General features: G+C 41.7%; 50 protein-coding genes and 1 pseudogene (2 of these 51 cut by a window edge). 34 read left to right on the top strand and 17 right to left on the bottom strand.

Features of this window, described 5'->3' with window-relative positions:
- Positions 1 to 341 carry the 5' portion of a helix-turn-helix transcriptional regulator gene (locus J2T19_RS03790; protein WP_307213335.1) on the bottom strand. Its footprint begins 532 nt before the window's first position, so the window shows 341 of its 873 coding nt (coding positions 1–341); the start codon lies at positions 339 to 341; the stop codon falls past the left edge of the window.
- A gap of 200 nt (positions 342 to 541) precedes the next feature.
- On the opposite strand from J2T19_RS03790, the gene J2T19_RS03785 reads away from it, so the two are divergent.
- Positions 542 to 6,925 carry a rhamnogalacturonan lyase family protein gene (locus J2T19_RS03785; protein ID WP_307213334.1) on the top strand — a complete coding sequence of 2,128 codons (6,384 nt, stop codon included), beginning with the start codon at positions 542 to 544 and terminating at the stop codon, positions 6,923 to 6,925.
- A 221-nt stretch (positions 6,926 to 7,146) separates the two neighbouring features.
- Here J2T19_RS03785 and J2T19_RS03780 read toward each other — a convergent pair whose 3' ends face one another.
- On the bottom strand, positions 7,147 to 7,428 hold the full coding sequence (locus tag J2T19_RS03780) for a GNAT family N-acetyltransferase (protein ID WP_307213333.1): 282 nt from the start codon (positions 7,426 to 7,428) through the stop codon (positions 7,147 to 7,149).
- Entirely contained in the window at positions 7,421 to 7,672 is a 252-nt protein-coding gene (locus J2T19_RS03775) for a (4Fe-4S)-binding protein (protein WP_307213332.1), read from the bottom strand. The genes J2T19_RS03780 and J2T19_RS03775 overlap by 8 nt, the downstream gene beginning before the upstream one ends.
- A gap of 280 nt (positions 7,673 to 7,952) precedes the next feature.
- Between J2T19_RS03775 and J2T19_RS03770 the strand changes: the two genes are divergently transcribed.
- Positions 7,953 to 9,692, top strand: coding sequence for an ABC-F family ATP-binding cassette domain-containing protein (locus J2T19_RS03770; protein ID WP_307213331.1), 1,740 nt, complete (start codon positions 7,953 to 7,955; stop codon positions 9,690 to 9,692).
- A gap of 152 nt (positions 9,693 to 9,844) precedes the next feature.
- Here the strand turns inward: J2T19_RS03770 and J2T19_RS03765 are convergent, their stop codons facing one another.
- Positions 9,845 to 10,687: an oxidoreductase gene (locus tag J2T19_RS03765; protein ID WP_307213330.1), complete on the bottom strand. Its 843-nt coding sequence runs from the start codon at positions 10,685 to 10,687 to the stop codon at positions 9,845 to 9,847.
- A 91-nt stretch (positions 10,688 to 10,778) separates the two neighbouring features.
- Positions 10,779 to 11,147: a MerR family transcriptional regulator gene (locus J2T19_RS03760; RefSeq protein ID WP_307213328.1), complete on the bottom strand. Its 369-nt coding sequence runs from the start codon at positions 11,145 to 11,147 to the stop codon at positions 10,779 to 10,781.
- A gap of 221 nt (positions 11,148 to 11,368) precedes the next feature.
- Here J2T19_RS03760 and J2T19_RS03755 point away from each other — a divergent pair, with 221 nt between their 5' ends.
- Positions 11,369 to 11,623: a hypothetical protein gene (locus J2T19_RS03755; RefSeq protein ID WP_307213326.1), complete on the top strand. Its 255-nt coding sequence runs from the start codon at positions 11,369 to 11,371 to the stop codon at positions 11,621 to 11,623.
- A 124-nt stretch (positions 11,624 to 11,747) separates the two neighbouring features.
- Here the strand turns inward: J2T19_RS03755 and J2T19_RS03750 are convergent, their stop codons facing one another.
- Positions 11,748 to 12,023 carry a hypothetical protein gene (locus J2T19_RS03750; protein WP_307213324.1) on the bottom strand — a complete coding sequence of 92 codons (276 nt, stop codon included), beginning with the start codon at positions 12,021 to 12,023 and terminating at the stop codon, positions 11,748 to 11,750.
- A 282-nt stretch (positions 12,024 to 12,305) separates the two neighbouring features.
- Here J2T19_RS03750 and J2T19_RS03745 point away from each other — a divergent pair, with 282 nt between their 5' ends.
- From J2T19_RS03745 to J2T19_RS03725, 5 genes are all read left to right on the top strand, one after another.
- Positions 12,306 to 12,539: a serine hydrolase domain-containing protein gene (locus J2T19_RS03745; RefSeq protein ID WP_307214017.1), complete on the top strand. Its 234-nt coding sequence runs from the start codon at positions 12,306 to 12,308 to the stop codon at positions 12,537 to 12,539.
- Between the two features lie 345 nt (positions 12,540 to 12,884).
- A complete protein-coding gene (locus tag J2T19_RS03740) occupies positions 12,885 to 13,940 on the top strand; it encodes an AraC family transcriptional regulator (protein ID WP_307213323.1) in 1,056 nt (351 codons plus the stop codon).
- Positions 13,941 to 13,985: 45 nt separating this feature from the next.
- Complete coding sequence (locus tag J2T19_RS03735; protein ID WP_307213321.1) at positions 13,986 to 14,777, top strand: SDR family NAD(P)-dependent oxidoreductase; 792 nt, start codon at positions 13,986 to 13,988, stop codon at positions 14,775 to 14,777.
- Between the two features lie 306 nt (positions 14,778 to 15,083).
- Positions 15,084 to 15,674, top strand: coding sequence for an SMI1/KNR4 family protein (locus J2T19_RS03730; protein ID WP_307213318.1), 591 nt, complete (start codon positions 15,084 to 15,086; stop codon positions 15,672 to 15,674).
- An 80-nt stretch (positions 15,675 to 15,754) separates the two neighbouring features.
- Positions 15,755 to 16,252, top strand: coding sequence for an SMI1/KNR4 family protein (locus J2T19_RS03725; RefSeq protein WP_307213314.1), 498 nt, complete (start codon positions 15,755 to 15,757; stop codon positions 16,250 to 16,252).
- Positions 16,253 to 16,446: 194 nt separating this feature from the next.
- Here J2T19_RS03725 and J2T19_RS03720 read toward each other — a convergent pair whose 3' ends face one another.
- Positions 16,447 to 16,581: a hypothetical protein gene (locus J2T19_RS03720; protein WP_307213312.1), complete on the bottom strand. Its 135-nt coding sequence runs from the start codon at positions 16,579 to 16,581 to the stop codon at positions 16,447 to 16,449.
- A 136-nt stretch (positions 16,582 to 16,717) separates the two neighbouring features.
- Here J2T19_RS03720 and J2T19_RS03715 point away from each other — a divergent pair, with 136 nt between their 5' ends.
- Positions 16,718 to 17,062 carry a winged helix-turn-helix transcriptional regulator gene (locus J2T19_RS03715; protein WP_239291904.1) on the top strand — a complete coding sequence of 115 codons (345 nt, stop codon included), beginning with the start codon at positions 16,718 to 16,720 and terminating at the stop codon, positions 17,060 to 17,062.
- Positions 17,063 to 17,225: 163 nt separating this feature from the next.
- Here the strand turns inward: J2T19_RS03715 and J2T19_RS03710 are convergent, their stop codons facing one another.
- Positions 17,226 to 17,843: a GNAT family N-acetyltransferase gene (locus J2T19_RS03710; protein WP_307213310.1), complete on the bottom strand. Its 618-nt coding sequence runs from the start codon at positions 17,841 to 17,843 to the stop codon at positions 17,226 to 17,228.
- A gap of 164 nt (positions 17,844 to 18,007) precedes the next feature.
- Between J2T19_RS03710 and J2T19_RS03705 the strand changes: the two genes are divergently transcribed.
- A complete protein-coding gene (locus J2T19_RS03705; protein ID WP_307213309.1) occupies positions 18,008 to 19,312 on the top strand; it encodes an AraC family transcriptional regulator in 1,305 nt (434 codons plus the stop codon).
- A 95-nt stretch (positions 19,313 to 19,407) separates the two neighbouring features.
- Here J2T19_RS03705 and J2T19_RS03700 read toward each other — a convergent pair whose 3' ends face one another.
- From J2T19_RS03700 to J2T19_RS03690, 3 genes are read right to left on the bottom strand one after another with little or no spacing between them, the layout of a single operon-like run.
- Positions 19,408 to 20,538, bottom strand: coding sequence for a GerAB/ArcD/ProY family transporter (locus J2T19_RS03700; RefSeq protein WP_307213307.1), 1,131 nt, complete (start codon positions 20,536 to 20,538; stop codon positions 19,408 to 19,410).
- Positions 20,539 to 20,569: 31 nt separating this feature from the next.
- A complete protein-coding gene (locus J2T19_RS03695; protein ID WP_307213306.1) occupies positions 20,570 to 21,784 on the bottom strand; it encodes a Ger(x)C family spore germination protein in 1,215 nt (404 codons plus the stop codon).
- Positions 21,781 to 23,376, bottom strand: coding sequence for a spore germination protein (locus tag J2T19_RS03690; protein WP_307213304.1), 1,596 nt, complete (start codon positions 23,374 to 23,376; stop codon positions 21,781 to 21,783). The genes J2T19_RS03695 and J2T19_RS03690 overlap by 4 nt, the downstream gene beginning before the upstream one ends.
- Positions 23,377 to 23,692: 316 nt before the next feature.
- Between J2T19_RS03690 and J2T19_RS03685 the strand changes: the two genes are divergently transcribed.
- From J2T19_RS03685 to J2T19_RS03640, 10 genes are all read left to right on the top strand, one after another.
- On the top strand, positions 23,693 to 24,532 hold the full coding sequence (locus J2T19_RS03685) for a manganese catalase (protein ID WP_307213302.1): 840 nt from the start codon (positions 23,693 to 23,695) through the stop codon (positions 24,530 to 24,532).
- A 104-nt stretch (positions 24,533 to 24,636) separates the two neighbouring features.
- On the top strand, positions 24,637 to 24,828 hold the full coding sequence (locus tag J2T19_RS03680; protein WP_307213300.1) for a spore coat protein: 192 nt from the start codon (positions 24,637 to 24,639) through the stop codon (positions 24,826 to 24,828).
- 14 nt (positions 24,829 to 24,842) lie between these two features.
- Entirely contained in the window at positions 24,843 to 25,154 is a 312-nt protein-coding gene (locus tag J2T19_RS03675; RefSeq protein WP_307213297.1) for a spore coat protein, read from the top strand.
- 400 nt (positions 25,155 to 25,554) lie between these two features.
- The gene (locus J2T19_RS03670) at positions 25,555 to 26,568 is read left to right on the top strand and encodes an ABC transporter substrate-binding protein (protein WP_307213295.1); all 1,014 of its coding nucleotides are present in this window, start codon (positions 25,555 to 25,557) and stop codon (positions 26,566 to 26,568) included.
- 139 nt (positions 26,569 to 26,707) lie between these two features.
- On the top strand, positions 26,708 to 28,297 hold the full coding sequence (locus J2T19_RS03665) for a helix-turn-helix domain-containing protein (RefSeq protein ID WP_307213293.1): 1,590 nt from the start codon (positions 26,708 to 26,710) through the stop codon (positions 28,295 to 28,297).
- Between the two features lie 171 nt (positions 28,298 to 28,468).
- Positions 28,469 to 29,506 carry an NAD(P)/FAD-dependent oxidoreductase gene (locus tag J2T19_RS03660; protein ID WP_307213291.1) on the top strand — a complete coding sequence of 346 codons (1,038 nt, stop codon included), beginning with the start codon at positions 28,469 to 28,471 and terminating at the stop codon, positions 29,504 to 29,506.
- A gap of 241 nt (positions 29,507 to 29,747) precedes the next feature.
- Positions 29,748 to 29,909, top strand: coding sequence for a stalk domain-containing protein (locus J2T19_RS03655; RefSeq protein ID WP_307213289.1), 162 nt, complete (start codon positions 29,748 to 29,750; stop codon positions 29,907 to 29,909).
- 262 nt (positions 29,910 to 30,171) lie between these two features.
- A complete protein-coding gene (locus J2T19_RS03650; protein WP_307213287.1) occupies positions 30,172 to 30,717 on the top strand; it encodes a helicase in 546 nt (181 codons plus the stop codon).
- 390 nt (positions 30,718 to 31,107) lie between these two features.
- On the top strand, positions 31,108 to 31,341 hold the full coding sequence (locus J2T19_RS03645) for a hypothetical protein (RefSeq protein ID WP_307213285.1): 234 nt from the start codon (positions 31,108 to 31,110) through the stop codon (positions 31,339 to 31,341).
- Positions 31,342 to 31,478: 137 nt separating this feature from the next.
- The gene (locus J2T19_RS03640) at positions 31,479 to 31,826 is read left to right on the top strand and encodes a DUF3221 domain-containing protein (RefSeq protein WP_307213283.1); all 348 of its coding nucleotides are present in this window, start codon (positions 31,479 to 31,481) and stop codon (positions 31,824 to 31,826) included.
- 92 nt (positions 31,827 to 31,918) lie between these two features.
- On the opposite strand, the gene J2T19_RS03635 is transcribed toward J2T19_RS03640, so the two are convergent.
- A complete protein-coding gene (locus tag J2T19_RS03635) occupies positions 31,919 to 32,557 on the bottom strand; it encodes a stalk domain-containing protein (RefSeq protein ID WP_307213281.1) in 639 nt (212 codons plus the stop codon).
- A gap of 410 nt (positions 32,558 to 32,967) precedes the next feature.
- Positions 32,968 to 33,855, bottom strand: coding sequence for an SDR family oxidoreductase (locus tag J2T19_RS03630; protein ID WP_307213279.1), 888 nt, complete (start codon positions 33,853 to 33,855; stop codon positions 32,968 to 32,970).
- Positions 33,856 to 34,168: 313 nt separating this feature from the next.
- On the opposite strand from J2T19_RS03630, the gene J2T19_RS03625 reads away from it, so the two are divergent.
- Positions 34,169 to 34,789 (top strand): substrate-binding domain-containing protein, encoded by a 621-nt coding sequence (locus J2T19_RS03625; protein WP_307213277.1) that lies wholly within the window; start codon positions 34,169 to 34,171, stop codon positions 34,787 to 34,789.
- A 200-nt stretch (positions 34,790 to 34,989) separates the two neighbouring features.
- Here J2T19_RS03625 and J2T19_RS03620 read toward each other — a convergent pair whose 3' ends face one another.
- From J2T19_RS03620 to garR, 3 genes and pseudogenes are all read right to left on the bottom strand, one after another.
- Complete coding sequence (locus tag J2T19_RS03620) at positions 34,990 to 36,309, bottom strand: gluconate:H+ symporter (RefSeq protein WP_239292001.1); 1,320 nt, start codon at positions 36,307 to 36,309, stop codon at positions 34,990 to 34,992.
- Positions 36,310 to 36,432: 123 nt separating this feature from the next.
- Positions 36,433 to 37,869: a four-carbon acid sugar kinase family protein gene (locus tag J2T19_RS03615; RefSeq protein ID WP_307213274.1), complete on the bottom strand. Its 1,437-nt coding sequence runs from the start codon at positions 37,867 to 37,869 to the stop codon at positions 36,433 to 36,435.
- Positions 37,856 to 38,770 (bottom strand): annotated as a pseudogene (garR, locus tag J2T19_RS03610) (2-hydroxy-3-oxopropionate reductase); the annotation flags it as partial. The gene J2T19_RS03615 and the pseudogene garR, both read right to left, overlap by 14 nt.
- 279 nt (positions 38,771 to 39,049) lie before the next feature.
- Between garR and J2T19_RS03605 the strand changes: the two are divergent.
- The 11 genes from J2T19_RS03605 (at position 39,050) to J2T19_RS03555 (ending at position 53,171) form a co-directional block, all read left to right on the top strand.
- Complete coding sequence (locus tag J2T19_RS03605) at positions 39,050 to 39,700, top strand: GntR family transcriptional regulator (protein WP_307213272.1); 651 nt, start codon at positions 39,050 to 39,052, stop codon at positions 39,698 to 39,700.
- A 619-nt stretch (positions 39,701 to 40,319) separates the two neighbouring features.
- Positions 40,320 to 40,778, top strand: coding sequence for a GNAT family N-acetyltransferase (locus tag J2T19_RS03600; protein WP_307213270.1), 459 nt, complete (start codon positions 40,320 to 40,322; stop codon positions 40,776 to 40,778).
- Entirely contained in the window at positions 40,771 to 40,944 is a 174-nt protein-coding gene (locus tag J2T19_RS03595) for a hypothetical protein (protein ID WP_307213269.1), read from the top strand. The genes J2T19_RS03600 and J2T19_RS03595 overlap by 8 nt, the downstream gene beginning before the upstream one ends.
- A 166-nt stretch (positions 40,945 to 41,110) precedes the next feature.
- On the top strand, positions 41,111 to 42,283 hold the full coding sequence (locus tag J2T19_RS03590) for a hypothetical protein (RefSeq protein ID WP_307213267.1): 1,173 nt from the start codon (positions 41,111 to 41,113) through the stop codon (positions 42,281 to 42,283).
- A gap of 413 nt (positions 42,284 to 42,696) precedes the next feature.
- Positions 42,697 to 43,059, top strand: a complete 363-nt coding sequence (locus J2T19_RS03585; RefSeq protein ID WP_307213265.1) for a hypothetical protein — start codon at positions 42,697 to 42,699, stop codon at positions 43,057 to 43,059.
- A gap of 349 nt (positions 43,060 to 43,408) precedes the next feature.
- Positions 43,409 to 45,097 carry a spore germination protein gene (locus tag J2T19_RS03580; RefSeq protein ID WP_307213263.1) on the top strand — a complete coding sequence of 563 codons (1,689 nt, stop codon included), beginning with the start codon at positions 43,409 to 43,411 and terminating at the stop codon, positions 45,095 to 45,097.
- A gap of 30 nt (positions 45,098 to 45,127) precedes the next feature.
- The gene (locus J2T19_RS03575; RefSeq protein WP_307213261.1) at positions 45,128 to 46,225 is read left to right on the top strand and encodes a GerAB/ArcD/ProY family transporter; all 1,098 of its coding nucleotides are present in this window, start codon (positions 45,128 to 45,130) and stop codon (positions 46,223 to 46,225) included.
- Positions 46,222 to 47,406 carry a Ger(x)C family spore germination protein gene (locus J2T19_RS03570; protein WP_307213259.1) on the top strand — a complete coding sequence of 395 codons (1,185 nt, stop codon included), beginning with the start codon at positions 46,222 to 46,224 and terminating at the stop codon, positions 47,404 to 47,406. Before J2T19_RS03575 ends, J2T19_RS03570 begins: the two co-directional genes overlap by 4 nt.
- 399 nt (positions 47,407 to 47,805) lie before the next feature.
- Positions 47,806 to 49,884, top strand: coding sequence for a beta-galactosidase (locus J2T19_RS03565; RefSeq protein ID WP_307213257.1), 2,079 nt, complete (start codon positions 47,806 to 47,808; stop codon positions 49,882 to 49,884).
- 216 nt (positions 49,885 to 50,100) lie between these two features.
- On the top strand, positions 50,101 to 50,937 hold the full coding sequence (locus J2T19_RS03560; protein WP_307213255.1) for a helix-turn-helix domain-containing protein: 837 nt from the start codon (positions 50,101 to 50,103) through the stop codon (positions 50,935 to 50,937).
- 248 nt (positions 50,938 to 51,185) lie between these two features.
- Entirely contained in the window at positions 51,186 to 53,171 is a 1,986-nt protein-coding gene (locus tag J2T19_RS03555; protein WP_307213254.1) for a glycoside hydrolase family 127 protein, read from the top strand.
- A gap of 98 nt (positions 53,172 to 53,269) precedes the next feature.
- Here J2T19_RS03555 and J2T19_RS03550 read toward each other — a convergent pair whose 3' ends face one another.
- Complete coding sequence (locus J2T19_RS03550) at positions 53,270 to 54,232, bottom strand: response regulator transcription factor (RefSeq protein WP_307213252.1); 963 nt, start codon at positions 54,230 to 54,232, stop codon at positions 53,270 to 53,272.
- Between the two features lie 130 nt (positions 54,233 to 54,362).
- Between J2T19_RS03550 and J2T19_RS03545 the strand changes: the two genes are divergently transcribed.
- Both J2T19_RS03545 and J2T19_RS03540 read left to right on the top strand, forming a co-directional pair.
- Positions 54,363 to 55,469: a DUF5695 domain-containing protein gene (locus J2T19_RS03545; RefSeq protein WP_307213250.1), complete on the top strand. Its 1,107-nt coding sequence runs from the start codon at positions 54,363 to 54,365 to the stop codon at positions 55,467 to 55,469.
- A 42-nt stretch (positions 55,470 to 55,511) separates the two neighbouring features.
- A protein-coding gene (locus J2T19_RS03540) for a DUF5695 domain-containing protein (RefSeq protein ID WP_307213249.1) crosses the window boundary here: on the top strand, positions 55,512 to 57,671 show its 5' portion. Its footprint extends 1,962 nt past the window's final position; only the first 2,160 of its 4,122 coding nucleotides appear in the window; the start codon lies at positions 55,512 to 55,514; its stop codon lies off the right edge, out of view.

Here is a 57,671-nt window from a genome sequence, read left to right as displayed (position 1 = left end):
TTATCATGAATCATATCCCATATTCGATTGGCTTCATCTCCACGAATGTTAATCCAAATAAATTCCCAGGGTTCATTGTTCTCTTGCTTATAATAATAGCAATGCTCACCAGATATTTTGACGAGTAGTGCGTGTCCCTTAGGTAAGGGAAGTGTTTGATTGTCAATATCCAGGTAACCCTGACCATTCAGGGTGTATTGAAAAACAACATGCCCCGGATCCGGTCTGTCATCACTTGGACAACGATATTCTTCACTTGAGACGATCTGCCATCCAATCGAGTCTAGTGTCATGATTGATGTATCGTCATTACGAAAAGCATAAGAGACCGTATGGTTCATACCTTCACCCCTACCTAAAAAAGTCAATTATGTTATATAATACGTCACATTTTTTAGATTGTCTGTCTTTTTTTAGACCTGTAAGATAAATGTAAGCGGTAACATGAGAAAGGGTGGTGACTGTAGTTAGTGTTCATTTTACAACAATAGGGCAGATTTCTTAAAATGATGAATTTTTGGATAAAGGAGGAGCTAATCCGATGAACCGAAGAACTGTTTCCATCCAGAAATCGATATTTGTATCTTTTCTAGCATTCCTTATGGTTATTTCATTGGCTGTACCTCCCGCTCCGGCACGCGCAGAGACATCCGACATCAAGACGGGCCGCCAGGGGGAGTATCTGAACCGAGGTCTGGTTGCGGTTCTCGTAGACAACGGCGTTTTCCTGAGCTGGAGGTATTTAAACAATGATCCTGATGAGATCGCTTTCAACATATATAAAAACGGAACGAAAGTAAATACGTCGCCAATAAGCGATGTAACAAACTATGTGGACACAACTGGCTTTGACAGCTCACAATATCAGATTTCTACGATTATTGCGGGCAAGGAACAAATGGAGCCGGAAGTTGTATCGGTCTGGCATAACGAATATCTACCGATTCCACTTGATAAACCGGCTGACGGCCGAACCAAGGACGGTGGAACTTACTCCTACTATGCGGGAGATGCTTCCGTAGCAGACTTGGACGGTGACGGTGAATATGAGATCGTCTTCCTGTGGAGTCCGAGCAATTCCAAGGACAACTCACATGCAGGCTATACCGGCAATGTGTATATTGATGCGATCAAATTAGACGGCACGAAGCTGTGGAGGATTGACCTTGGAGTCAACATCCGCGCCGGAGCACATTATACGCAGTTAATGGTATACGATCTGGATGGCGACGGAAAAGCCGAAGTTGTTGTTAAAACGGCAGATGGCACGATTGACGGGAAAGGGACGGTCATCGGCGATGGAACGAAAGATCACCGTAATGAAGGCGGATACATACTGACAGGCCCAGAATATCTCACGCTGTTTAACGGTGAGACCGGAGCTGCCGTATCCACTGTCGATTATGATCCTCCGAGAGGAAATGTCAGCGATTGGGGCGATGGTTATGGTAACCGTGTAGACCGTTTCTTGGGTGCTATTGCTTATCTGGACGGATCGAACCCTAGCGTTGTCATGAGCCGTGGGTATTATACCCGTACGGTGCTTGTTGCGTATGATTATGTTGGCGGAGAACTCGTCAAGCGCTGGAGGTTTGACACCAACGAGGCAGGATCGCAATATCAGGCACAAGGTAATCATAACCTAAGTGTGCTTGATGCCGATAATGACGGCAAGGATGAAATTATGTTCGGCGCCTTAGCGATAGACGATGATGGCAGCTTGATGTATAGTACCGGACTCGGTCACGGTGACGCTATGCACGCGGGCAAGCTCGATCCGAACCGTGAGGGTCACCAGGTCGTAAGTGTGCACGAGCATTCCAATGCTGATTACGGACTGGAGATGCGTGATGCTGCTACAGGTGAAATTCTCTGGGGAGAGAAAACAGGTTTTGACACAGGCCGCGGGATGTCGGCAGACATTGATCCAAACCATCCGGGATACGAATCATGGGCAACGACGGTTACTAACGGACAAAGTGTACCCGTAACCAGTACTTACTCGGCGGCTGGAGAGCCTATCTACACTGCTGAAGAAGGACCAAAAACCGCCAACTTTGCGATCTGGTGGGATGGAGATCTTCAGCGTGAACTGTTTGACCATGAGTGGGATAACAGTACAGCTAGAGGAATTCCGCTCATTTACAAATGGGATTACGAAAACAAAAAGCTTAATGAAATCTTCCGGGCGACCGGTACATTAACGAACAACCATACCAAAGGAAATCCTGCGCTTCAGGCGGACATTCTGGGGGATTGGCGTGAGGAAATTCTGCTGCGGAGTGAAGATAGTTCAGAATATCGTCTCTATACGACGACCATTCCTACAGACTATCGCATCCCTACACTGATGCAGGATCCTGTGTATCGACTGGGCGTAGCTTGGCAAAATGTATCCTACAACCAGCCACCGCATACTGGTTTTTATCTTGGATCAGAGTCAACTTCATTTCCTAAAGCTGATCTGACACTGACTCGCGGAGCGGAAATGCTGGAGTCCGTATACCGTTTTGATTTTGGTACAGACACAGCTTCTGAAAGTACGGGCATTCAAGACACACTTTACACACAAGAAACGGGATATGGGTTCACAGATATCAGCAATGTTAACGTAGGTTCTAACGAAGTTTCCGTTACGGCAGGCACGACATTTGCCGTTGATCTGCCGAATGCGAACTATAAGGTAACGCTGCGATTGGGTAGCGATACGCATGACTCCAACGTGGGAGTTAAATCTGAATTTGTCCAAAAGCTCGCTGTAACCAATGTAAAAGCAGGAGAGCCGCTGGAGTACTCTTATGATATTGCCTTAGTGGATGGGCAGCTTGATTTTCTCTTTACAGGTACAGCCATAGATATCCAAGACATCATTATTGAGAAATATCCAGATAAAGAGGCCGGTACAGCAACGACGATCTATATGGCCGGTGATTCAACGATGCAATCTTATAGTGAAATGCAAGCTCCGCAAGAGGGATGGGGTCAACAGTTCGGACGTTATTTCTCTAATGGGGCAGTGATTGTGAACGATGCAATCGGTGGACGAAGCAGTAAATCGTTCATGGTAGATGGTCGTCTAGATACGATTCTGCAGCGCATTAAGCCAGGGGATTTCTTCTTCATTTCTTTTGGTCATAATGACGCTAGTGCAGGTATACCAGATCGGTATGCATCACCAGAAGACTATAAAATCTATTTATCCCGTTATGTGAACGGTGCGAAACAGCGCGGCGCTACACCGGTACTGCTCACTCCGGTTGGACGCAGAGATTTTAATACGTTAACTCAGGAGTTCAACGTCAGCTTCCCGGCATATGTGCAAGCAGCCAAAGAAGTGGCGCAGGAGCTGAATGTGCCGCTGATTGATCTCAGCAAATTAAGCATTGCGTACTTCAACAAAATTGGTAATACAGCTACCGAGAAAGTATTCCTATATGCTAATCCAGGTGAATATCCGAAATACCCGAATGGAATCAACGATAACACCCATTTCAGCAGTTATGGTGCGCAGAGAATTGCTGGATTGGTTGCCGGCGCGGTGAAAGACATGGAGCTTAGCATTTCTTCCCTGGTCATTGACCCGGATATTGCTGAACCCGAACCTGAGCCGGAAATCCAGCTCTATGAAGAGGATTTTGAAGGCGCCGCAGCGGAATATCAGTATGCGATGGTGAACGCAACTGGTATTGCGGGAACTATGGCGGGAACGGTGGTTGAACAGTCAGGAAATAAGGTACTGTCGGTCACAGGTTCTGGATCAGGCCATCGGGCGAAAGTGTTCCGTCTGTTCGATGCCGTAAATGGCGATAAAGTGGACGTGAACTTTGACTGGCAATCCGGTAATGTGAGTGCCTATCCATCTGAAGGTCACCTCACGGTGCAAGATTCGAACGAAAATGCTCTATTCACGTTGTTTACAAAAACCGGAAGCACGAAAATTCATTATTTTGTCGGTGCATATAACCCGGATTATGGTACGGGCGATACGGCCATACCTGAAGGGGGAACGGCTACAGAGATCTCCAAGAACCAATGGGTCAATGTGGAAGCATCCGTTAATTTTGCCGAGAAAACATTGGATCTGACATTAACGAATCAGGCGGATCCGACCGTCACACAGACGATCCAAGATATCCCTATGAGTTCCATCGCATATGCAGATAACGTCAGAGCTATTCGGTTCCTTGGTACGAGAAAAGGCGGTGGAGGTACGCTGAACTGGACTACTCAGATTGATAATGTGCGAATTGAAGGAACGCAGCTTGATTCAGAGGGCGGCGATCAGACAGCCTTAGTTGATCTGTACGATGAAGTTAAGGCTCTTGATCTGTCAGCATATACAGAGGCTTCGAAAGAAGTGCTCAATCGGGCTTTGGTATCAGCGGAAGCTATCTTTAATACGGAAGCAACCCAAGCTCAAATTGACCATGCGTTTAACATGTTAACTGTCGCGAAGGATTCGTTGACGAGTGAACCGGGCGAAGAGATCAACGCGTACAAGTTTGATTTTGGCTCTGGCAGTGCTGCCGAAGGATACATCAAGGTAGATGCCAAGAGAGCTTACATTGAAGGCAACAAGTACGGCTTTGCTGATACTGCATTGACACAAGATGAGAATCGCGAAACTGGGGATCCGCTCAAAGAGGACTTTACTCGAGTAAACGGTACTTCTTTCCTGGTGGAAATGGAACCTGCTAATTACCGTGTAACGATGACCATCGGTGATGCAGAAGAGACGACCAGCGCCAATGTCGTTGTAGAGCAGATGACCAAACTTCCACTCACAACCATTGCTAAAGGTGATTTTAAAGAAGTAACGTTTGACATTGCCCTGATTGATGGAATCTTTAACTTTAATTTCACTGGAAATGCGCCGAAAATCAATGCGTTGAAACTGGAGCGTCTGCCAGATCAAAGTGCAAATGATAAGCCTACAGTCTATCTGGCTAGTGATTCCACCGTGGCCAATTACGCGGAGAACTATCGTCCACAAGCAGGCTGGGGTGAAACGCTAGGTCAATATTTTGACCAGAATGAAGTCAGCATTGATAACCGGGCAGTTGGAGGATTGAGCAGTAAGACCTTCCTCGTAGGCGGATATCTAAATGATCTTTTGCTTGACATTCGTGAAGGTGATTATCTGTTCATGCAGTGGTCCCATAACGATTCCACACCGTCCCGTCCAGAGCGTTATCTCACGCCGGAGCAGTTTAAGGTATATCTAAAAGAATATATTGATGGTGCGGTGCAAAGAGGAGCGATTCCGGTTCTGGTCACCCCAGTCAACCGTCGTGATTTCACTGGAGAGGTGCTGAACAAGAGCTTCCCAGAATACGTACAGGCGATGAAGGAAACGGCACAGGAGACCGAAACGCTCATTATTGATCTGAACCAAGCTAGCTGGGAGTATTTCCAAGAGCTTGGCACAGAAGGAACGAAATCAATATTTATGTGGGTAGGCACAACAGAAGACAATACACATTTGCAGATGAACGGTGCAATCAAAGTATCTGAACTTGTGGCAGGTCTTGTGAAGGAATTGAATATTCCGCTATCAGCTCACGTTAAGTTGGAAGGAGAAAATCCGGATCAGGAAGCCCCGCATACCACGGTAACCGTGGAAGGGGATGAATATGACGGGTGGTATACTTCTCCAGTACAAGTAACCTTTACGGCAAGTGACGAAGATTCCGAGGTCGAAGGAACTTATTATCAAATTAACGGTGGCGAGACAGTGAGTGGTACACAGCTGACTCTAACTGAAGAAGGTACACACACGATCACTTACTGGAGCGTCGACGTCGACGGCAACAAGGAAAATGAGCAGTCTTTGACCGTATCTATTGATCTCGTTCCTCCAACCATCGAAGTTCATGGTCAAACGGAGTACACGATTGATCAGCACGTGGAAATTGGTTATACAGCCTCGGATGCGGTATCCGGTGTGATAGAACCGGAGGGTGTGCTTCTGGATACTCCAGCTTACACATTGGAACCCGGCCTGAACCAGGTAACGGCAACCGTCTCCGATAGAGCGGGTTGGGAACAGACAGTAGAATATAGCTTTGCAGTAATTGCTACATTCGACAGCTTGATTAACTTGACGAACTCCTTTGCTGATGAATCGAGTGATCCTAATGCAAGCGTTCTTGCTGATCAGCTTGTAAACACGTTACAACAAGCGCAACAGGCTGCCAACAATCGTGAAGGAGCAAAAGCACGTCAATTACTTGCATCCTATGGTAATGATGTTCAAGCAGCTAGAGGCTCCGTTTTTACCGATGAACAGGTTAATGTGTTGCTTAAGTGGGAGGAATGGCTCCATCAAGGAACACCACTAGCCAACGGAGCTCCTGGGACACCGGTACTGTCGGACAATAACGGTTACGACACAGGACTCAAGGATGGAGACTACACTATTACGATGAATTTGTGGTGGGGCAATAATGGCAACCAGTTCAAGCTGTACGAGAATGGTGAGTTGATTAAGGAAGTTTCCCTGGTGGATCAATCGCCATCTGCTCAGTCTGTTAAAGTAGACATTACTGGGAAGAAAAATGGAAATTATATTTATACTGGAGAATTGATCAATTCATTGGGTACGACCATGAGTGTTCCCCTGACAGTTGTCGTTACAGATGCTGCCCCGGGGCAAGCTGTTCTGTCGAATGACAACTGGGACGGTGATGGTAACTTTAATGTCACGATGAATCTATGGTGGGGAACCAATGCTACAGAATATGAGCTGTATGAAAATGGTGTCCTGATCGATACGCAATCATTACAATCGCATACACCTAACGCACAGTCTGCAGTTACTGCTATTTCTGGAAGATCACCTGGAAGCTACGAGTATGAAGCTGTACTTCGTAACTCTTCAGGGGAAACCAGATCATATCCATTACAAGTGACGGTACGAAAGTAGCTGTAATGCTTGAGGCATTCCATTAAGATGTTGTGATTAGAGCTACAACTGAAGTATACTAATGTTATATAAAAAGGTGCTATTCCTCATTAATTTGAGGGATAGCACCTTTTTATATTTGCTTCGTATGAGAGCGTTTGACGGATTTGAATCTCCATCTAAAATTTGGTGAGAAAGGAAACTGGCTTATGGAGAAATTGTCGTCCATACGTGATTAGTTATTATTTATTAAGAACATCCGCGTATTCAGAAATACGTTCAAAACGTCCTTTGGCAAAAGGGCATAAAGGTAAAATTTTAATACCATTTTCCCGTGCGTATTCTACCATCGCCTGGAGCAGTTTATCACCAAGACCTTGACCTCGGTAAGCATTTTCAACGAAAGTGTGATCAATAATGTAGAGCTCCGGACTTGAGATCACATACGTCATCACTGCAGCAATGTCACCGTTATCTTGAATAAGAAATCTTTTGTTTGCAGGTTCATGTTCTACGTTATGCATGTTCATCCTCTTTCTTTGTTGAATTTTTTTCGTCCAGACGTTTATACGTCAATGCTCCGCTTGGACAGGTGTCAATATGCCGGGCAATGGCCTCGGAAGTGTCAGCATCTGGATCAACCCAAGGACGTTTACTTAGATTAAAAACGCCAGGGAGACCTTTCACACAAATACCGGAATGAATGCAGACATCGGAATTAAACATGACTTCGATCTCTTTACCAAAGTATACCTTCTCCTTATTCATTACCTTCACATCTTTCACTTTTAAGTTTATTTATAGAGCCAGCTTCATTCCTCGAAAGCTCTCTAAATTCTTTCCAACAAGCATTGGTGGCAAGCCATGCCTGACAGGCTCTCGATGTCCGAATTATAATGAGGAATCAAGCATAAGTCAACGTGACAAATCTCCTAAACGGGGGCTAAAAATGAATTGTACTTGGGGTGAAACAGTGTTACTCTAAAAGTCTGTGTTCACAAGACATTGAATAATAGTCACCATTATAGATAGAAAGAAAGGTAACACTATGATAACAGTTGATAATTTATCCTTTTCATTTCCGCAAAAAGATTTATATAACCATATTTCATTTACATTAGAAGAAGGACACCATTGCGCTTTTATCGGAACGAGTGGTAGTGGCAAGAGTACGCTGATTGATATTCTGATGGATCCGGAACGATATTTATACGATGGCAAGTTGGAGATAGACCCAGAGTATAGAATCGGGTATGTAAGTCAGTTTTTGCAAGAAGACCAAGCGAAAGAAATGACTGTATTTGAATTTATCGCAGAAGAATTTATCAAGCTCCAAGATGAAATCACGTCGATTTATGATGAAATGGCAACCGCAACGGATATGGACTCGCTGATGGAAAAGGTTCAATTGGCGTTAGACGCGTTCGAGTCGATGGACGGGGATAATTTCGAAAACAACATTAATAAGCAACTAAACCTGGCTAACCTCATGAAGCTAAAAGATCTTAACATTGCCTCCTTAAGTGGTGGAGAATTCAAATTGATTCAAGTGATGAAGGAAATGCTCCATCGTCCAGACTTGATGATTATGGATGAACCAGATGTATTTTTGGATTTTGAAAATCTAAATGCACTTAAAAAACTTATTAATTCCCACAAGGGTATGCTGCTAGTTGTTACGCACAACCGATACCTGTTGAATCATTGTTTCAACAAAATCATCCACCTTGAAGATACGGAGATCCAAGAGTTTGATGGACGATATATCGATTATAACTTCTCACTGCTTCAGACCAAAGTAGAGTTACAAGAAATCGCAGTCGCGGAAGAAGAAGAAATTAAGAGAAACGAGAATATCGTAATTAACCTTAGAGAGATCGCAACGAATGATTCAGAAGCATCGAGAGGGAGAGCGTTAAAGGCTAGAGTTAAGTTCACAGAAAGATTAGAAGCGCGTAGAATCAAAGCGCCATTTGTTGATATTAAGCAACCGAACATTCATTTTGGTATGGATAATAAACCCAAAAATACCCGTATTGTACAAGTCAATAATTATAGCGTTGCGTATGACGAGTTGCTTTTGGATAATGTTAGCTTTGAGATGAAAGCTACAGACAAAGTAGCCATTATCGGTGCAAACGGTACCGGCAAAACGACTTTGCTTCGAGACATCTTTAAAAATAACCATGCTGCAATAGAAATCAATGCTGATGTTAACGTGGCTTATTTATCTCAGGTTCAAGGTGAAATGCTAAAGGATTCGAACACCATACTCGATGAATTCATTGAAGCTGGGTTTGATACGTATGATGAGATTAGATCGTATCTTTCAAACTATGGTTTTGAAGGAGAAATTCTGAATCAAAAGATAGAATCTTTATCCGGTGGAGAAAAAAATATGCTTCAATTGGCTAAAGTTGCTGCCAGTAAAGCAAACGTATTACTTCTGGATGAACCGACAAGCCATTTAGACATCTATACACAAATAGCACTGGAGAAAGCCATTGTGGAATACAAAGGCGCCATTCTCATGATTTCGCATGATTTTTATTCTGTAGTCAATGGCATGGATTATGTTTTGATCATTGAGGATCAGAAGATTAGAAAAATGAGTATTGAAGAATTTAGAGAGATGATCTATGCGAGTCATTTCAACAAAGACTATTTAGAAACTGAACAAAAGAAAAAAGCAGTTGAAATGAAAATTGAATTGGCTTTAAAAGATACTAACTTTGAACTTGCAAAAGGTTTGGTGGATGAGCTAGAAGAGGTCATTAAGTTGCTTTAATTTTAAAAATCCCCCTCTCATTCCTCGGACTATTATGAACCGATAATTTTTAATCCCCTTTAGTAGATAAGTACAAGTAAACATCTGTGAAGATGAACTTTATCCTATCTAGCAAAGGGGACTTTTTTCTTTTAATCTTTAAAACGTTGAACTTATTGTTTGTAATCCGCGTTTACAGTAATTTCTTTCCATTCTTCTATGCTGGAGAGCATGTTGTTGAATTTATAGGTTGCTGCATCGTAAGCTTGTTGTCCAAGCAATAGACGAAGAGGCGGTTCTGTAGTTTCCACAACTTTAATAACGGCTTCAGCCGCCTTTGCTGGATCTCCAGCTTCTTGACCAGCCCCTAACTGAACACCCTGTAACATTTGTCCAACAATGGATTCTTTAAGTTCAGGTATGCTTGTCTCTGTCTTGACAGATGAGCGGCCTCCCCAATCTGTGCGGAAGCCACTTGGCTCCATTAATGTCACATGAATATTGAAGGGAGCCAATTCTTGTGAGAGGCTCTCAGATATGCCCTCAACGGCGTATTTTGTAGCATGATAATACCCGAGAGTTGGGAAGGAAGTTAGACCGCCAATGGAAGAGAAGTTTATAATGTGGCCGCTTTTTTGGGAACGCATGTGAGGAAGTACAGCATTCGTAACATGCATGAGTCCCCAGAAGTTAATCTCGAACATTTTACGTGTCTCTTCCTCTATGCTTTCCTCAACAGAGCTGAAATAACCGACACCTGCATTGTTTACAAGCACATCAATACGATTAAACTTCTCTATTGTACGGTCAATCGCATTACGAATTTGCTCCGAATTAGTAACGTCGAGTGGGAGAGCGAGTACATGTTTTTCATTCCCCACTGTAAGATCGGTTATCTGATTAATATTACGGGCAGTTACTACGACCTTATAACCTGCATCAATCGCTTGCTCAGCGATGTGTCGACCAAATCCAGTTGAACACCCTGTGATAAACCATACTTTTTGTTCTGACATTATAATCACTCCTTCAAGTTAATAATCATACTTTACATCTTAAAGTTAACTTGAAGTCAATACTCATTTTAGATACTTCTTTTGCAGGAGTTTATTTCATTTTCTTATGCATCAAAACATCGTAGATCGCTATTTTGCGTATGATCTTCTCCAGATGGAATTGCGTCTCTGCCACTGTACGTTCCACCTTAGCTTTATGCATAAGCAAAAATTGTTTTCTTGCATCCAGGGAAGGATCACCTTGTCGAATCAGCTCTGTGTATGCCTTAATATCTTCAATAGACATTCCCGTATCTTTCAAAGCGATAACCAGCTCCAGCCACTCTAAGACTTCATTCGAGTATTCTCTTCTACCTGAAGCATTTCGTTCAACATGAGGTAAGATGCCTTCTTGCTCATAATAACGGAGGGTGGAGGGACGCAAACCTGTAATTTTCTCAATTTCACTAATACTATACATATCGAATGATCCTTTCGTAGTTAAAGTTAACTTGAAGTTAATTGTACCGTTATTCTGAACTGAAAGCGAATAATTCGGAATAAGAAGTCAATTGTTACTACCATTGAAAGTAGATAAGAGAGAAGAAAGATACACAATGAACGAGATTGCAAATTAATCGTGTGCAAAGTGTCAAGGATTGATTACAATAGAAGCATTACAGACTAAGGGATGAATGTACAATGGTTCAAGAAGACAGCGTATTTGAACAGATTATGAAATCGAAGAGATCCAAATCGATCAAGGCTAGAACAGGTCAAGTTAGTTCAGTTCCGAACAAGAAAACATCTTTGGAACAATTAAATGATTTGGATATCCGACACAAAAATGTAGAAGCTGAATCAGTAGAACCAAGTATGCCGCACAGACGTCTACTAGAAATCAGGAAAGAGCTAAGTCAGATCAGAAAATTAAAGAAAGAAGATCACATGTTATAAGCTTTAAAGAAAAGTACATACGATGGCAATAGGTGCATGTTACAGCGTGGTTGTATTCGGATCATCGGATCACAAGTAAGTCGTGAGGTCATTAAGACTCACGACTTTTTATATTCAAGGAGTGTTAATTCGTAATAGAGAGAATACGCCATGCTGAATCTTCTTTTTGCATGAGGTATAACTTAGTAGTTTCATCTGCTTGTAAAGGAGACGCATTGAAATAAACATTTTTTTGTTTAACAAACACTTCGATGTTTCCATCTTGAAGCACATTAAACAACGGCTCATCCATCGAAATAGCTACAGCATACACTTGACTGAATTCTTCCTCGTGAACCGCGTGTTCTTGGACATAGGCTGAACGTACCGCGTCAGCATCGAACTGCAGTATACCTTTCATATTTCGATTCAATGTCTGCACAATTTGCAGCTCATCCCCCTCATAGGGGCTCTCATCTATGTAGTGAAAATTGACGATCTTCGCTGCATGAAGAGCAGCTGCAATTTCTTCTTTACTGGTGTTGCCGACTAAATTGGATTTTCTTGTTGAACAGGCTCACTAGTAAAGGGGAATCTGGCCGGCTCGTGGAATTATATTCGAAACGAAGCAATTATTAAGCGTTTACAACCGGAAACTCATCTTCGAAATTAATACGGTCAGGAAGCAACGCTAGCAGATCGAATAACATACTACAACATGCCCGGGGTATCTATTGCGGTTATACATGACTTCAAACTGGATTGGGCTCAGGGATTCAGGGTATGTGAGGCAGGGAAACCGGAGCCTGTCACCGAAAAAACGCTCTTCCAAGCTGCGTCGGTCAGCAAGCCGATTTTTGCTGTAGCTGTAATGCGATTAGTTCAGGAAGGGAAATTAGATCTGGAACGGGACGTGAACGATTATCTGACAATTTGACTAAGTTGCGGAATAGAATTGCAGTATAATTAAATTAGCATATTCATAGTTGGGTCTGAAGAAAAGGCTATCCTTGGGGATAGCCTTTTGTGTAGCCCTTGACGTTTGTATACGCATGATGATTGAAGATGTCCAAAACTCAGAACAATTACTTCTTTGAAATTAACCGTATTCGCTCATTATATGCCTCAATTAATAATTAGATTGAGCATGGCGCAATGTGTTAGTAGGTTGTCATGTTATGCTAGTTACATATATGAACCCTAGGAGTATCATTGTATTTGTAAGTCAGCGAAGGATGCATGTCATCCGAGTTTGTCAATCAGCAGAAGGAGGTGCACATAAATGAAAAGTGATTCCTTTGAAAGCATTAAGATGCCTTCGGGATTTTGGGAAGGTCTACGTCAGATCGGCATTAACTCATATGATGTAGCACGGAAGGCCGGTTTACCGCTCACGGTTAGTTCCGATTCATCGGTGAATATCACTCAATATTACGCAATCTGGCAGGCATATTCAGATCTCGCAGGTGATATTGCTCACGGCATGATACAACTTGCAACTATATATGAGGTAACGAAATATCCACCCCCTATATTAGCCACTTTTCACGCACGTGATTATCGCGATGCACTGCAACGGATGGCTCGATATAAACAGCTGTGTCCTCCAGAAAATTTAAAGATCATTGAAGATGAGGAAGATTGCATCCTAGATCTGCAATGGTTGGATACTGATGAATCTTGTCCGCCTTTACTAGTGGGAATTACACTAGCATTCCTGCTCGAATTGGGACGACGGGGAACAGGTCGGCATCTGACGGCTAGAGCTGTAGAGTTTGCACAGCCGATGGGAGATGTACAGGTACTTGAAGATTACTTTGGATGCCGAGTTCGAACGGATGCGAATCGCAATCGATTGACCTTACATCGAAAGGATCTGGATATTCCTTTCCATTCTTATAATGCAGAGTTACTTGAAATTCTGACCCCTGCACTGGATCGCACGTTACATGAACATCGAGGAAATCGTTCCTTGTCGGAGATGGTCAAATGGATTATGAAGCGTAGCTTCAGCGCCGGACGTCCTGATATACACATGGTCGCTAAAGAACTTGGCATGAGCAATCGGACTTTGCAGCGTCGACTAACCGATGAAAGCACGACATTTAACCATTTGCTCACACAAGCAAGGCATGAACAAGCACGGAGGTATTTGTCAGATTTATCACTTGATATCAAGGAAGTGGCATTTCTAATCGGATATGAGGATCAAAATTCATTTTACCGCGCATTCCGTACTTGGGAAGGCGATACACCTGCCAATTGGCGTATTGAACATGCGGAGGCGGATGCAAACTCAGGAGATTATCCTTCATTTTCAGGCGGACACACTCATTAATCAAGGAGAACCAGACGACTAGATCAGACAAGGGAGAATGGTTTCATGGACATGGGATTGAATCATAAAACAGCATTGGTAACAGGTTCGACGAAAGGGATCGGTAAAGCCATTGCGATCGAACTAGCTAAAGAAGGTGTAAATGTACTGATCAATGGACGGAATTACGATGAGGTAGAGCGTGTTGTAGATGAAATCAAGTCTGCGTATCCAACTACGTCTCCTCAAAATGCGGCAGCTGATATTGTTAATTCTGCAGAGCGTGAAGCATTATTTGAGAAGTTTCCACAAGTTGATATTCTGATCAATAACACCGGGATTTATGAGCTGATGTCATATTATGATATAGATGATGCCGTATGGGATAAATACATTCAGACCAACGTACTATCCGCAGACGCGCTGACTCGATTTTATTTACCTACCATGCTAAACAACAGTTTTGGCCGAATTATTTTTATTGCAAGTGAAGAAGCGGTGATGCCTGGATATATGCCGCAATACGCTGTAACGAAATCCATGTTACTCTCTTTATCTAAGAGTCTGTCTAAATTAACAGTAGGCACGGAAGTCACGGTCAATACGATTATGCCTGGGCCGACACTCTCAGAGAATGTACAACAGATCATTGAGAGCGTCATACAAGATGAGAACATGACCTTTGAAGAAAAAGAGAAGACCTTTATGGCCGCGAATCTTCCGCAATCGGAGTTACAACGCTTCATCAGACCAAGCGAGATCGGCAGACTTACGACATTTGTTTGCAGCCCGTTCGCAACACCATTTAAAGGTTCACCGATCCGTATGGATGGTGGAATGGTTCCGACAATTCACTAATCATACTTAAGTACACGATAACTTCATAATTTTAATGGACAGCCGATAAGATTTATCGGTTGTTTTTGGTGCTGAACCAGGATTAAAGCATGTTCCTGTTGAAGTTTTGTAAAGTTAGCTAAGTTTAGCTAAGTTGCAATCAAGTTGCCAATATAACTGGAGAGTTACTAGGTAAAAATGATAAACTGGACTTGATATAAACAATGGTATGGAAGAGCAAAACGATATTAACAAAACAATAGTCTGACTTCAGTTTATCTGTTTATTTAAGCGGAATTTCTATTATTTATTTGGGAGGGCAATATCATGGATTTGGTAAACCAATTTCTAAATGGCTTAAGAGCAAGGTTATCAGCAGAAGAGCTTGATGATCTAAACACAGCACATGGTGCTGCACAAGAAGATATTGATACATTGAGGGCACAGTATCCTGATTGTCCAGAATCGTTAATACGTTTACTAGAAAATATAGATGGTACATATTGGAGGAAGTACGGTGATAAAGAAATTACGGTCTGCATTCTAGGCTCTGATGTTGAAGAAGGTCGATATCCATATTATTTACTTTCCACCGAGGAAATGCTTAAAAGTTCGAAACAAGAGGAAGATGTGTCCTATCTATTGGAATACGAAGAGGACGAGGAGGCGGTTGATCCTAAAATAAATTCAGAGGGGCTGCTTCCAGGCCAATATATTCATTTCTCAGATTGTATGAACAATGGAGGAACATCAAGACTTTATATTGATTTTAATCCTTCGGATCTCGGGGTAAAGGGTCAAATCATCCGCTTTTTGCATGACCCAGATGAATATGCCGTGATTGCGAACAGTTTTGATGCGTATTTACAAATGCTTATTGATGGTGAATATGTGTATCTAAGTGAAGACGAGGATTAAATTGACAACAATGACAACCGTATAAGTGTGAACCAATTCCAAGAGTTAAAGCGAGTCTATTAGGAGGAAGAAGGTGCACTGTGAGAAGTACATTCCAAGAATTTATACTTTGGGCTGAAGCCAATGGTTGGGCAATTCGCTCCGAGTCGAGTCATGAAATAAATTTAGATGCTAATGTGAGTACGAGGTACAACCATATTCCTAATGAATATTTAAATTTTATACGTGTTGTTAAACAATGTGTCTCACCTAGTGAGCAGACATGGTTTCTGTGTGAAAATGAATATAATCATAGCACAGATACAGCATTTCAATGGAACGAATTCGAATTACTCAGCTTGGAGGCAGCGGCTGGAGATGATCAATGGACATCAGAGATTAAGACATGGTGGGATCATTATCTGCCAATCGTCATCTCCGTGCAAGGGGGCTATTCCTTCTATGCCATTGATTTATCCAAGGAAAGAGGTACAATCGTGCGTGGAGAAGAACCTGAATTTGAAGAAGTTACTAAAGTTGCAGATCATCTTGATGAATTTTTACAAGGTATTATGTTGAGTTCAATAGTTCTAGAGTGAGCAGGTATGACAATGCAATAATCTCAGATGTCGAGGGGGTCAAGAAATTGCCCCATTCAAGTCGCTATATAGCGGCTTTTTTTCTTTTGGGTGTAGTCGATGGTTTAACTTGGCTACTCTAGTGATTCACCATCTGCTCTGCGGAGCCTACCGCCATGACGGTATTTAACTCAAAGCCATGCTCCCGACAAACGTTATCCACCAAATCTCTCCCCTAGATCCACCTTCGGGTACATGACCAGAGCATTCTGAGGCAGTTCTTCGAGCGTAATCGCCTGCCACTTCGCCAGTTCACTTGTTGAATGAACAAACAATTGAACACCAATCATTAACATCACTCGTTCCGTTTAAAAAGTTGATTGTAATGACACAATTATCACCTTTTGGTGACTATATCACTAAAAAGTAGGTACTATCCATCTAGTAACTTTTCCTCCATAATAGATTGTAGAAAGGGTGCATGATATGAAAACGTATTACTGTGAACTGGAAGTGACATTAGAGGTTATTGGAGGAAAGTGGAAAGGACTTGTTCTATATTATTTGATAAAAGGACCTAAACGGACGGGAGAGCTTAAGCGGCTCATGAACAACATTTCACAGAAGATGTTGATTCAAACTCTTCGAGAACTAGAAGCAGATGGATTAATTCATCGGAAAATGTACAATCAAGTCCCGCCAAAAGTGGAATATTCAACAACAGAGCTGGGTCAATCCCTAGAACCCATTTTGAAATTGCTATGTGGATGGGGCGGGCAATACGCAGAGCAATCCTACGCTCCAGGGGAGATCGAGATTTTGTATCCATAACCAGTAATCCCAGGTGATCAGTGTGAGTATTTTAAGATACAGTTACCCTACGATGTTAAAAAGAAGCAAAAGCCTTTATTGATCGTGGCGGAGATATTCAAAAGACGACCATTCTCCTAAAAGGATTGAACAAGCTGCAAAATGAAGCTAGCACGTCTTGAGATTAGGTGTGACTGTTGATCTCTACACATTTTTGCATGAATATTACTTTTTTGAAGCCTGCTTTTGCAGTAAATAAGCCGGATGTAAGTTCTTTTTTGATCATATAACCGAAACGCTCATATAATTTCTGTGCTGATGGATTCGTATCAACAACTTCAAGATTTATTTTAGAAATTTGCATCGTTTTTGCGAGCTGTTCTACCTCCTTTAATAACAGTTTACCTATTCCAGTACCACGCGCTTTTTCAGATACTGCAATAGGGTCAATCTGTAATATATCCTCGTTGTACATATGGAACCTTAAATATATGGTGTAAAAGAAATATCGCCACATCGCTGCGAATGGAGGATAAACCTTTTGAAATGCCTTATATTTCGCAGGTGCAAAGGCTTTTTTGCCTAGATTATATCCGAGAAAGCCAATGACTTCTTCATTTCGTATTGCATAGATGCCTTGTTCAAACTGAATAGATTGAGCTAATAGCTCAACAGCTTGCTCTCTCGTTTTGGTAAAAAACCAAAGATATTTTACTTTCAATGGAAAAGCTTCGTAAAATAAATGAGCCACCTGTGCTTGTTGCTGAGGATTAAGCTTCGATGTAATTTCAATTTGATCCACGGTAATCTCCCCTAACCTGCATTCTAAATTTTATTACTGTTCTATAGCTCATTTTCCTAGAAAAAAGCCAAGTGAACAATTCACATTTCTTAGAGGTTAAGGTACATTTCTTAGATAATATCTGTGGCTTATTATCGTCACTGAGTTGAAAGGAGGGAATGAAGGTGAGCAGTAATCAGAACCAAAGTCCTCCCTTAAAAGTGGAATTCTTAAGAATCAAAGATGAACCGTTTCGCTGGAGTAATTCCATTGAGGTAGTTATCGTATTGGAAGGTAGCATTCAAGTAGCCATCGCAGACGAGAATAGGATATTGAGTGTTGGTGGACTAGAAATCTTCAATATCAATCAAGTTCATCGTTTGTCACATACCCATGATGAGAATTTGGTGTTACTTATCAATATTGATGCTGAATTTGCTAAGGATTACTGTTCAGATTTATCCACAGTCTGGTTTGCACACGAATTTGGCCCTGGAACAAACTTAGGCTCGGAGCGAGTCCAAGAAATAACGGAAGCAATCTGCACGCTAATAACTCCAGTAGTAAACAACCAGAGTGAGCTACGCTTTTTGACTTTATTGAATATAATCGAGTCATTGTTGGATCTGCTTATAACGAATTTAGATGTCAAAAGAATGTTCGAAGGCAACCCAATTAAGCTGCAACGAATATGGAAAATCTATAATTATTTATTCAATAACCAAGGATACACGAACAAAGCTTCTCTGAATGAAATTGCCGCAATGACGGATGAGTATTTGAATTTAGATTATTTATCATCACAATTCAAGTTGTTAATAGGAGATACATTGCAAAATTTACTCCATTACTTACGCATCGAGCACGCGATAAAACGATTATTAACGACAAATCTAAGTCTCGTGGACATATCAATGGATAGTGGCTTTTCTTCCCCAAGATATTTCTATCAGAAGTTTAATAAGATTTTCGCAGAGGGACCCAAAGAATTTCGCCATGAAAATAAAAAAAAGCAAGAGATGATGGAGCACCTCAGAGAGAGCATTCATCCAGCATTCGTTCTTCCAAGACATAAAGAGTTATTTCACAGTCAAGAAGCAGTAAGCAATGTACCGAATAAATGGATAAACCTTGATCTATTTGGGGATTACGATCCGAGATCAACTTCTGTATATATGATTGGAATTACTGACTTAATTCATTGCAATTTAGATACCAATTTCAATCAGGTTCTTCGGGTTCATGATCTCAGCCCGTACCAAGTCTTTGGATTCGAAAGACCTTTTAATTTTTTCTTAAACAAGGATATACAATCACTAACGTGGTTTATGAATCAGCTTAGTGAGAACAATATCGATCCTGTGTTTATAGTGAGAGCAGATCACAAAGGTATGTCAGAACAGATAACAGCAATACAACGATTCATTGAAAACTACGCGACTATCTATGGAGCAGAGCATTTAAAAGGATGGAAGATTGAAATTCGATAACGCCAACCAAAGAACGCGGAAAAATGGCTAACTCAAACTTGCTGGGTGTACGATCCGTGTTGGCACTGAGATTTTGAACGTTAGGCAGTAAAGTATCAAATACGGTTTTGTCGCTCCTCTCCTGTATTTTGAGTTGCTCTTAACCTTTTCTTTTTTTGTAGTAGCATAAACGCCAGTAGTAGAAGTGGAATAAGGATTTGAAAGAAAGGGGAGACCCACTTAACTGAAACGTTCAGACCCAGCCATATATACTCTGTATACCTGGGTGACAGAAAGGATAGGAAGTAAATCGTTATGCCTGTAGGTAAGATTAGTAATTTATACTTGATGTTTGTGATCCGGCTTAAACCTGTTACAGCACCAATAAAAAACGCTGCCATCTTGATACCTAAACCTAAAAATAGGACTAGTGCAAAAATGGCATCCATCCGCTCTAGAACTCCAGCAAATTGAATGAGCTGGATGGTTTCAAGTAATGGGGTTGAAGCATTAATAGCTAGGGAGGGGCCAAGAACAATAATATTGATTTGATTTATTATGGTTAAAATTATAGAGACTACACCATATGCACTTAAAAGAGCTTTATTAAATTTGGAATCATGTTCGGTGATTTTAAAAAAAACTAAGAACAAGACCGTCTGTCCAAAGGGAAAGGACACGATCTCTGGGAAGGCTGCGCTCCATACAGGTGGTAGGCCTTTTTCGAGAATGGGTTGCATATTTTCAACGTGTAATAGACCCGCTGCAGTGATTAACACGATCAACACCGTGTAACTGAGAATAACAATGGGAAAAAGGAAGGTACAGGTTCTCATAAGCACTTCAGGACCATATCTTACCGTGTTTCCAACGACTAAGATTGCCACAAGCATGATAAAGGCGATAGGCGTTCTATTTAATAAAGTGAGAACCGTCACTTCTCCCATGTCGCGTAAATTGCGGGAAGTTTCGTACATAAAATGGATAGCGAAAAAGAAACCGAGTACACCGCCAGGTATTTTGCCGATATAATATTGTAGGAGCTCGTATAAGTCTTTGCCCTTATCTAATTGATGTATCCAAAGATACATTAAGAGAAGCAAAAAACCTATACTTGCAGCGATGAGCATTGCTATCCAAGCATCTTGTTTAGCGTTTCCTCCCAATAGAAATAACGTGGTACTCCCTACTTCAAACACGCAGAAAGTGACAACCAGATCAGATAATTTCGGGGTTAATTTGCTCAAGACGGATCTCCTCACTATAGGATCTTTTCGTTTAGTCTAAATTGCTAAACGAGTTTTGCAGCATGCCGGGGCGCTTGATGATCACTTTAACGTGAATATTAAGTTTCATTTTTTTGAATTCATTATTCCAATCATCTTTTATCTCTTGCCAATGTTTCGGGTATTTACGATGAACTGTATCAGCATATCCCCCTAAATCTGTTCCAAGACGTTGCATGATTTTCCAACTGGCAGTTATCTCTTCCTTAATGTCCTTCCCAGCTTGATCTTCAACTTGTTTGACCATGGTATCTTTTGATAAGTTGAGTTTTGAATCGGATTCACTGATATTCGCTTTAGCTTTAACATGAATGTTCATCACATAGTGATCACCGCTTTTAACTAAACGTTGCTTGGTTTTAGACTTCAAGATGGTAAGAGCAACAAGTTCTTTGTGATTATGTTCTGATGTAGATATAGAAATGACAGTTCCTTTTACTTTATTGGTAATCCAGCTAAGACCACGACTCTCATGTTGATTCATATGTCCGACCAAACGCCCATTTTGAATAATGGCGAGTTCTGTGAGTCGTAATTTGTCAGCTTGAGAAACCTTTTTATACGTATCCATGGTATCCAACTTCTTTTCTTTCTCCGTATATCCTTTTCCAGAGACCATTATAATCGGGATACCAATGGCCTTGGCATCCGACTTCATTTTACTGGCATAGTCGAATATCGTAACAGGTGGGAATATAGATGAGGTATCTGCTTCTTTACGAAGGATTTGATCTATACTCTCACCAGGTATTTTCTCAGGAGGAATCAGTTTACGAAGAATAGTGCCAGCATGTTGATCCGATACCAGTAACCAGACGGTTTCGCGTGACTCTGAAGTACGTAAATACGTATCGATTAGTTGATTGATTCCCTGATCCATAGCATCTTTTCCAATAACCACAACGTTGTTATGTGCAAAATAAAGTCTCCGGGGATTTTCTAAATTGGTTAAATTGGCTGCTTCAGATATGGTTTTGCCCACCGAAGAGAATACATTTACTGCAGGTTGGGAAGACCCAGATCCACCCCCTGTGTTGGAAGTAATTGAAGACGGTACAATGACTTGATACGTGGCCACCCAATCATTTCCTGTACGATCAAATCCCGTTGCAGAAGTAATACCTATTTCATTGAGCTCAGTCCGATTCCAACACCCCGTGAGGAGCATTGAAATACAACCCATTAGGTATATCTTCTTGATTATCATTGGTCTTCATCCCTTTCATCACGTGTTAACTGAGGATCTGGTTTTTGATTAGATCCTTGTCTTACAGGATTCCTATGACTAATGAATGCAGGTCTTGTTCGCATGCTCCACCAAGGGAAGCGTAGTACAAGATCCTTCATATTTTGAAGTTTGAACGGCGCCGCTGGAAGAAGGTAGGGAACCCCGAATGTTTGTAGGGAAACCAAGTGAACTAAGATGGGAACCAGCCCAGCTAAAATGCCAAATAATCCAAGAGACCCTGCCAGTAACATTAAGGTAAAACGCAATAGACGTACCGCGGCGGCCATGTTGATGGCTGGCATCACGAAGTTTGATATAGCTGTAAAGGAAACGACAATGACCATTGCTGCAGATACAAGTCCTGCTTGAACAGCTGCCTGTCCTAGTACTAGAGCTCCAACAATTGAAATTGCTGGTCCGATAGCACGTGGCATACGCACCCCAGCTTCTCGAATCACTTCAAATGTCAATTCCATTAAAAATGCTTCAATGAGTGCAGGAAGAGGTGTATTCTCCCTCTGGGCAGCTAGACTGATTAATAACGTTGTTGGTAGCATCTCTTGCTGAAACGTAGTAACAGCAATGAAAATAGAGGGTAACAGCAGAGCAACTAAGAAAGAGGAGAAGCGAATTATCCGTAAAAATGAGGCGATATCATACCTTTGGTAATAATCCTCACTGGAGATAAAGAACCGAAAAAAAGTTACAGGAGCTAGTAGAACAAAGGGAGTCCCATCAACGATTATCGCAACTAATCCTTCTAATAATCCGCCAGCCACTGCATCTGGACGTTCAGTGTTCATAAGTGTTGGGAATGGCGTATACACTCCGTCTTGTATGAACTCTTCAATATATCCGCTTTCAAGAATGCTATCTGTCTCAATGGATAGAAGTCTTTTTTTTACTTCAAGAATTATCTCTGGTTCAGCAATTCCTCGAATAAATGCTACAGATACCTTAGTTTTTGTATATTCACCTATCGTTAGAGGATCAAAGCGCAAATCTGGTGTACGTAAAATTCTGCGTAATAAAGCCATGTTTGTGGAAATGTCCTCAGTAAATCCTTCTTTAGGTCCGCGTAGTACAGTTTGGGATGTAGGTTCCTCAATAGATCTTCGAGCCCCACCTCCAATGGAAACGGTAAATACGGTGTTTCCTTCACCGACTAGGATGATTGCCTGGCCTTCAAGTACAGATACCAAAAGTTGATTTTTATCAACTGACTTTAAACTTCCGATCGGTAGGTGGTTTTTAATCCATGCTATCGGATCATCTTCTGAGCTAATGGGACTATTCGCTAAAACATCTAGCATCGTAGTCAGTAACTGTTGATCTATAAGTCCATCTATGTAAACGATGGTCACATCGATATTGGTCTGTTCTTTAAAACCGGAAAGGGAACGAATCATTACATCAGGGCTATCGCCTAACTTTTGTTGTATCCAATTCAAAGTGTTCAATTCCGGAACATCTGGATGGTCTTGGGGGCATTCTTTACTGGAGTGATTATTCAAATATTTCCGGTTCCCATCAGAAGATTTAAAGTTCTTTAATTTTTGAAAGAAGCTCATAAGAAACCCACTTTACATTTTTTTTGTAATATTTGTTAGTTAAGTAACTCCATTCATCTATCATGCTCTGAAAAGTTCTTAAATATGAATAGATCAATATTACGTATCTTGTTTGCTACCTTGATAATGATAATAAGCGTTTAAATCATACATACCTGAGCTATGCCCGTTGAAAATTTCTGGAATATAGAGAAGTGGAAATATTTGTGGAGGGTGGGTCAGTAGCTAAGAGAGAGTGTTGTACCCTCTGTTTATATTCATACAGGTAGGTTATATAAACTTAGAAGTTATCAACCATACCAATGGAGGGATTCATATGTTTAGACACCAGAAGGAATTACAATTCGAAGTAAAAGTAGACCGCCCGGATCCCGTATTTGCTCGTCAGGTTCAAGAAATATTGGGTGGACAGTTTGGGGAAATGACGGTCATGATGCAGTATCTTTTCCAAGGGTTCAATTGTCGAGGCGAGGAAAAATACAAAGACATGCTTATGGATATCGGCACCGAGGAGATCGGACACGTTGAAATGCTGTGCGCACTGATTAGCCAACTTCTTGATGGTGCATCACCGGAGGAACAACAAAAAGCAGCTGAAGATCCTGTAACAGCAGCGATCATGGGTGGAATCAACCCCCAACACCTACTTGTCAGCGGGCTGGGCGGTTTACCTACAAATTCTACCGGCGTACCTTGGAATGGATCATATATTGTAGCCAGTGGTAACCTTCTTGCAGACATGCGCTCTAACCTACATGCCGAAAGTCAAGGCCGTCTCCAGGTTGCGAGATTGTATCACATGACAACCGATGAAGGTGTTCGTGCAACGTTCCGCAAAATGTTGGCGCGTGACCGGTATCATCAATATCAATGGATGGCAGCCATCCAGGAACTGGAAGAAAAGAACGGAGTGGTAGTACCAGCTTCTTTCCCACCAGAGGCTGAACTTGAATCTCAGCCAGAAGCCTATGAGTTCTGGAATCTCTCCGAAGGCAACGAATCAAGCGAAGGTTTATGGGCTAAAGGAAGTGCGCCAGATGGTACAGGAGACTTCGTGTACATTTCCAATCCCGTTCCAAAAGGACAAGTCTACGACCCTGTCATTCCAGCCACAGAGCTTCATCATGATCTTGATGGAAAAGCGAGCGATAAGTAATGTTAACCGACTAATAATGTAGTATCACTAATTTTATATATGTTTCTTTTTCATTAACTTGGGTATTAAATCAATATATAACTATATTTGGAGGTGTTGGATAAATGGCAACAAAAGAACTCGCTGTACATGAAAAGCTTGAAATCCATGAGTTGTTAACCCTCAAAACATCTTGTGCCACGAAAGCCGTGACGATGTTGGAACTTGTCAAAGACGATAAACTAAAATCCTTAATTGAAAATGATTTGGACAACTCTTTCAAAGCGATTGAAGAATTGAAATCTCTATTGAAATAAGGAGGGTTCTAATGATGTCTACTACGATGACCAAAGAAATGCTGGTTAAAGCTATTAAACCAATGGATGATCTCGCAATTGCTACTGATCTACTTCTGTCTGCTAAGTCAGCAGTACGTACCTATGCGATTGCTCTTACAGAAGCGGCTACACCCAGAGTTCGGAAAGCGCTAAGATCCCAGCTTGATACAGCGATTGATACTCATCAAAAAATTGCTGATTACATGATCAAAAATGAAATGTATCATCCTTATAGTATTGACGAACAAGTTGAGCATGATCTGGAGAAATCCGATAAAGTTCTAGGATTGGTGAAAGAAGTTTAATCTCTCGGCCCTTTGAAATTAGATAACAAAAAAAGAGAAGTTTCATTAATTGGCGACTTTTCCCGGAATACAATCGGGGAGAGATCGCCAATTTTATTTTTGAACGTTCCTTGTTGTAAAACAAAATGTACTACACTACCTACAAATTGAGCATGCGATAAAACTAAAAGTTGTGATTGCGTTTAATGAATTGAATAAGAATCAGGATCCTAAATGTATTAAATGTATCTTTGTTAGTAGGGTGGTGACGAGTTTGTATAAAGCCAATCGTAGAGAATGTATATTGAGCAAGGCCTTTAATATGGAGTAAAATCTACTCAGGCAAAATGATAATGATTATCATTATACATAAGCGAATTATTTTGCTACAAAACTTAAAACATCTAGGAGTGGATAGATCATGGGTAAATGGAGATTGATGAAAGCAGGGTGGATGTCGCTTATAACGGCAGCAATGATTACGGTAACGGCTTGTGGCCAGGCAGGCGATCAAACGGTGGCTCCGGTGGGTACTGATCAACCGGCACAGACAACAACAGTATCAAATGAAGCAACGTCTCAGGCGGAAACGCGCGTCGTAAACGATGGATTTGGGGAAGTCGAGATTCCGACCAATCCGAAGCGAATCTCAGCTCTCTATCGTGAAGATTACTTGGTTGCGCTTGGGGTAACGCCTATTGTTCAATATTACAACCCGATGTGGGGCAAGCAGGAGTATTTGAAGCTGGATGTACCGTTGTTCGACGTGACCGGCAACATCGAAGCTTTGCTTGTATCTGAGCCTGACATAATCATCGCCGCTGGAGAGGTTGATGCAGCACAATACGAACTCTATTCCAAGGTTGCGCCGACGTTCCGCATACCGGACGACATACTTCCAGATTCACGGAAAACATTGACCTTAATCGCGGAATTGCTTGGTCTAAGTGACAAGGCGGAGCAAGTTCTTGCCGATTACGATGCACGTATTGTCGATGTGAAGGCGAAGCTGAACGCAGCGATCGGGGATGAAAAGCTGGTTGTTTTACGGATGAACGTGGTAGACAAATCGATAAATATTTTCGGTATTCATAACACGTTTGTTGGACAACTCTTGTATGAGGATTTAGGGCTGAAGGCGCCGGGATTCGCTGAAGCGATGACGGAGGGGAATATTGTCTTGTCAAAGGAGGTCGTTCCAGAGCTTGACGCAGACCATATTATTATCCTCCCGTCCAACGGAACATGGGATGAAGAGAGTAATACCAAAGCGCTTGAGGAAATGAAGACAGATCCGTTATGGAAGAATGTTCCCGCGTTCAAGAATGGCCATGTGTATCCAGTAGAGAGATCGTATTGGCAGGCCGGAGCTATTACAGCAAATGGATTAAAAATGGATGACTTACTTCGCTTACTGGCTCCTGGCAGTAAATAAGACTAATCAAGTTCATTGGCGGACTCATCGCCATCATGAGGAAAGAGCCGCTTGTCAACGAAGGTTGATAGGCGGCTCATTTTATTTTACACTATATTTATTGAGAATGAATATCAATTAAAAGGCGGTTAATAGAACGATGGATATTGAACAGCGCAAACAAGCCTGGATGACTCCTCGAGTCCAATATGTGCTGCAATCGATTCACTTCATCGTTGCAGGTGAGCAAGCGGAAGTGATTGAATTGCACGACAGAGAACGAAATAATCAAGAATGCTATGAACTGATTTTTATTATGAGCGGAACGGGACAGGGAAAATGCTATTTAAGGAGTTCTGGGAGTCTACTCTTTCTTGATCAAGAACTTATGAGCTGCAGTCATTACCGAGTGTGCTTTACAACAGGCGATTGTATGACAGCTTCGAGCTTGATACCGGATAAGGATGAGCTTGTCTGCTCACCTTTTGCGAAAGTGATCGAGCTGCTTGATGAATTATATGCTCTTCGCGGGGCAAGTGATGAACTTGAATTATTCCAACGGTTTGTGAGATTTCAAGAGCTACTGCTCTTCTTATTCCAGCAGAATGCACCTACATCCGAAGATAAAGGAACGGATATGGATCAGCAAGGCGTGGAGCTTAGCATACAGCATATTCATCAGTACTACCGCGAGCTTCTAACTGTAGAGGAGCTTGCATCCCTCGCAGGTATTGATCGCTGGAAATATACCCGATTGTTCAAAGAGGCTACGGGTCAAGTACCTCTCCAGTACTTGAATGAAGTACGTATTAATCAAGCCAAGAAGTGGCTCATAAGTGCGGATGATAAGCTGCTGGATATTGCGCTGAATGCAGGCTTTAATAATGAATATTATTTCAATCGTCGTTTCAAACAGACAGTAGGTATGTCGCCAGGACAATATCGCCGTAGCCGGAAGGGACAGCTTAGAGTAGTCGCACCGTATTTGGAGGATTTCATCGTTGCTCTGGATATGCAGCCGATCGCCCAGTATAGTCATGCAAAGTGGGGCAAACAAGACTATCTAGGCTTAAATCATATTCCAACGTTTGACGAGAATGGCGGTAACTTTCACACACTTTCCAGTTATAAACCGGATCTAATATTACTCATGGATCGTTATGAGCAACAGCAATATTCGCAGTGTCGACGCATATCCAACACGTGTATTCTACGTGAGCAGACCAATAACTGGCGTACACTCCTACGAACCGTTGCCGATTATTTTGGTCGGACGGAGTTAGCCGATGATGCAATCGCCAAGTATGATTTCAAAGCAAGAAGTGCGAGTCATACACTGAGTCAGATGATGAAAGGTGAAACGGTTGCCTTTCTGCGTATTTCCGCAGATCACATCATTCAATATACTGATGAGAGCCAAGGCTTTGTTTCAACTGTCCTTTATGGCGATGTTGGTTTACACTCCCATGCGGCAGTAGGTATATTTTCTAAGGCAAATAGACCAGGTATGTTCAATCTCTCCGTAGATGACTTACATAAGCTAAATGCGGATCATCTGTTTATAACATTTGATAAGTGGCACAGCCAGGCAGAAGGTAAGGAGAGGGAACTTCTGCAGCGGCCAGAGTGGCTTGATCTACCAGCTGTACGGCATAACCATGTTTACGAAGTGGATTTTCTAACCTGGATGAATAACGGAATTATTTCGAATAGCAAAAAAATTGATGATATCCTACGATCGTTAGCTTGATATAGTTTGGTATATAGTTGTGGCTGTGTCTTGAAAGTTTGCATTCTCCATTTTGTACAAAGCCGCTGTCGATTCTGTCCATTGTTATTCGAGAGTCGTCGAAGCTACAATGAAGTTGATAATGATTATCAGTAGCTTGGAGTAGATGAACCGGCCGGAGGAGGATACGGATTGACAGAACAGCTTGAATTATACGATGTGACAATTATTGGCGGTGGTCCTGCAGGAATGTATACTGCTTTTTATAGTGGAATGCGCGATTTAAAGACGAAGTTAATCGAAGCCAAAGACGAGCTGGGTGGACGGATGCTGATATATCCCGAGAAAATGATATGGGATGTTGGAGGGGTTACACCGATCCTCTGTGAGAAGTTAATTGCCCAATTGTCTGAGCAGGCAAGGACGTTCGACCCGACCATTGTATTTGGCCAGCACATTATCGGCTTGGAGAAACAAGCGGATTCAACGTACATTCTGGAGGCGGCAACGGGAGAGAGGCACTGGACACGCACGGTCATTTTGGCAATTGGCCGCGGCATTTTGCGAATGGCGAAGCTAGAGCTGGAAGGAGCAGAGCGCTATGAGGTATCCAATCTGCACTATACGGTGCAGGAGCTGGAGCCTTTTAGAGGAAAACGAGTGCTTATTTCAGGCGGGGGGAATTCGGCTGTCGATTGGGCGAATGAGCTAGTTCCCATCGCTGCTCAGGTTACAGTTGTACATCGGCGTGACCGTTTCGGAGGACATGAGAAAAACATCGCCCGAATGAAGGAGTCCTCTGCCGAGGTGCTTACGCCATATGAAGTAACGCAGTTATATAGCGGTAATGGAAAGTCGATAGAACGAGTGACAATTGGTCATCTTGAATCAGGGGAATCACGTGAGCTAGAAGTAGACGAGGTTATTGTTAACCACGGTCTAAAATCCGATTTTACAGGGATCAAGGATTGGGGACTGGATATGGATGACTGGAACATATTTGTTAGTCCTAAGCTGGAGACGAACTTACCAGGCATCTTCGGAGCAGGGGATTTCGCCAATTACGAAAGTAAGCTCAACCTGATTGCTGGAGCGTTCACGGATGCGGCCTTAGCGCTTAACAGTGCCAAATTGTATTTGGATCCGGAGGCGCCGAAAATGGCTTATGTATCGTCTCATAACGAGAGATTCAAAGAAAAGAACAAGGCGCTTGGCGTATCTGTTGAATAGAGGTTTGCTATTATTAGGGCGAAGTTGTGCGAAGAGATTTTCAATTGAATAATTCTTGATCCAATTTGAGCGCCATTTGGCGCTTTTTTTTGATATAAATAACGAAATATAGGGGAGTTCCTCTGAAATGTAATAGTAACGCCGATAAAGTAAATATTATTTATTAGACGCTGTGAGTTCGGTGGATACCACACTAATGGAGACGTTGATGAATATGCGATTATGAAATATGGTCAGGACCATGGGGAGTAAAACCGTATTTTATAACGGTAAGGCTTCTACATTAAGCACAGCTCCAAAAGTGATTAACGGGGTTACGTATATTCCAGTACAATCGATTAAAGGATTAGGCGCCACTCTGCAATTAAATGCTAGCAAAAACACACTAAATATCGAGATGTAAATGAAGAGGAGGGCTGAGGCTCTCCTTTTTGTATATCAAATTCCAGTTGTCATCTCAACAAATTTTAGTTTATATGACGAAGCTACAAATGAAAATGATGCTTGTTCTTTATCCGGGGGAAAAATGAGTTTAAGGTATCGAGCGGATTTTGTTCAAAAACGGAGCTCAATTAAAGAGGAAATGTACTTAGAATTCTGGAATATGTAAATTCAGTCTATTATATTGTTTTGAGCCTAACCCAATTTGTTAGGAGTGATTAAGAATGCGTATTGAAAATGAAAAATTCTTCAATGGTGAAAGGATAATGCGAACAGTAGAGGTTGGCGGACTTACGAGATCGCAACTTATCCAAAAGTTACAGCAAAATACTATCTTAATGAATGAATTGGGAAAGGAGCTATTAGCCGATGATAAATTTAGACCATCCGAAACGAAGTATAGTCTGGAGATCGTAGAACTAGCCGTTGGAGAACTTGGTTTTCCAGATGGAGCTACTACGAGTCGAATCTTTGAGAAAGCGATTGAACTAGATTTGGAATTGTGTCCGTTAGAATTAGGACCTTACCTAAGACTAGTGTATCTGGATCAGCCTGAAGGTTATTCGGGTAAACCTGTGCAACAAAATAGAGCTCCAGTCGGCTCCATCACGATTGCATCGGAGATTCTAACTGATGACGAGGACTTTCCAAAAGGATTCTATCTTAGAAAAATTAATGGCGTATTGTGGCTACGTGGGTACCGCGCTGATCATCTGCACGTTTGGAATCCTGATGACCATTTTATTTTTAGACAAACAGATAAGACATAGAGATATTGAATTTAAGCAATGTTTTTGGTTCCAAACCAGCGATTCACAGAGCAACTAGCAGCTCAAAATAGAAACGTGGAAACTTCTCGAGAAGTAGATAAGGAACGCTTCTAACAAATCTTGTCATCGACCTTGAACAGGTGAGAAGACAAGAGGTTTGAGTATATTTAGGGGTGTGCCTCAAGTCGAACAGGGTATCCAAGGAATTTGCATTTAACCATTTTATATACAAGATTGTCAGGGAGTAATTACCTGTTCTGTCGCTAAATTAGTGGCTTTTTTGTTACATTGCAAGTGGACATAGTCCAGAGTAGTGTAATTTCCGACTTCTAAATAATGTATAATTTAAACAGTGCTCAGACATGACCAAATTGAATGGAGGGGCTAAAGTTGAACAAGTATATGTTACATATTGTTGTAAGTGTAGTTTGTATTGTGGGACCTGTTCTTGGTCTCTTATATGGTTTGTGGGACAGTAACCAACCCAAAGTAGGACCTGTTGGAGATGGAAAACCTATCTATCCCACCCTACCTCAATGGATATCTATTGTGGCTCCTATTATTGCTGGATTAATTAATTTACCATTTGCCATTATTCGGTACCGACAAAACAAAAAAGACTAATGAAAGTAATAAAGATTAGAGTACTTCCCGTGCTAACAACTAAAATGTTGAATGGTACTAAGAAGAGTTTAAGAAGAGTTGAGAAATCCGCACTCTAATGCTGGACTTAATATTGAAAGAGGAGGAGGGTGATGAATATGGCTAAATTAGTGAGTGGACTTACATTCATTTTGGTACTAATATTAACAGTCGGCTGTAGTTCTCCAAACGAACAAACTCAATCTGACGCTGACATCATTGGTACAATTATAGAAGTCAGAGAGCAAGACCATCAAATATTAATCGAACAAAATAACGCAGATGACTCTGCAACAAACCTAATTTGGATTAGTCAGGATCAGGATAGTGAAATAATTGTCGCTGGCGTAGCTAAGACTAAGTTTGAGAAGTCATTTCAAAATAAAAAAGTTGAAGTATGGATTAAAAATCTTATAGCCCAGTCATCACCCCCACAAGCTCTAGCTGATAAAGTTATGATTGATTAATAAGGAGGGTGGATAGGGCTATATTCATTGCAGGGATGCACGGAAATCTCTATCTCGTAATCGTGAAAGCCCAGGAGTATAGGGTTTCTTGATTATTCCCCAAAACTCGTTCCAGGGAACAACGTATACCGATCAAAATATTGTGTTGATTTAGGTACGATCATAACTGATTTAATTTTATCCGTCCCCTCAAAGGTGAATTTCCATTTTTCCGTTTTAACATTGTAATTATCCTCTGCAGTAACTCGTTGTACAATACGGACGGTGATACTAGTATCATTACGATCTACAGGATGCATCTCAACAATGCTTGCCATATTATAAGTTCCTGAAGGAAAGCTCTCATTATAGAGATCTGTTTTGAATCCAGGCGCAGTTAAAGCAATCACATCGTCTTTCCGCCGATCATCATATGCCATGATCCATTGAAAAGCTAAATTACGTTGATTTACATAGGTGACGCTGCCAGTTTCCGCTTTAAATTGTGGATCTGAATGCACATATACTGTTTTATTTATATTATCCCATTCAATATCCACTCCAAGTCCTTCCGAAATAGTACGAAGTGGAACATAGACTGAACCATCTATGAGTTTCGGCGCTGTACTGCTGCTATTAATCTGGTTCCCATGAATAAAGATCTTAGGAATTACAGATGCTGCATATGCTCCTGCGCTGAACACAGAAGTGAGCAATACTCCTGCGAGTCCTATCTTAACTATACGTTTCATATCATCTTCGCCTTCATAGAAAGATATAATCTAAACGCTGTGTGTGTTCAAAAAGTTTGAAAAAAGCGACCCTAGAAATAGAAGATGGAGATGGAAATATCCTTTTAGTAAAAGCCCATGACGATGGTTGGGTGTTTTAACGGATCTGTGAGTTATACGGAGTATGTCACTTCGTCAATGACAGAATTTAATGTGAAGCTTCAAAGGAATGTTTAACTTGATGAGGTAACGTGAACTGTATTTTAATAACGACAAGAGTAACAGCCGATCAAGATGATCGGCTATGTATGCTGACTTAACGGCAGGCACTCTCCACTACATAAAAAGAGCCAGTGAGAATATAGTCATTCTCGACTGGCCAATACTTCAGCAGTTCATTGGGTGGCGTATGTTGGGAAACATGCTAGCTTTCAGTTTTCAACTTTAGAAAACGGAAATTTGTTCTTCAAGAAATCTATATATGTCATTGGTTTTCGGCCAATTAGACGTTCAAGATCCCCAGATGTCTCCGAGAATTCCCCAGTGTTGATTGCTCGCACCCAACCTAATAAGAAATCGGTCATAGGAACAGGGAGTCCATCCGCTACCATCGTGTCTGTATATTCTGTTTCGCTAATTGCTTCATAAGGGATGTGTATCCCATGAATTTCAGAGAGTGCTTTAGCAATATCTGCAAATGAGCTTCCTTCGCTGCCACTTAGCGTATAAGACTTATTATCATGTCCGTCCTGTATGAGAACAGCTACGTTGGCCGCAGCCAAATCATCCAGAGATGCAGCGGCTACTTTACCCAAACCCTTTGGTAATCTTACGCCGACTTTAAGTGGATCTCCATAATACGAATGCATGACTTCAAGATACGGTGGATTCCGTAGAATTGTATAGGATAATCCGGATGCTTTAAGCGCTTGTTCTGCAAATATATCTGACAAAGTGACTTCAGGAATGATAAGATTTGAATTTTCTTTTCGTATGATCGACGTGAAGATCACTTGTTTCACACCAGCCTGTTTGGCAGCTGCGATGACATTAAAATGTTGTGTATTGCGGTCGGTAAATGCTTGCGCGGAAATAAGCATCACTTTTTCAACACCATTAAACGCTTGCAGAAGGGAGCTATAATCCCAATAATCGCCCTGATGAGCTTCTACACCTTGTTTAACATACCTTTTGATTTGTTCGGACTCAGTATTACGTACCAATACGGCGACCTGATCGGATGGAACTTTTGTAAGAAGAAGCTCTAGTGTCCTGCTACCGAGATTACCTGTTGCTCCAGTAATAAGAATTTTCCCCATCGTAATAACCCCTTTGAACGTTTATTGAGAAACGAATTGCTTTTGTTCATGATCACTAGGCTCATTATGTACCATGGTTTACTTTAAAAATAGTACGTACTTTTTGGTTATATAGTAACCAAGAAGTGATAATTATGATGAAATACGGAGTGGCGAAAGCATTAAGATAACGGGAGAACTATATTTCGATATACAATTTTCATCTAAAAGTTAAGTGAAAACTGCTGAACTTAATATAAAATATTGCTCAAATATGTTTGAATAAATTGAATGCGTTTACAATTATGGAATGCCATAGAATCGTTATGTGCATTTGATTCAGTCCCTTGATGAACAGATCGGTGAACTAACTGAGCTCTCTGGGACGATACGTATCCGAACTCAGGAATACGCAAGACAGATGCCTAATGTAAATTTGTGTATAGAACATGGAGCACATCAGGAGATTCTAAAAGGCGTCCTCGATTATGAGCTGGATTTTGGTATTGTGCCTGAGAATACGAATCGACATGAACTTCTTTTTCATCCAATCTTGGAAGAAACAATTGTGTTCGCTGCGTCGCAGACTATCGCTCAGAACGTGAAAAAGTTGGGAGCGCATATCCTGAATGATCAACTTTTCATCAGCAACGGTACATCCTGTTTGTACCACACATCGGCTATAGATGTTTTGAAGCAAGCTGGTATTACGGTTAAAGATGCGTTAGAGCTGCCTAGTCTGGAGATGGTCAAACAATATGTGGGCTGTGGTAAAGGGTATGCTCTAATTCCTGAAATAGCAATCCGTAAGGAGCTAGAAACAGGTGAATTGCAAATTCTCTCTTTTGCGCCGAAAATGACCTTTACTCACGGCCTGATCACTCATAAAAATCGAGAACACAGTGTGACTTCCAAAGTTTTACAATCTGCATTTATGGATTTTGATCATCGTTAAACCGTCTTGGGGAGGGGAGGTTATAAAGTTCAAGTCCCAATCACCATACGTAGGTCTGGATTAATTCCGTGAAACTCTTATTTAACATCGTCATAATCGATTGTTAACTGTTATGGCTCTAGACCAATAACAGTTAACGCCAAAGAGCACAAGCAGAGGTTCATCCTGCTTGTGCTCTTTAGCACCAATTTAATCATTTTTTACATAAACATATCTAGAATCAGGACACCAGCAAGTCCTACCAATGAAATAATCGTTACCATGACTGACCAGGTTTTTATCGTCTTACCTATAGTAAGATTAAAGTATTCTTTGTAAATCCAGAAGCCTGCATCATTGACGTGAGAGAACGTTACGCTTCCTGCACCAGCTGCTAGAACCATGAGTTCTGGACTTACTCCTGTGGCAGCAACCAGAGGTGCGGCAATACCCGCTGCTGTCATACCAGCCACAGTTGCAGAACCAACGGCAATTCTCAAGATGGCTGCGATCAACCAAGTTAGGATAAGAGGAGATAGCGTGGAGCCTGCCATAAGATCAGAGATATATTGGTCAATATGACTGTCGATCAACACTTGCTTGAACGCACCGCCGCCAGCGATAATCAAGAGAATCATTCCGATACCACTTACAGAATCACTTAGAGATTTCATAACCTCTGGCATTTTTTTGCCTAGGTTCAGTCCAAAAGTGAAAATGGCAACCAAGACAGAAATCAATAAAGCGACATTGGCATTACCAATGAAATTAGTTACAGATGAAAATGCTGATTCAGGTGCAAAGATCTCGACAAAAGTTTGAAGCGCAATCAAAATGACAGGTAGAAGTGCTGTGAAAAGACTAATTCCGAATTTAGGTAGCTCTTCTTCCTTAAATTCTTTTGGATTGAATAGACCTTTGGGAATATCGATTTCCAAGGCTTCTTTTTTAAATAACCTGGTATATACAGGGCCGGCAAGGATGAAAGCAGGGATCGCGACAAGTATACCTAAGATCATCGTTAATCCGATATTGGCTCCAAAAACATTAGCAACGGCTGTAGGGCCTGGATGCGGAGGTACGAATCCGTGCATGGTTATAAGTGCTGCAATAACGGGCATTCCGAGATATAGAACAGGTACTCGTGCAGCTCTAGCGATGGTAAATACCAACGGAATTAACACGACCACTCCCGTTTCAAAGAATAAAGCGATTCCAACAATAGCTGCTGTAATAACGGCTGCCAGCTGAGTACGTTTTTGACCAAAGGCACTGATCATGGTTGTGGCAATGCGCTGAGCACCACCAGAATCGGTCATTAATTTACCGAGAATTCCTCCGAATATGATAATCATCGTTAAATGACCAAGTGTTCCGCCTAAGCCAGCTTCGATGGACTCGACAGCTTGAATCGGGGTCATTCCTTCCAGTAAGCCAACAGCTAAGGAAACAATAATCAAAGATATGAAAGCGTTTAACTTAAAAGCCATCATTAATATAAGTAATATAATGACCCCTAATGTGACTGAGATAATTGGCATCTAATTTCCTCATTTCTGTATTTGCTTGATAAAGGAGAGCAGATTATAGGGAGCACACTAATCGTTTTTATTATTCATTAATCGTGTACTCCTCACAGTCTGGTCATACTAACCGTTTTCGAATTACTTCGTACTCAACATTTCAACAACTTCCCTTAGATCGGTTATAGTACCCACATTTCCAGGGAAGATGACATAGGAGATTCCCGGGAATTTACTTTCATCCCCGGTTGTCCACACGGGAATACCAGGTCGAATCTGTCCGGCAACAGTAGCTCGTTTGACTTCCAGTCCGTTCGTTCCAATATCGCTTGAGGTAATGCCACCTTTAGCAATGATATAGGCTGGTCGTACTTCTAATCGTTTAACAATACTCGTAACTGCATCCGAAATTTTGACGGATAGTTTCAATTCATCTTCTTTTCTATCCTCTCCAAGGTCTAATCGCTCTCTTTTGGTATAGACAGCCACATTTTTACCTTCGAGGATCAGTTTGTTGGTTGTTTCAACAACTCTGTTAAGCTCATTATCGAATTGATCGGGTTCCAGAACAAGGTGAACGTTAAATTCAACAAATTCTACTACACTGGACTTTTTCAGTTCTTCAAACTGTTCCGTCGTTTTTTTGACATGTGATCCGATAATGACTAATCCGCCATGGTTTGTATTGTCACTCATCATTTCTTCACGCGTGAGCAGGCTTTTGTTACTAACGCCTCCCATGACCTTCGTAAGTGCAGCAGCACTTCTAAACATAAAATGTTTACCTTTATTGAAGGCTCGAATTAAAGCAATGGTGAAGACTTGAACATCTGAATAGTCAACTGCATTTACGATAACTTTATTAAAGTTCTCAACGTTTAACAGTTGCTGTTCAATGAGATCGATGTCCATGGCACGAAGGCTTTCCAGCGAGATGTAAGTCATCTGATCGGCTTTATACTGCCCATTCGATTTTTCCTCTGCCCACTCACCTAAATGTGATTTGGTGTAACCAAAGGTGCGATCCTTGGCGAATTCGGTTTCTCCTGCAGGAACCAATTCCGTATTATATTGAACATAGTGAACATTATCGATGGTGAAGCGTCCGCCTTCTTTGAAGAAGGGGAGAAGTATTTCACCGTCAAACCGTATATTTGACTTAGCTTCAACGGTGTCTTTTAACACTTCAGTTTCAAGTGGATAGTGACCTCGAAGTGTAGAATCACCACGGCTTATAATCGTGAATTCGCAATTGTTTCTTTGGGCAGCTTCTACGATATTAGCAGCAATTTCTTGGTGTGCTTTTGTCGTCTCAGCAGCTGTAAACCCACGTGAGTTGGTGAGGATAAAGAACATCGAATTGTCTTCCTGAAATCCTCTGTCGATACTATCTACGGACCAGTCCGTATAGACCGAGATGCCATGTACAGTTTGAACACCAGTTGGATCATCATCCAAAACGATAATTTTACGATTAAAGTGTTGAAGCTCTTGATTAATCATTTTATGAATAAGGTTCGTATCAGGAGAAGGAAATCTACTGAAAACCTCTTCTACAGACCGGTTATTTGTTTTCATGGCCAAGACCCCTTACTTCGACATTTGCTAATTTTTCATAATACTGTACGATCCCGCCGTGGTCGTCCATTAATTTCCCGTCAACCTTCAGGGCATGGAACATTTCTAACAAGTGGCTGGATAGCGGAAGAGGTACGCCGATCTCATGAGCTGTGTTCATTACGTTGGTAATATCTTTCATGTTGATCGCGATCGTACCTCCTGGAGCAAAGTTTCTTTCCAGAATCAGTGGAACTTTGGCATCAAGAACAGCACTGCCTGCTAACCCGCCTCGAATCGCCTGATACATTTTCTCAATATCAATCCCTGCTTTAGCAGCCAGGACAAGCGCTTCGGACATCGCAGCAATATTTAAATTCACAATGATCTGGTTAGCGAGCTTCGCAGTAACTCCGCATCCACTATCTCCAACCAAGGTGACCGCCGTCCCCATATCAAACAAAACGGACTTAGCTGCTTCGAATACGCTTTCTTTACCGCCCACCATAATTGCTAAAGTACCATCAACGGCTTTTGGTTCTCCGCCGCTAACGGGTGCATCCAAAAATCCAACGCCTTTTTTTGCTGCTTCTTCTGCAAGAGCGATGGAAACGGCAGGAGTGATGGAGCTCATATCAATAATAATGGAGCCTTCTTTTGCCCCAGATAAAATACCTTGCTCACCCAAAACAACAGCTTGCACATGTTGAGATGCAGGAAGCATGGTAATGATAATTTCACAATTCTCAGCGACTTCTCTTGGTGAGGAAGCTGCAGTTGCACCGGAGTCTAGCAATATTTGAACCGCTTCCTGATTGAGATCATTAACGGTTAATTCGTGTCCTGCTTTTCTGAGATTAAGAGCCATCGGTTTGCCCATGATTCCGAGTCCAATAAAACCAACTTTTTTAGCCATGATATTTCCTCCTAATACTTTTGTGAGCGAAGGCTTCTATGCCCATGAATGAATATGTTTAATAGACGAAATGTGAAGAACGAAGAAGCGACTTGACGAAAAGAATGCAATGCTTCAACGGCAATCGCTTACATCGTTGATTGCGTTTTCATTGTATACTAAAAATTTAAAATTGTATACATTTAATTATGTTTTTGTATACAATTTAATAGTATTCGTATACTTTTTTTGTTGAATATCGTTTATTGGAATGATTTTATGAACATAATTTGGTACTATATTGATATGAGAAATGAGACTGAGGTGAAGTTAGTGCATGAAAATAATAGTTCACGACCGGCGTATCATCAATGTTATGAAATTCTTCGAGACAAGATTTTAAACGGGGAGCTTCCTAGCGGTACGAAGATCGTTGAAGAAAAGCTCGCTACAGAGCTTGGAGTGAGTAGAACACCCATAAGAGATTCGATACGTAAGCTGGAAAACGAAGGATTAATTGTTCAAAAAAAAGTGGTTAAACCTACCGAAAAGGATTTACGTAATTTGTTTAATGTTCGGATATTACTCGAAGGGTACTCAGCCAAATGCGCGGCTAATTTTTTGAAAGACAACGAGATTGAAGAGCTGTATAAGTATGTGGAGATCGGGAGAACGGGGACAAAAGATGAGATTATGTCTGCCAACGAGAGTTTCCATAACGATATTGTAAAAGCGAGTAATAATCCGTTGATGATTGATATTATAGATCGGATGCAAGCCATCATTTATCTGTTTAGAAAAACAGTTGTGATCTATAATCGTCCTCATCTTATCGATGAGCATGAAGAAATTTACGAGGCAATTAAGTCTAGAAGCGGTGAGCGGGCAGAAGAACTAATGAAAAAACATCTGGAAAACGACTTAAACTTTTATCTGCATGTAATGAGTAACCAGTGAAGAATTGTCTTGTGAGGTAAATGAAATCGCTTTATTCCGGAAAAACACGTTTCATAAATTTACTTACCGAGTGTGTTAATGATAACGCAGGCGAGGCTTGGATAAAGTATTGGAATGGTACATTTTTGATGTGCTGTCCTCTACTTTATTCAGGCCTTTTTCGTTTTCAAATAACTCCAAAAGACTTGTAGTCTCTGGCTCAACGTTTGCTGGAGGAAGCACATAATTTATTTTTGTATGATTATATAAGCTCTACATTTGCTAAGGAGCATTAATGTACGTAGTTATAATTGATCCGATTATTACATAATGCATATTGGAGGTATTATTATGATCAAAAAGAAAGTTTCCACAATCCTAGTGCTGCTCTTTAAAAGAAAATAGGAGAAATGAAGCACACCTATTTTATTATGGAGATGAACTAATGGGATGTGCAATTCTTTTCATTTTATAACATGTAAGTTAGAATGAGTACATAACAGAAACTTAGTTTCACTTGATGAAACAATATAATGAGAAGTATACAAAAAAATGCCATTAATTGGTATATGAACAAACGGATGATCCTTATTTTAATGAAGAATTACTGAGAAAATTTTCGATCATATTGGAGGTATTTATGAAATTTATAACTGCGACTGTAGAACATCTTCCTGCCATCGTTCGGTTGTTAACTGACGACGAATTCGGTGCTACTCGGGAGCGCTATGAAGAACCATTACCCCTAGAATACATCGATGCTTTTGCGAGAATTGAAGAACAGATTGGTAATTCAATAATTGTTGCTATAGACAAGGAGGAAGTGATTGGTTGTCTGCAGCTCACGATTATCCCAGGGATAGCAAGATTGGGTACAACACGAGGTCAGATTGAAGGTGTTCGTGTTAGCCATGATTATAGAGGTAAAGGTGTGGGCGAGTCGTTATTTAACTATGCCATCGATCAGGCTAAAGCTAAGGGATGTGAAATGATCCAATTGACGACAGACAAAAAGCGTAAAGATGCGCACAGATTCTATGAACGTCTTGGATTTGTTGCTAGTCATGATGGGATGAAGCTAATCATCAGTAATGAGTAAATTTGAACAGGCGAGACAGCGATATGTTGCCCATCTAAGTGAAGCGCAGAAAAAGCATTTTGACGATGCGGGTTTCAAATTTCAAACGGATAGAAATAGTCCAATCAGAAATGGAGAAGATTGGGCATATTTGACGGTGAGCAAGGCAGAGAATTGTCAAATTTGAGATTGATTATTTCCTGAATGAATGAGTGATTATAGCTAATCAAATAGCCAAAGCCAGCCGTCTTCCAAAAGAAGAATGCTATTCATTTTACATACACAAATGACGATAATGGATCTGTAATTAAAAAATGAGAAACAGGTGATATGATTTGCTTCATGTAAAACGATTGATATCTTTGGTAGCGTTCCTACTGCTTAGCAGCATTCTTGCGGGAACAGTTTCTGCAAACAACTTTCAAAAACTACCAAAACCAGATTGGACTTTTTCCATACCGGATGGTCACGAGTATGTGTCAGACAGTAACGTCCGGATCGCAGATCAAACATTCCACTTTATGAGTATGGACAATCAGATGTACATTCTTGACAAGAAGACAGGAAGACAATTATCCAAGACCGATTATACCGCAGGAAGCAACCTGATTTTTAGTTTTTTCGGTACATACGCACAAGTCGCACAAAACGGTAATGTTTATATCCTCACTTCGATTAGAAATAGTTCAGGAGTTGTAAAACCACGTCTAACCGCATACCATCCGAATGGGAAGGTATTGTGGACTAAGTACTTTGAAGAGAAAGTCCGTTCCTTATCTGGGATATCCATCATGCCTGATGGCAATTTGTTTGTTTATCTGGAAACGGCTTCTGAACGAGTGACTAGTTATCGGTATAGTCCGCAAGGCAAATTTTTGGGTAAAAACAGTTGGAATGCATCCATTCTTTATGGTTTTGTCAATGGTTTACTTGAAACCACCAACAGAACAAGCAAGACATCCAGCCGTATGACATATTTTGATTTTAAAATGAAGCAGCAATTTCAATACCAGTTCGACTTCAAAGAAGGTATGTTTTCAGGGTTAGGATCCGATGGTTTACTTCATTTCCAGAAGAATCACGGGAACAATGTCATAAGTTTCACCGCCAAAACCACGAAGGGGAAGGAAGTATGGACCAAAAAAATCAACAATGTGAGCTACTATGACGATATGGAAACATCGATGACAGTGAAAAAAAACGTGTTTTCGAATGGATTCACAGGGATACAATCTAATGGCAACTTTTTTATTATAGATCACAAAGGTGTCATGCAGACTGTACCTGCCTCAGCCAAAATGTATCAAACTGCGCCGGATGGAACCGTCATGCTGGTTGAGGACTCAAAAATATCCATCTATCAGACAAGCCCGTCTGCACGCACCAAAGTGAAATTACTTCATACCGTTAATACTTCTGAACTTAGTGAGTTAGATCCCACGTTTGTATATGAAGGCGCAGGTATTATTTATGTGATGACTGATAACGATCAGATAAACCGCTTTGATTTGAATAAGCAGTTCTAGAACATCGTGCTTCACTAAAGTAAATCATCGATCCAAAACAAGTCGCTAATATGGCGACTTTTCTTATTTGTACAACTCATCTTTGACCTACATAAATCACTTTTGGAAACTCACTTGACCTTAGGTCTGTCTCAAGCTGTATGCTTCATGTTGGATTGCAAATGCAAATAACACTGAGATGGTTCAGGAGGGTTATACCATGAACGTACTTAATGACGGCAAAAGTAAGAAAGACTGAAGATGGATATGTTGATGTGCGCCATATAAATTCATCAAACGTGTATAACTTCTCAGACTTCTTTATCGGTTTGTTTTGGCGGTAATTTCCACTATGCGTATTGAGAAATCTTCACTATAATGCAACATGGTGCACGCAAGCAACGGTTCAAAATAGACAAAAATGAGGTACATATGTGATTAACTGGTTATGGACGATTTATCTCGGATTACTGGGAACAGCATCCCTCGGTTATTTGTTAAAGGGGAAATACGGAACAACACTCGGTAAAATCGATTTTGTTGTATCTGTCATCACTTGGTTTGGATTGTTAGGGTATGTTAAACACATTCAATGGTTGAATCCTCTAGCTTGGAAAGTAATCACAATATCTGCGTTGTTGTGGGATATACTATTTGCAATGCTGCTTAAGGATCACCAAGGTGAAGATCTACTAGAAGAATTTTCGATAGGAAAGAGAAGATGGCTAATGCTCGTCACATTGGTTATCACACTTGCCCCTCTTTACTATGGATTGTTCAGATATTCTTTTATGTAAAAGTATAACACTGATGAAGTCGCTATTTAGCGGCTTTTTTTATTTTATCGGTACAAGTTCTTGACTCTAATAGGCTAGAGGGTGGTTTATACATGCAAGTTCGAAATCGAAATCTAGTACTCAAGTTTATTCGATCAAAACTCTAAACCATTTCTTTTAAGGATGTTTTACCTCTCATCTTTCAGGTTGGTTTATATTAATCACCTATTAAGTAGACGCTAATCTTATGCATGGTGGTTCTTTTTTGTATCAGCGATCAATGGGCATTCCATGCCTCTTATGCATGAAATGTAGAATTCTGGTCACTCTAATTGGGAAATACAGTGGTCAGAGGAGGAGCAACCAGGTCATGTGGAAGAAAATAATGGATCATGTACCTGAGTGGGATGTATGGATTAGCATAGGATGTTTAACAGTGATCCCTTTGTTGATCACAGGTTTCTTTCACCAGATTAAGCTGGCAGACGCGCGGCTAAGTAAACGTAAACAGAAGATGGAGGATAGTTTTGTAGACAAAGAAGAGAGCGATTCAAGCGTTTCCTTAGCTCTTTCTCACGACGAAGCATTAAAATATACAGATCTTTGTGAGACCAACATGAGTCGCTTCAAGCAAGTTGCTATGGATATGGATGATATTAATGAACGAACATTATATTTAAGTAATCTGGATTGTGATGCCGTATTGTACTTCGTAGATGGGTTAACCGATAAGGCGTCGCTCGATCAAAACGTGATGAAACCCCTACTGGAGTGGGCAAACAAACCACTTGAACAAAAACTAACTCCGGAGCAGTTGGTACATGTATTAGATCAACAACTGTTGTTGGTTTCTGAGACAGAATTTGTACAGGAGGTTATTCCAAGCCTACGAAAAGTTTTATTTGGTTCAGTCATTCTTATGATAGATGGAATCCAGGGAGTATTGGTTCTTGGAACATCAAAAGGAAAATCGAGGTCACTTGAAGAACCAATCTCCGAATCTGTTTTACGTGGCCCTAGAATTGGTTTCACAGAAGTGCTAAGTGATAATACGTCCATGTTGCGGAGACATGGGGAAAGTAACGAACTTGCGATGGTCTCTTGTAAGGTAGGAAGCAGAGTCGAAAAGCAACTGATGATTGTCTATTTTCGAGATATCGCTAATTGTCAACTGGTCGAAGAAGTAAAACGTCGTGTACACGCAATTGATGTAGATGAAGTACTGGAATCAGGCTATGTAGAGCAATTAATTGAAGATAATTTCCTTAGCCCATTTCCTCAGATTCAAAATACAGAACGGCCTGACCGTGTCATGGGAGCTCTCTTGGAAGGAAGGGTAGCCATCCTGTTAGATGGATCACCATACGCTCTCTTGATGCCTGTAACTTATGCAATGATGCTCCAATCACCGGAAGATTATTATGAACGCTGGATTCCGAGTTCTTTCATTCGCTTTTTGCGTTTTATCGCTACTTTGATTTCATTATTTGCTCCCGCGCTATACATTTCGTTTATTTCCTTCCATCCAGGTCTCATTCCTACCAATCTGGTGATTTCAATCATTGGAACAAGGCAAGGAGTCCCTTTTTCAACGTTAATTGAGGCGCTCATTATGGAAGTCTCCATTGAGATCTTGCGTGAGGCAGGATTACGGTTGCCTAAACCCATTGGTCCTGCGATGGGAATCGTGGGTGGTCTCATCATTGGACAAGCTGCTGTGGATGCCGGTATTGTAAGTCCAATTTTGGTTATTGTCGTCGCGGCGACTGCAATTTCTTCTTTTGCTACGCCAATGTACAGTGCAGGAATTGCCATGCGTTTATTAAGGTTTCCCATCATGTTTACGGCTGCCATGTTTGGATTATATGGCGTAATTATGGCTTTTCTGTTTTTGGTTATTCATATGTTCAAGTTAAAAAGCTTTGGAGTTCCTTATGTCGACATGGCTGCTTCGCCATCCATTAAGGAATGGAGGGATTTTTTCATACGTGCACCATTTCAATTCATGAGAGGAAGGCCAAGAATCTTACAGACTAGAGACAAAAAAAGAAAAAGTTAATCCTAACATAGCCGCCAAGGAGGATACATGATGTCATCAGGTCTGAACGAATCTGGTAAACTTACAACACTACAGGGCATAAGTCTAACGATTACTTTTATCGTTGGTGTAGAGCTTTTTACTTTGCCTAGAGAAGTAGTGCATAGCGTAAAGAGTGCAGATGCCTGGTTGTCTGTCATTCTTGGAGGTATTGTAGCCATGGCTATGGCATGGATCATGATTACATTAAGCCGTAAGTTTCCGAGCATGAACTTCTATGAATATGTTGGAGCAATCGTAGGAACGTGGATCGGCAAATTAATTGGGATTGTAGTTATCGTGTATTACATTAACTTAGCAAGCTATGAATTGCGATCTATGGAGATTGTGACTTCATTTTTTCTCCTTGAAGGTACACCGTGGTGGGCTATTCAAGCTTTATTTGTCTGGATATCATTATACCTGTGTATGGAGAAGACAGATGTAATAGGAAAAGTGTGTCAGATTATTGTTCCAATTACGATTGTGATCTATATGCTAATTTTAATACTTGGAATGAAGAACTTCGATCTTAGCACACTGCGTCCCGTTTTATCAAAAGGGATGTCTCCGGTTTTTCATGGCGTGAATACAACGACCTTGGCCTTTAGCGGGAGTGAGATCATGTTATTCATGCTCGCCAAGTTGGAACAACCAGAGAAAGCTTTCCGCATTATGGGATGGGGAATAGGTGCAGCAATTATACTCTATACGACTGCGACAATCTTATGTATTGGGGCTTTTACAGCCGAAGGATTACTGACTCGGGTGTGGCCATTTTTCGATCTCACACGTAGCGTGGAAGTGAAGAATTTACCATTGGAACGATTTGAGTCTTTACTTTTGTCGATCTGGGTTATGGAGATTTTTGCTACATTTAGTATTGCCTTTTATTGTGCGGCATTGGGATTATCCCATGTAGCGAAGCTTCCTTATGCACGGAGTATCTACATTCTTTTGCCGATTATGTTAATTGTGTCTCGCATGCCTCGGGATATCAATGAACTACTTCAAATGGGAAGATACATCGGCAAGTCTAATCTGATTTTATTTTCGAGCCTCTCACTTATCTTGCTTCTCATATCGCGTTGGAGGTTCAAATCGACATGAGCCAATTTCGAACAACACAACTATTCTTACTGATTACCGGATGTAGTATCCTGCTGACAGGATGTTGGAGCAGCTTACCTATCGAGGATCGGTATCTTGAAGCAGGCATTGCGTTTGACAGCGTACCACCAGCAGATCGGGGAGCATCAGTTGAGCAAGTGGGTTATCCGCAAAAACAGAGGATTCGTCGTACCGTGCAATATATTCTGCCCGAAGCAGGAGCAAAATCTGGTAGTTCACAAGAAAAGAAGTTTGAAAATGAAGAAGTGATTGGTGACTCCATTATGGAGATGACAAGAGAGACTTTTCTGACGAACCGTTCGCCTGCAGGCTTCCATTTGAAAACGATTATAATCAGTTCAAGACTGTTACAGGATATTCCGATGCATGATTTACTTGATTTTTACTTAGCGGACAACGATATTCGCCTTAGTCTCCAGGTTTATCTATCGACGGGAACGGCCAGTGATATTTTGGAGGAGCACCTAGCTGGAGAGATTCCTGCATTTCTACTCAAAGAACTCTCTAATAACCGTAAACGAATCTCAAGGCTTGTTAAACCAGTTAGTCTTGCCAATATGATCGGACCTTTAACATCGGAATCAAGCTTTCTTTTACCTAATGCTATTGTTGAAAATGGTGTGTTGAAGATCAGAGGAGCAGGGGTCGTAAAAGGGAAAACGCAAAAGTATGCAGGTTATCTTAACGAATCTCAGGTCGAGGGTTTACAGTGGATAAAAGGAGAAATCTCCGGAGGAATCTACAAAGTACAAGAGCCTGAGCTACAACAGCAATTTGTATACGAGATTAAATCTGTGAAGAAAAAGGTTGAGGTACGGGTGAAAGGTGATGATATCTCCTTTCACGTTGAGATGAATTCGAAAGGGCGCTTATCGGAGGTGTTTTCACCTAAAATAAAGAAGATGGATAACCATACGCTAGAGCGTTATTCTGTCATTGTGGAAGAAGAGGTTACGGAGCTCGCCAAGAAATCAATGAAGAAACTTAAAGAAATGCATGTTGAGGTGGCAGACTTGGGTAAAGCTCTGCGGATCCAACATCCCGCTGTATGGGAAAGAGTGAAAGAGAATTGGGAAGAAGAATTCGTTACGATTCCAGTGACCTTCAGTACCAAGGTTCATCTCGATGATTTTGGAGCCTCGACCATGACTGCGGACTAAGACGTGCAACGAGAGCTTATAGCAATGACTAAAGCAGCCGACCTATGGGTCGGCTGCTTTTAGTCAACTTATGTCACCATACAATACAATCATTAATGTGAGGACAGAAAAAGCAGAAATGTTTAGCTTAGACTGGGGTTTCTCATTGTGGTTTTTTTTATTAAATGAATCTACCTACATGTTATAAATTTTGATCCATTTACATTTCTACTTTCATACAATTGTTCGTTTTGTGCTATTTTCTCATCGTGATAATCCTAACGTGCAACTCATCCAGTAAGTTAAAATGAAATTACTTAAGGCAAGAAAGGGTTGTTGACGCGAATCCGGAAATCTCAATTTCTAGAGTGTGAGTCTTTAAAAAATTGAAACTCACTACGATTAGGGAGGAAGACTTTAATGTATACATTTAAAAAATATCAAAAACCTGAGATTTTGCAAAATCATTTGAATCTTGGAGGGGAAAATCCTGCAGGCGATAAGATAGATGTAACAAGTTTATATATTACACGTAAGGGTAAGCCTTCTATTCCGGTCATGGGCGAATTTCATTATTCCAGATATAACAGAAGTGACTGGTATAAAGAGCTGTGTAAAATGAAAGCTGGCGGGATTACACTCGTATCTACCTATGTGTTCTGGATCTATCATGAAGAGAGTGAAAGCGTATTTGATTTCACCGGTGACAATGATCTCCGTGCTTTTATATTGGAATGTAAGAAGGCCGGGCTTGAAGCTGTCATTAGAATTGGACCATGGGCACATGGCGAATGCAGGAACGGCGGACTTCCGGATTGGCTGCTCCAAAAACCATTTAAGCTCCGTGAAAACAACCTAGAATATCTTAATTATGTACGTATCTTCTATGAGAACATTTCGAAGCAGGTACAAGGACTTTTCTACAAAGATGGAGGAAATATCATAGCCGTGCAGCTAGAGAATGAGCTGACCAATGATGCTGAGCATCTAGCCACGTTAAAAGAAATGGCTGTGGATTGTGGAATGATTGCTCCGATCTATACGGTAACTGGATGGAATGCTGTTGAGGGAGCACGCATTCCTGTTGATGAGGTGTTTCCAGTATTCGGAGGATACTGTGATGCTCCATGGGACGACCACCTAGATCAACTTCCGCCATCTCCTCATTATTTCTTTACGGGTATGAGAAATGACACAGGTATAGGAGCCGATCTTCTTCCTCAAGAAATTGAAGATGATGGGCAATGGCGATTGCCGTATGAACGATATCCATTTGCAACTTGCGAATTGGGTGGAGGTATTCAAGTCACACATCACCGCAGGCCAATAATTAGAGGTATGGATATTTACAGCATATCGCTTGTAAAGATTGGTGATGGTAACAATCTGATTGGATATTATATGTACCATGGTGGAACCAATAAAATTGGCAAGCTGTCTACTTTCCAGGAGTCAAAAGCAACAGGTTATCCCAATGATTATCCCATTCTTTCATATGATTTTCAGTGTGCCTTATCGGAGTATGGAGAAGTGCGTGAGCAGTATAGACTGCTGAATATTCTGCACTTGTTTGTACAGGATTTTCAGGAGACTCTAGCACCGATGACCAGAGTAGAAGCGGAGAATTCAGTTTCAAGAGACGATACGACATCTTTGCGATATGTGATGCGCACAGATGGTGAGAGTGGATATGTATTTGTTAACCATTATCAAAGGCTTTCTGAGCTTCAGGATGTGCACAACGTTGTCATTGATACAGGCAGTGTCATATTCCCATCGATTGATGTATGCGGAGAAGTAAGCTTCTTCATGCCGTTCCGTATGGAGTTGTCAGGTATTGTTCTTGACTATGCCACAGTGCAACCGTTATGCAAAGAAGGAGATACCTATTTCTTTGCGCAAATTCCTGGAATTACACCAGCATATCAATTTAGTGATGGACAGAATATAACAGCTCAAGTGGGGCTTGAATCTGCATTTCAGGTCAACGGCACTACAGTTGTTACACTTAGTTGGGATCAGGCACGATATCTGCGCAGGCTTGACAGGGAGCTTTATGTAGGTGATGGATGTGATCTGTACAAAGCTGCTGACGAAATTCGTTCTGTGGAAGACGGTGAATTTCAATATTGGTATTGGAATGGAGTAGGATTTGATCAAAATTCTATTCAGCAATCTTATACGGAACCTGCTATTACGTACGATAATGTGGAACAGCCTCCTTTTGATCCTAAACATACAGAGCAGCTCCACATTGGCGGGGAGCGAAAAGTCAAATGGCAAAAAATCTCCGTTACAGGATCTGAAGGCTTCGTAAATATTGATTATTATGGTGATGTAGCACAAATTTACGCAGATGAAGAACTCGTTGCGGACAGTTATTATTACGGAGATGTTTGGAGAGTACCAGCAAGATTGCTGGAAGGTAAAGAATGTTACCTCGCAGTATCGGAAATGCGAAACGATTTCTATCGAGAGTTCGAGAGCAAGAACCGCTAAGGATGTAATACAGCAGGTTTAAAGGAAGCAAGACATTAAATAAACAATATTCTTGAATTTTTCAAAACCAGATTCCTGCATTTAAAAGGAGTCTGGTTTTATTCAATGATGGTATAATTTTAGATGAGTCTAAGATTCGAACACAACATCCATTCAGATTACAGTACTACATAACAGTATTGTTGTCTCGCTTTGAAGGAGAGATCTAAGAGGAGCATGTTACCATTCAGGCTTTTTCATAATAAAGGCAAGATCGAATTACCATTGTCATTATATAGCTGCGGATTACATCACCAGCACATGATGCATCGGCCTATTGGTTATCCAACATTTCAATGCATGATTTGTTTTGCAGGATCAGGTGCCTTTCACTTTGAAAACATGCCTTATATCAAGATGAAAAGGGGAGATATCTTATTTGTGCCAGGCAAACTAGCTCATGACTACGGTCCATCAGGAACTGAACACTGGCTATTAGGATTTATGGGAATTGAGGGAAGCTTTGTTGAGTCCCTTGTTAACACATTACAACTTCCAATGATGAAACCAATCTCAGTGAATGAAGTTAAGATACAGCAGCTTGAATCCGATATCAGGGAGCTATGGCATGTAAGTGAACCTGAGGTGAACGACCCATATCATATGGCTTCTACGAAAATATATAGTATGTTGACGTACATCGCTACAACGACTCACAGTGAGAAGCCTATGCAAAACTATCGAAGCAGCACGAGTGCTAAGGAAATGCTTCGCGCCTCGGTTCAATATATGGAACAGCATTATATGGATGGCTTAAGCCTCGCTAATATTGCAGATACGGTCGGTTATTCCAAGCAACACTTTCAACGCAAGTTCAAAGAGATATATGGCGTGAATCCCAGTCACTATCTTCAACGCCTTCGATTGCTCAAGGGAGCAGAGCTTTTAACTGAACATTCTGAGCTATCTGTAGGTGAGGTCGCGACTATGGTAGGTATGGAATTAAATTATTTTGTACGAATATTTAAACGAGTGCATGGGATTACTCCCGCCAAATATCGATACACGGTTTAGTAGCACGAACTTTCTCTAGATATCAGTGAATTACTCCATTGAAGTCGCTATCGTAGCGGCTTTTTTTGTTATATTGATGGTTGGAATGGACATGAAAATGATGCTCGTATTCCCTAATTTCAATCATGGTTATAGATCGCCACTTATACAAGGTTGTAATTATGTAAATTTCAGTTGGAAATGATGATTTCACCCTGATGTAATGATTTGTAAAATAAGGATATTAAGTTAAACAAGGAGAGGTTTTTATGACGAAACCAGATGTTCCGCATCATCCTCATACACCAGTCTATAGTTATAAAATCAATGATCCATTATGGTCGCACTATATTGAGCTGGTTCGCAATGTTGTGGTTCCCTATCAGTGGGAAGCGCTTAATGACCGTGTTGAAGGAGCTGAACCTAGTCGAGCCATTCGGAATTTCCGCATTGCAGCTGGGGATGAAGAGGGCGTTCATTATGGCATGGTATTTCAGGATAGCGATGTTGCAAAATGGATTGAGGCAGCTGCATACCTACTCTCTGCGAAGCCCGATCCTGAACTGGAAGTCCTTGTAGATTCCATTATTGAGACCATAGCTCGAGCACAGCAAGCGGATGGTTATCTGAACACGTACTTTACCCTGCGTGAACCTGGGGCGCGCTGGACGAACCTCGCCGAGTGCCATGAACTCTATTGTGCAGGACATATGATTGAGGCTGGTGTGGCGTATTATCATGCCACGGGCAAACGCAATCTACTGGATGTAGTTATTCGTTTGGCAGATCATATAAGCACCGTGTTTGGAACAGAGCCGGGTCAATTGAAAGGTTATGATGGACATCAGGAGATTGAACTTGCTCTTTTTAAACTGTATAAGACGACAAAGGAAGAGAAGTATCTTGAACTAAGCAGATATTTTCTGGACCAGCGGGGAGCGCATCCGCATTTTTTTGTAGAGGAATGGGAGCAAAGGGGGCGCTCCATCCATTTTGGCGAACTGGACATGGTGCACCGGCACACCTACTCCCAGTCCCATCTCCCCATTAGGGAACAGACAACAGCGGAAGGTCATGCGGTTCGACTGGTGTACATGTGTGCGGCTATGGCGGATGTAGCTGCAGAGACGGGAGATACATCGCTGGAAGAAGCTTGTGATCGATTATGGAACAACATTGTAAGCAAGCGAATGTACATTACGGGAAGCATTGGTTCATCAGCCAAAGAAGAAGCATTTACAGGTGATTATGACCTACCGGGAGATACGGCTTACGCAGAGACCTGCGCTTCAATTGGCCTGATCTTTTGGGCAAAGCGCATGTTGCAACTGAATCAAGATAGCCGGTATGCGGATGTTATGGAGCGAGCTCTGTATAATACGGTGATTAGTGGAATGTCCCTGGATGGTCAACGTTTTTTCTATGTGAATCCACTTGAAGTCGATCCAGAGATTCAACGTGTAAATCCTAATTATGCCCACGTGCGAACACGCAGACAAGGGTGGTTTGGTTGTGCCTGCTGTCCGCCGAACATTGCACGATTACTTGCCTCATTAGATCAATATGTGTATACCCCGGCTGTCGAACAGGATACGTTGTATGTGCAGTTGTATATTGGCGGAGAAGGGGAATTCACACTTAAAGGTAAAAGAGCAGCGCTAACCATGGTTTCTGACTATACCTCCACCGGAGAAGTGAAGTTGATTGTTCAGCCCGATTCTTCGGAAGGGATGGAGTTTACGATAGCTCTGAGAAAGCCGGATTGGTGCGCGATTCCCGAGCTGTGGATTAATGGGGAGAAGACAGAACAAGATGGGTTTACTTTTGAATCCGGTTACATAAAGGTCACTCGTACGTGGAAAGCCGGCGATGAGATCAGGCTCGACTTCCCTTTGGAGTTGCTGCGGATGAAAGGTCACGATCACATCAAATCCACTTTCGGAAAAGTAGCCATACAACGGGGACCATTTATGTATTGCCTTGAAGAAGTCGATAATGGCCGCGGATTGCATCGCGTTCAGTTGCCGCGAGATGCCAAGTTTTCTATTGATAGTGGGGAGCTGATGCCTTTGGGAATTCCGACACTTACAACGATTGGTCGGCGAATGGTATCCGATGAAGACTGGGGAACACATTTATATCGCAGTAATGTTCAATGGGATACCCAGTCTGCCGAACTTCGCTACATTCCCTACTTTACTTGGGCGAATCGGGATGAAGGAGAAATGCGGGTGTGGATTCCGGAGTGCGAATAAAGGGATTATCTATCTGAAAACAAAAGAAAGCGTCTGCTTTACCTAGAGATCGCATTGCAAGATAACGCAATTTCTGGTGAGTAGACGCTTTTTATTTTTCAGAGCATCAGTTCTGAATGAGTCGTCGAGTTAGTTTCTGTGTTAGTGAACTTGCTGCGGAAATTAGAAGGAGAGATACCCTCTCTTTTGGCAAAACAGGAAGAGAAGTAGGACACATGATTGAAGCCAATCTCTTCGGCAATTCGGGCAACGGGCCAGGCGGTTTGCAATAGCAGCTTTTTCGCCTGTTCGATTCTGTAATGCAGCAGATATTCCATGGGTGTCATCCCATATACTTTCAGCATGCTGCGTGCGAGATAGTTTGGGTGGTAGTTGAGTTCCTTTTGCAGCATCGGATTGGAGATCGGTAGAGGGTAATTTTGACGAATATACAGTTCGACTTTCTCGGCAATCCGGATGGCGGCAACATCGGACAGTGAGGACAGCCCAAGATCCATATGTTGCATAAATTGCTGAAAGCTCGCCTGTCTTTTCCAATTGCGCATGGACTGAGGCTCCTGATCAAGCTGAGAGAAATGCTCCAGCAATTCTATATCTTTAGTTGTAATACGAGTATGTTTGGGGATGAAAATGGAACAGACATCACAGTGATTCAGATACGCGCTTACCTTATGTGTCTTGATTAATTCGGTCTGATTGGCGAGGCATTCATCCATGTTCGAAGATTCTCTCCAGCTGCCATAAGTTTGAAAATGAATCCAGATCATTTCTGTTGCTTCGTTACATGCAGCGTAGCCGTAGTGATGACCATCGGGCTTAAGAATCAGTGCCTCGCCTTGTTCCAGAAGCCATTCTGTCCCGTTCTCACTAATGGCGAGCGAACCGCGTGTAACGACAATTAGATCGAAGACACCGATGTCACTGCGACTGATGTGATATTCACCGGCTTCGTAATAAGCACGTCCACAATCAATGAAATAAGGAATAGGTGGAGTGATGAAATGAAGAATGGGCGAGTCCAATCCTGCACCTCCGATCAGGTTGAAATATTTAAAATTCATGTTGGCATCGATCATTTAATTTTTATGATACAACAAGTATCATTGAAAATAAAGCGCTTACGAAATTCATTTTTATGCCTAAAATGGATTCAGATTACACCGGTTTAAAAGAATGAATCCTCTAATGGATATGATCACATATATACAGGAGGTTATTATGACAATGATTTCGAAGAAGTGGAAGTCGCTTTCGATTGCGCTGTTACTGGCATTTTCAAGTCTGCCATTGCAGGTTAGCACTCTGCCAGAGGTCGCGGCGGCTGCAGTAAAGAATGATATTTCCAATGCCAGCCTATCTGCCAAAGTGGGGGAATTAGGTCAGATAGAAGAGCTCTATATCAACAACAACCCTGCCAATAAACAGGGTAAGCCAATCAATTTCGTCCTACCCAACACGACATCACCGCAAAATGGTACGCAGCACCAGTGGATGGGTGAAATGATCTTCTCTTACCGTACGGGCGCTAGTGGGCAATTTCCCGATAACAGGGACGGCTTTGTAGAAGTGGATACCAATAAGACATTGGCCGCAGGAGGATCTACGCAATATTCGACGATCAATCCGAATAACCCCTATATTAACAAGACAGCATCAGCGGATGGTAAGAGGGTAGAAGTCAACTTTATTGGACAGAACCTGGACTCTACAAGTCAGCGGGTAATGAAAGGCTTCGATGTAAAATCCGTTTTCGATATGGAGACGCATGACGGTTCAATGCTTTGGGAAATTACGGTGAAGAACAAGAGCAATCAGTATATAGAATTCGGGGATATCGGCTTGCCGATGCCTTGGAATAACAAATATCAGACCTTATCTGACACTTATGATGACCGTGTGACGGTGCATAATTTCGCCGGGGCTGATAGTGGATATTCTTATGCCATCCGCACCAGTGGTGAGGGGAACTTTATGCTCTTCACTCCAGTGCCGGAGAGCGGTGCTCGAATCGAGTATGTGGATTACTGGATGCATGAGGCAGGGGAGTTGCGTGCTGCAGATACTTTTAAGAACTGGACCGGGGACAGTGGCGGTTGGTATCCAGGGTTGAACGTGCTCTATATCCACTCCAAAGACATTCAAAAAACGGGACGCGGTTATTTTACCGATGCTTCCAGTCTCGTTCTCGGGCCGGATGAGTCCAAGACGTATAAGTTCAAATTCTCAGCGATCCGTGGAGGCGACAACACGCCACAGGAAAGCGCTCAAAGCCCTAACAACAGCTCGATTTCGATGTAAGATCGTGAATCCAATCTCCGATCCATCCTATATAAATCAGGCATGATTGATGCTGTAGCAGTGCCGGGCTTCCAGACGGCGATTAATATGCCTGTGAAGCTAGACCTGCACTATGACGACAGTATCGTTGATGTACAGTCCATCGATATTCTGAATGTGGATGAGAATGATCCATTTGATGAAGCGCATATTCCGGAGATCAAGCCTGGGAAGAGCAGAAAGGAAATGGTTGACAACTCACGGAGCGGACGGGGACTGCCTAAAGGGAACCCCGGCTATAACGAGTCAATTGAGTTTGTGGAGACTAAGATTGTAAATGGTGAGCAGCATCATATTTATTCCCTTCAGTTTGATTCGATTGGCAACAATAGCGTGCGTATTGAATATAAGCTGAAGGACGGCAACGAATGGGTCGATAAATTCACTCAATTCGAGTTCAATGTTCTAGCTGAGCTGGATGCAATCTCAGATGCGCATTCCGAATTCATGGTCGAGCAAACACAGGATAAGAACCCGGAAAGTCCGACTTACGGTAACTATTTCGACTGGTATCTTTCAAGCGGCATGGATCTCAACATAAACCATTGGGGCGATGACTGGAGCCATGACAACATCAACTTCATGACTATGAAGAACTATCTGGCTCCCAACCCGGATGAAATTCGCTCTATCGAGACATACCTGATCGACTTCATGTGGGAAAGATTCATGAAGAATACGCAGGATAGCTATATCGTGGCAAACTGGCTAAAAGATTCTGGGGCATATACGGATAAAGATAAGCCCTATACACGTACCTTCTCCGAAATTATGGAAGCTACCGGATTCTTTAACATGTACCGGATTCAGAAGGCGTATCCCAATCTAATTGAGTATCGGGAATCACCTCAGTTTTATCTAGAGAAAGCATATAACATCTATTATAAGCGTGTTTCAACCGGAGCCATCGGATTCTATGGCGAACAGCAAATCCCGGATATGATTGAAGCCCTGAAGGAAGAGGGAATGCAGACCGAGTCAGCCAATCTGCAGAAGAAGTTCGCCCTCGACAAGGGAAGGAATATGACGAGAGCCGCGTATCCATACGGATCCGAATTTGAATATGATAATACTGGCGAAGAAGGGGCTTATGCTGCGGCAAAAGCCTTGCGTACGTACTATCCGGCAGACGCGCTTGCAGGTGCTGCTGAGAAAAGTATGGAAATGGCCGACTGGAAAACACGTGCGATGCGCGGGATACAGCCTACCTGGTACCATTATTCAGTACCTGTCTTCCGCGGCGGAGAAGGTTGGTGGAATTTCCAATATACTGCGTCTTTAGCAGGGTACATCATGGATGACTGGCTTCGATATGAGAATGATGACAGATCGGCAGAGCAGAAGGCAATAGCACAACAGCGCAATTATGCGGCGAAAATTTCGAACTTCAACGCTGTCAATATGGGTCAGATCTCAGCCAATTCAGTGAGCAGCACCTCTTGGCGATATTCGATGTATAAGGGAGGCACAGGAACTAAAGACGTATACGATGGCGGCTCACGTGTCATGAGTAATGGCTGGAATGACTTTTCGGGCGAATCAGAAGAGGGTCTCTATGGTTCTCTACTGAGCATCAGCTCGGATATTGTGACAGATCCCGTATTTGGGCTGTTCGGATATGGGGCGCTGGTGACTGACGAAGGAGAAAGTTACAACATTACGCCAAAAGATGGTTTCGGCAAGCGGATCAATCTGATCGATGAGAAAATCTATTTGGAGCTGGAAAGCGATAAAATAGAAAGCGCACAAATTCAAAAAGATGGTAAGGGCTATACTCTTCAACTTCTCAACGTTTCCGGAAAAGAGCATACCTCACGGATTTCGTTCGATGGTACGGGGATGGAGAATGGCTACTATACTTTGAAGCTGAATGGTGAAACTGCCGGACAGTTCTATGTTAAGAACAATGCAGGCGTTGCTATGTTCCAGATGGGCAGCGTGCCGAGAGCTGAATTGACCATTGAAAAGTCATCCGGCGGTGAAAATGAAGCTCCTCAAATTACTGTACAATTGGCGACACAACAGCCACAGGCGTTAATTCCATTTATGCTGAATGGAATTGTGACCGATGATGGCGCACCAGAAGGGACACTGTCTTATCAATGGGAAGTCGTCAGCGCACCAGAAGGCGGCAAGCTGACTTTTAATCATTCCAAAGCCAGC

Origin of the sequence: Paenibacillus tundrae (assembly GCF_030812775.1) — a bacterium.
GTDB lineage: Bacteria > Bacillota > Bacilli > Paenibacillales > Paenibacillaceae > Paenibacillus > Paenibacillus tundrae_A.
The sequence above is the reverse complement of the archived record's forward strand: the minus strand, read 5'-3'. Positions and strand labels throughout refer to the sequence as shown.

Bases quoted from the DNA above. Each gene is read 5' to 3' on its own strand.
- J2T19_RS03580 (WP_307213263.1), top strand. From the start codon at position 43,409: ATGTGGAAGAAAATAATGGATCATGTACCTGAGTGGGATGTATGGATT.
- J2T19_RS03695 (WP_307213306.1), bottom strand. From the start codon at position 21,784: ATGATAATCAAGAAGATATACCTAATGGGTTGTATTTCAATGCTCCTC.
- J2T19_RS03615 (WP_307213274.1), bottom strand. From the start codon at position 37,869: ATGAAAACAAATAACCGGTCTGTAGAAGAGGTTTTCAGTAGATTTCCT.
- J2T19_RS03770 (WP_307213331.1), top strand. From the start codon at position 7,953: ATGATAACAGTTGATAATTTATCCTTTTCATTTCCGCAAAAAGATTTA.
- J2T19_RS03775 (WP_307213332.1), bottom strand. From the start codon at position 7,672: ATGAATAAGGAGAAGGTATACTTTGGTAAAGAGATCGAAGTCATGTTT.
- J2T19_RS03750 (WP_307213324.1), bottom strand. From the start codon at position 12,023: ATGAAAGGTATACTGCAGTTCGATGCTGACGCGGTACGTTCAGCCTAT.
- J2T19_RS03730 (WP_307213318.1), top strand. From the start codon at position 15,084: ATGGATTTGGTAAACCAATTTCTAAATGGCTTAAGAGCAAGGTTATCA.
- J2T19_RS03715 (WP_239291904.1), top strand. From the start codon at position 16,718: ATGAAAACGTATTACTGTGAACTGGAAGTGACATTAGAGGTTATTGGA.
- J2T19_RS03630 (WP_307213279.1), bottom strand. From the start codon at position 33,855: ATGGGGAAAATTCTTATTACTGGAGCAACAGGTAATCTCGGTAGCAGG.
- J2T19_RS03550 (WP_307213252.1), bottom strand. From the start codon at position 54,232: ATGAATTTTAAATATTTCAACCTGATCGGAGGTGCAGGATTGGACTCG.
- J2T19_RS03690 (WP_307213304.1), bottom strand. From the start codon at position 23,376: ATGAGCTTCTTTCAAAAATTAAAGAACTTTAAATCTTCTGATGGGAAC.
- J2T19_RS03595 (WP_307213269.1), top strand. From the start codon at position 40,771: ATGAGTAAATTTGAACAGGCGAGACAGCGATATGTTGCCCATCTAAGT.
- J2T19_RS03720 (WP_307213312.1), bottom strand. From the start codon at position 16,581: ATGATTGGTGTTCAATTGTTTGTTCATTCAACAAGTGAACTGGCGAAG.
- J2T19_RS03675 (WP_307213297.1), top strand. From the start codon at position 24,843: ATGTCTACTACGATGACCAAAGAAATGCTGGTTAAAGCTATTAAACCA.
- J2T19_RS03600 (WP_307213270.1), top strand. From the start codon at position 40,320: ATGAAATTTATAACTGCGACTGTAGAACATCTTCCTGCCATCGTTCGG.
- J2T19_RS03680 (WP_307213300.1), top strand. From the start codon at position 24,637: ATGGCAACAAAAGAACTCGCTGTACATGAAAAGCTTGAAATCCATGAG.
- J2T19_RS03650 (WP_307213287.1), top strand. From the start codon at position 30,172: ATGCGTATTGAAAATGAAAAATTCTTCAATGGTGAAAGGATAATGCGA.
- J2T19_RS03755 (WP_307213326.1), top strand. From the start codon at position 11,369: ATGGTTCAAGAAGACAGCGTATTTGAACAGATTATGAAATCGAAGAGA.
- J2T19_RS03760 (WP_307213328.1), bottom strand. From the start codon at position 11,147: ATGTATAGTATTAGTGAAATTGAGAAAATTACAGGTTTGCGTCCCTCC.
- J2T19_RS03575 (WP_307213261.1), top strand. From the start codon at position 45,128: ATGTCATCAGGTCTGAACGAATCTGGTAAACTTACAACACTACAGGGC.
- J2T19_RS03665 (WP_307213293.1), top strand. From the start codon at position 26,708: ATGGATATTGAACAGCGCAAACAAGCCTGGATGACTCCTCGAGTCCAA.
- J2T19_RS03640 (WP_307213283.1), top strand. From the start codon at position 31,479: ATGGCTAAATTAGTGAGTGGACTTACATTCATTTTGGTACTAATATTA.
- J2T19_RS03635 (WP_307213281.1), bottom strand. From the start codon at position 32,557: ATGAAACGTATAGTTAAGATAGGACTCGCAGGAGTATTGCTCACTTCT.
- J2T19_RS03670 (WP_307213295.1), top strand. From the start codon at position 25,555: ATGGGTAAATGGAGATTGATGAAAGCAGGGTGGATGTCGCTTATAACG.
- J2T19_RS03780 (WP_307213333.1), bottom strand. From the start codon at position 7,428: ATGCATAACGTAGAACATGAACCTGCAAACAAAAGATTTCTTATTCAA.
- J2T19_RS03685 (WP_307213302.1), top strand. From the start codon at position 23,693: ATGTTTAGACACCAGAAGGAATTACAATTCGAAGTAAAAGTAGACCGC.
- J2T19_RS03765 (WP_307213330.1), bottom strand. From the start codon at position 10,687: ATGTCAGAACAAAAAGTATGGTTTATCACAGGGTGTTCAACTGGATTT.
- J2T19_RS03570 (WP_307213259.1), top strand. From the start codon at position 46,222: ATGAGCCAATTTCGAACAACACAACTATTCTTACTGATTACCGGATGT.
- J2T19_RS03655 (WP_307213289.1), top strand. From the start codon at position 29,748: ATGGGGAGTAAAACCGTATTTTATAACGGTAAGGCTTCTACATTAAGC.
- J2T19_RS03785 (WP_307213334.1), top strand. From the start codon at position 542: ATGAACCGAAGAACTGTTTCCATCCAGAAATCGATATTTGTATCTTTT.
- J2T19_RS03740 (WP_307213323.1), top strand. From the start codon at position 12,885: ATGAAAAGTGATTCCTTTGAAAGCATTAAGATGCCTTCGGGATTTTGG.
- J2T19_RS03565 (WP_307213257.1), top strand. From the start codon at position 47,806: ATGTATACATTTAAAAAATATCAAAAACCTGAGATTTTGCAAAATCAT.
- J2T19_RS03545 (WP_307213250.1), top strand. From the start codon at position 54,363: ATGATCACATATATACAGGAGGTTATTATGACAATGATTTCGAAGAAG.
- J2T19_RS03560 (WP_307213255.1), top strand. From the start codon at position 50,101: ATGTTACCATTCAGGCTTTTTCATAATAAAGGCAAGATCGAATTACCA.
- J2T19_RS03620 (WP_239292001.1), bottom strand. From the start codon at position 36,309: ATGCCAATTATCTCAGTCACATTAGGGGTCATTATATTACTTATATTA.
- J2T19_RS03605 (WP_307213272.1), top strand. From the start codon at position 39,050: ATGAGAAATGAGACTGAGGTGAAGTTAGTGCATGAAAATAATAGTTCA.
- J2T19_RS03735 (WP_307213321.1), top strand. From the start codon at position 13,986: ATGGACATGGGATTGAATCATAAAACAGCATTGGTAACAGGTTCGACG.
- J2T19_RS03555 (WP_307213254.1), top strand. From the start codon at position 51,186: ATGACGAAACCAGATGTTCCGCATCATCCTCATACACCAGTCTATAGT.